Source organism: Ferrovibrio sp. (assembly GCF_046297895.1).
Classification (GTDB): domain Bacteria; phylum Pseudomonadota; class Alphaproteobacteria; order Ferrovibrionales; family Ferrovibrionaceae; genus Ferrovibrio.
Map to the genome: position 1 here is coordinate 1 of NZ_JBKBHC010000012.1, position 52,747 is coordinate 52,747.

56 protein-coding genes and 1 pseudogene (1 of these 57 cut by a window edge) are annotated in these 52,747 nt (G+C 65.3%); 38 read left to right on the forward strand and 19 right to left on the reverse strand.

Translation table 11 applies throughout. The features are described from left to right. The first annotated feature begins 48 nt into the window (after positions 1-48). The 10 genes from ACK4FK_RS18030 to ACK4FK_RS18075 all read left to right on the forward strand — a co-directional run bounded on the left by ACK4FK_RS18030 (position 49) and on the right by ACK4FK_RS18075 (position 9,823). A complete protein-coding gene (locus ACK4FK_RS18030; RefSeq protein ID WP_409746815.1) occupies positions 49-936 on the forward strand; it encodes a phytanoyl-CoA dioxygenase family protein in 888 nt (295 codons plus the stop codon). 31 nt (positions 937-967) lie between these two features. Continuing rightward, entirely contained in the window at positions 968-2,443 is a 1,476-nt protein-coding gene (gene zwf / locus ACK4FK_RS18035) for a glucose-6-phosphate dehydrogenase (RefSeq protein ID WP_409746817.1), read from the forward strand. Next, positions 2,443-3,771: an ActS/PrrB/RegB family redox-sensitive histidine kinase gene (locus ACK4FK_RS18040; RefSeq protein ID WP_409746820.1), complete on the forward strand. Its 1,329-nt coding sequence runs from the start codon at positions 2,443-2,445 to the stop codon at positions 3,769-3,771. The genes zwf and ACK4FK_RS18040 overlap by 1 nt, the downstream gene beginning before the upstream one ends. 62 nt (positions 3,772-3,833) lie before the next feature. Beyond that, positions 3,834-4,361 carry an ActR/PrrA/RegA family redox response regulator transcription factor gene (locus ACK4FK_RS18045; RefSeq protein ID WP_409746823.1) on the forward strand — a complete coding sequence of 176 codons (528 nt, stop codon included), beginning with the start codon at positions 3,834-3,836 and terminating at the stop codon, positions 4,359-4,361. Between the two features lie 3 nt (positions 4,362-4,364). Then, the gene (locus tag ACK4FK_RS18050) at positions 4,365-5,084 is read left to right on the forward strand and encodes a metallophosphoesterase family protein (protein ID WP_409746826.1); all 720 of its coding nucleotides are present in this window, start codon (positions 4,365-4,367) and stop codon (positions 5,082-5,084) included. Between the two features lie 70 nt (positions 5,085-5,154). Continuing rightward, entirely contained in the window at positions 5,155-6,609 is a 1,455-nt protein-coding gene (gene hldE, locus ACK4FK_RS18055) for a bifunctional D-glycero-beta-D-manno-heptose-7-phosphate kinase/D-glycero-beta-D-manno-heptose 1-phosphate adenylyltransferase HldE (RefSeq protein ID WP_409746829.1), read from the forward strand. A gap of 8 nt (positions 6,610-6,617) precedes the next feature. Next, on the forward strand, positions 6,618-7,796 hold the full coding sequence (locus ACK4FK_RS18060; RefSeq protein WP_409746832.1) for an FAD-dependent oxidoreductase: 1,179 nt from the start codon (positions 6,618-6,620) through the stop codon (positions 7,794-7,796). Continuing rightward, positions 7,787-8,563, forward strand: a complete 777-nt coding sequence (locus tag ACK4FK_RS18065; RefSeq protein ID WP_409746835.1) for an aldo/keto reductase — start codon at positions 7,787-7,789, stop codon at positions 8,561-8,563. The genes ACK4FK_RS18060 and ACK4FK_RS18065 overlap by 10 nt, the downstream gene beginning before the upstream one ends. Then, positions 8,563-9,030: a hypothetical protein gene (locus ACK4FK_RS18070; protein WP_409746838.1), complete on the forward strand. Its 468-nt coding sequence runs from the start codon at positions 8,563-8,565 to the stop codon at positions 9,028-9,030. Before ACK4FK_RS18065 ends, ACK4FK_RS18070 begins: the two co-directional genes overlap by 1 nt. A gap of 4 nt (positions 9,031-9,034) precedes the next feature. After that, positions 9,035-9,823 (forward strand): cyclic nucleotide-binding domain-containing protein, encoded by a 789-nt coding sequence (locus tag ACK4FK_RS18075; RefSeq protein WP_409746841.1) that lies wholly within the window; start codon positions 9,035-9,037, stop codon positions 9,821-9,823. Here the strand turns inward: ACK4FK_RS18075 and ACK4FK_RS18080 are convergent. Genes ACK4FK_RS18080 through ACK4FK_RS18090 form a run of 3 tightly spaced genes read right to left on the reverse strand, consistent with a single transcriptional unit; the run spans position 9,820 to position 14,063 of the window. Then, a complete protein-coding gene (locus tag ACK4FK_RS18080) occupies positions 9,820-10,314 on the reverse strand; it encodes a hypothetical protein (protein ID WP_409746844.1) in 495 nt (164 codons plus the stop codon). The two genes, ACK4FK_RS18075 and ACK4FK_RS18080, sit on opposite strands and share 4 nt — an antisense overlap. Continuing rightward, entirely contained in the window at positions 10,292-11,902 is a 1,611-nt protein-coding gene (locus tag ACK4FK_RS18085) for a peptide chain release factor 3 (protein ID WP_409746847.1), read from the reverse strand. Before ACK4FK_RS18085 ends, ACK4FK_RS18080 begins: the two co-directional genes overlap by 23 nt. A 55-nt stretch (positions 11,903-11,957) precedes the next feature. Next, positions 11,958-14,063, reverse strand: coding sequence for a 3-hydroxyacyl-CoA dehydrogenase NAD-binding domain-containing protein (locus ACK4FK_RS18090; protein ID WP_409746850.1), 2,106 nt, complete (start codon positions 14,061-14,063; stop codon positions 11,958-11,960). Between the two features lie 106 nt (positions 14,064-14,169). Here ACK4FK_RS18090 and ACK4FK_RS18095 point away from each other — a divergent pair, with 106 nt between their 5' ends. After that, positions 14,170-15,021: a hypothetical protein gene (locus tag ACK4FK_RS18095; protein ID WP_409746853.1), complete on the forward strand. Its 852-nt coding sequence runs from the start codon at positions 14,170-14,172 to the stop codon at positions 15,019-15,021. Positions 15,022-15,041: 20 nt separating this feature from the next. On the opposite strand, the gene ACK4FK_RS18100 is transcribed toward ACK4FK_RS18095, so the two are convergent. Genes ACK4FK_RS18100 through ACK4FK_RS18110 form a run of 3 tightly spaced genes read right to left on the reverse strand, consistent with a single transcriptional unit; the run spans position 15,042 to position 16,510 of the window. Beyond that, positions 15,042-15,581, reverse strand: coding sequence for an SRPBCC family protein (locus tag ACK4FK_RS18100; protein WP_409746856.1), 540 nt, complete (start codon positions 15,579-15,581; stop codon positions 15,042-15,044). A gap of 23 nt (positions 15,582-15,604) precedes the next feature. Beyond that, positions 15,605-16,036, reverse strand: a complete 432-nt coding sequence (locus ACK4FK_RS18105) for a VOC family protein (protein WP_409746859.1) — start codon at positions 16,034-16,036, stop codon at positions 15,605-15,607. A gap of 33 nt (positions 16,037-16,069) precedes the next feature. Further along, a complete protein-coding gene (locus ACK4FK_RS18110; protein ID WP_409746861.1) occupies positions 16,070-16,510 on the reverse strand; it encodes a MarR family transcriptional regulator in 441 nt (146 codons plus the stop codon). Between the two features lie 66 nt (positions 16,511-16,576). Here ACK4FK_RS18110 and ACK4FK_RS18115 point away from each other — a divergent pair, with 66 nt between their 5' ends. Both ACK4FK_RS18115 and ACK4FK_RS18120 read left to right on the forward strand, forming a co-directional pair. Continuing rightward, positions 16,577-17,410 (forward strand): DUF899 domain-containing protein, encoded by an 834-nt coding sequence (locus ACK4FK_RS18115; RefSeq protein ID WP_409746864.1) that lies wholly within the window; start codon positions 16,577-16,579, stop codon positions 17,408-17,410. Positions 17,411-17,430: 20 nt separating this feature from the next. Further along, positions 17,431-17,793 carry a DUF1428 domain-containing protein gene (locus ACK4FK_RS18120; RefSeq protein WP_409746867.1) on the forward strand — a complete coding sequence of 121 codons (363 nt, stop codon included), beginning with the start codon at positions 17,431-17,433 and terminating at the stop codon, positions 17,791-17,793. Between the two features lie 21 nt (positions 17,794-17,814). Here the strand turns inward: ACK4FK_RS18120 and ACK4FK_RS18125 are convergent, their stop codons facing one another. The 3 genes from ACK4FK_RS18125 to ACK4FK_RS18135 are packed head-to-tail and all read right to left on the reverse strand — an operon-like array spanning position 17,815 to position 20,972. Then, complete coding sequence (locus ACK4FK_RS18125) at positions 17,815-19,047, reverse strand: MFS transporter (RefSeq protein ID WP_409746870.1); 1,233 nt, start codon at positions 19,045-19,047, stop codon at positions 17,815-17,817. Continuing rightward, positions 19,048-19,698, reverse strand: coding sequence for a glutathione S-transferase family protein (locus ACK4FK_RS18130; RefSeq protein WP_409746873.1), 651 nt, complete (start codon positions 19,696-19,698; stop codon positions 19,048-19,050). After that, a complete protein-coding gene (locus ACK4FK_RS18135) occupies positions 19,695-20,972 on the reverse strand; it encodes an NAD(P)-binding protein (protein WP_409746876.1) in 1,278 nt (425 codons plus the stop codon). Before ACK4FK_RS18135 ends, ACK4FK_RS18130 begins: the two co-directional genes overlap by 4 nt. A 122-nt stretch (positions 20,973-21,094) precedes the next feature. On the opposite strand from ACK4FK_RS18135, the gene ACK4FK_RS18140 reads away from it, so the two are divergent. The 5 genes from ACK4FK_RS18140 (at position 21,095) to ACK4FK_RS18160 (ending at position 24,192) form a co-directional block, all read left to right on the forward strand. Further along, positions 21,095-21,892, forward strand: a complete 798-nt coding sequence (locus ACK4FK_RS18140; RefSeq protein ID WP_409746879.1) for an N-formylglutamate amidohydrolase — start codon at positions 21,095-21,097, stop codon at positions 21,890-21,892. A gap of 22 nt (positions 21,893-21,914) precedes the next feature. Next, a complete protein-coding gene (locus ACK4FK_RS18145; protein ID WP_409746882.1) occupies positions 21,915-23,057 on the forward strand; it encodes a carboxylate-amine ligase in 1,143 nt (380 codons plus the stop codon). A gap of 23 nt (positions 23,058-23,080) precedes the next feature. Continuing rightward, positions 23,081-23,395, forward strand: coding sequence for a DUF1244 domain-containing protein (locus tag ACK4FK_RS18150; RefSeq protein ID WP_409746885.1), 315 nt, complete (start codon positions 23,081-23,083; stop codon positions 23,393-23,395). Positions 23,396-23,521: 126 nt separating this feature from the next. Continuing rightward, entirely contained in the window at positions 23,522-23,800 is a 279-nt protein-coding gene (locus ACK4FK_RS18155) for a DUF2312 domain-containing protein (protein WP_409746888.1), read from the forward strand. Between the two features lie 5 nt (positions 23,801-23,805). After that, positions 23,806-24,192 carry a hypothetical protein gene (locus tag ACK4FK_RS18160; protein ID WP_409746891.1) on the forward strand — a complete coding sequence of 129 codons (387 nt, stop codon included), beginning with the start codon at positions 23,806-23,808 and terminating at the stop codon, positions 24,190-24,192. A gap of 21 nt (positions 24,193-24,213) precedes the next feature. Here the strand turns inward: ACK4FK_RS18160 and ACK4FK_RS18165 are convergent, their stop codons facing one another. From ACK4FK_RS18165 to ACK4FK_RS18175, 3 genes are all read right to left on the reverse strand, one after another. Further along, positions 24,214-24,702, reverse strand: coding sequence for a GNAT family N-acetyltransferase (locus ACK4FK_RS18165; RefSeq protein ID WP_409746894.1), 489 nt, complete (start codon positions 24,700-24,702; stop codon positions 24,214-24,216). A gap of 39 nt (positions 24,703-24,741) precedes the next feature. After that, entirely contained in the window at positions 24,742-25,599 is an 858-nt protein-coding gene (locus tag ACK4FK_RS18170) for an alpha/beta fold hydrolase (protein ID WP_409746897.1), read from the reverse strand. 175 nt (positions 25,600-25,774) lie between these two features. Then, complete coding sequence (locus ACK4FK_RS18175) at positions 25,775-29,275, reverse strand: indolepyruvate ferredoxin oxidoreductase family protein (RefSeq protein WP_409746900.1); 3,501 nt, start codon at positions 29,273-29,275, stop codon at positions 25,775-25,777. 186 nt (positions 29,276-29,461) lie between these two features. Between ACK4FK_RS18175 and ACK4FK_RS18180 the strand changes: the two genes are divergently transcribed. From ACK4FK_RS18180 to ACK4FK_RS18230, 11 genes and pseudogenes are all read left to right on the forward strand, one after another. Then, complete coding sequence (locus ACK4FK_RS18180) at positions 29,462-30,445, forward strand: NAD-dependent epimerase (RefSeq protein WP_409746903.1); 984 nt, start codon at positions 29,462-29,464, stop codon at positions 30,443-30,445. A 9-nt stretch (positions 30,446-30,454) separates the two neighbouring features. After that, a complete protein-coding gene (locus tag ACK4FK_RS18185) occupies positions 30,455-30,970 on the forward strand; it encodes a PaaI family thioesterase (protein WP_409746906.1) in 516 nt (171 codons plus the stop codon). After that, entirely contained in the window at positions 30,967-31,407 is a 441-nt protein-coding gene (locus ACK4FK_RS18190; RefSeq protein WP_409746908.1) for a PaaI family thioesterase, read from the forward strand. Before ACK4FK_RS18185 ends, ACK4FK_RS18190 begins: the two co-directional genes overlap by 4 nt. A 79-nt stretch (positions 31,408-31,486) precedes the next feature. After that, positions 31,487-33,283, forward strand: coding sequence for a M3 family oligoendopeptidase (locus ACK4FK_RS18195; protein ID WP_409746911.1), 1,797 nt, complete (start codon positions 31,487-31,489; stop codon positions 33,281-33,283). Between the two features lie 7 nt (positions 33,284-33,290). Next, positions 33,291-34,637, forward strand: coding sequence for an ABC1 kinase family protein (locus tag ACK4FK_RS18200; protein ID WP_409746914.1), 1,347 nt, complete (start codon positions 33,291-33,293; stop codon positions 34,635-34,637). An 80-nt stretch (positions 34,638-34,717) separates the two neighbouring features. After that, positions 34,718-35,722, forward strand: a complete 1,005-nt coding sequence (locus ACK4FK_RS18205; RefSeq protein WP_409746917.1) for a putative metalloprotease CJM1_0395 family protein — start codon at positions 34,718-34,720, stop codon at positions 35,720-35,722. 147 nt (positions 35,723-35,869) lie between these two features. Further along, complete coding sequence (locus tag ACK4FK_RS18210) at positions 35,870-36,010, forward strand: aa3-type cytochrome c oxidase subunit IV (RefSeq protein ID WP_409746920.1); 141 nt, start codon at positions 35,870-35,872, stop codon at positions 36,008-36,010. A 78-nt stretch (positions 36,011-36,088) separates the two neighbouring features. After that, complete coding sequence (locus ACK4FK_RS18215; protein ID WP_409746923.1) at positions 36,089-37,240, forward strand: Re/Si-specific NAD(P)(+) transhydrogenase subunit alpha; 1,152 nt, start codon at positions 36,089-36,091, stop codon at positions 37,238-37,240. Positions 37,241-37,276: 36 nt separating this feature from the next. Beyond that, a pseudogene (locus tag ACK4FK_RS18220) lies at positions 37,277-37,543 on the forward strand (NAD(P) transhydrogenase subunit alpha); the annotation flags it as partial. A gap of 13 nt (positions 37,544-37,556) precedes the next feature. Then, on the forward strand, positions 37,557-38,954 hold the full coding sequence (locus tag ACK4FK_RS18225; RefSeq protein ID WP_409746926.1) for an NAD(P)(+) transhydrogenase (Re/Si-specific) subunit beta: 1,398 nt from the start codon (positions 37,557-37,559) through the stop codon (positions 38,952-38,954). Between the two features lie 155 nt (positions 38,955-39,109). Continuing rightward, complete coding sequence (locus tag ACK4FK_RS18230; RefSeq protein WP_409746929.1) at positions 39,110-40,339, forward strand: pentapeptide repeat-containing protein; 1,230 nt, start codon at positions 39,110-39,112, stop codon at positions 40,337-40,339. Between the two features lie 6 nt (positions 40,340-40,345). Here the strand turns inward: ACK4FK_RS18230 and ACK4FK_RS18235 are convergent, their stop codons facing one another. After that, on the reverse strand, positions 40,346-41,443 hold the full coding sequence (locus ACK4FK_RS18235) for a hypothetical protein (protein ID WP_409746934.1): 1,098 nt from the start codon (positions 41,441-41,443) through the stop codon (positions 40,346-40,348). A gap of 328 nt (positions 41,444-41,771) precedes the next feature. On the opposite strand from ACK4FK_RS18235, the gene ACK4FK_RS18240 reads away from it, so the two are divergent. The 3 genes from ACK4FK_RS18240 (at position 41,772) to ACK4FK_RS18250 (ending at position 42,531) form a co-directional block, all read left to right on the forward strand. Beyond that, complete coding sequence (locus tag ACK4FK_RS18240; RefSeq protein WP_409746937.1) at positions 41,772-41,981, forward strand: cold-shock protein; 210 nt, start codon at positions 41,772-41,774, stop codon at positions 41,979-41,981. Between the two features lie 109 nt (positions 41,982-42,090). Beyond that, positions 42,091-42,267 (forward strand): hypothetical protein, encoded by a 177-nt coding sequence (locus ACK4FK_RS18245; protein ID WP_409746940.1) that lies wholly within the window; start codon positions 42,091-42,093, stop codon positions 42,265-42,267. Between the two features lie 15 nt (positions 42,268-42,282). Beyond that, positions 42,283-42,531 carry a hypothetical protein gene (locus ACK4FK_RS18250; RefSeq protein WP_409746943.1) on the forward strand — a complete coding sequence of 83 codons (249 nt, stop codon included), beginning with the start codon at positions 42,283-42,285 and terminating at the stop codon, positions 42,529-42,531. 99 nt (positions 42,532-42,630) lie between these two features. On the opposite strand, the gene ACK4FK_RS18255 is transcribed toward ACK4FK_RS18250, so the two are convergent. Continuing rightward, positions 42,631-43,089, reverse strand: a complete 459-nt coding sequence (locus ACK4FK_RS18255) for a YaiI/YqxD family protein (RefSeq protein WP_409747041.1) — start codon at positions 43,087-43,089, stop codon at positions 42,631-42,633. Positions 43,090-43,225: 136 nt separating this feature from the next. On the opposite strand from ACK4FK_RS18255, the gene greB reads away from it, so the two are divergent. Continuing rightward, entirely contained in the window at positions 43,226-43,789 is a 564-nt protein-coding gene (greB, locus tag ACK4FK_RS18260; protein WP_409746946.1) for a transcription elongation factor GreB, read from the forward strand. Further along, on the forward strand, positions 43,786-44,043 hold the full coding sequence (locus ACK4FK_RS18265; protein ID WP_409746949.1) for a ParB N-terminal domain-containing protein: 258 nt from the start codon (positions 43,786-43,788) through the stop codon (positions 44,041-44,043). The genes greB and ACK4FK_RS18265 overlap by 4 nt, the downstream gene beginning before the upstream one ends. 4 nt (positions 44,044-44,047) lie before the next feature. Here ACK4FK_RS18265 and ACK4FK_RS18270 read toward each other — a convergent pair whose 3' ends face one another. Further along, positions 44,048-44,677, reverse strand: coding sequence for a tetratricopeptide repeat protein (locus ACK4FK_RS18270; protein WP_409746952.1), 630 nt, complete (start codon positions 44,675-44,677; stop codon positions 44,048-44,050). Between the two features lie 356 nt (positions 44,678-45,033). On the opposite strand from ACK4FK_RS18270, the gene ACK4FK_RS18275 reads away from it, so the two are divergent. Beyond that, entirely contained in the window at positions 45,034-46,248 is a 1,215-nt protein-coding gene (locus ACK4FK_RS18275; RefSeq protein ID WP_409746955.1) for an NAD(P)/FAD-dependent oxidoreductase, read from the forward strand. 6 nt (positions 46,249-46,254) lie between these two features. Here ACK4FK_RS18275 and ACK4FK_RS18280 read toward each other — a convergent pair whose 3' ends face one another. Further along, complete coding sequence (locus ACK4FK_RS18280; RefSeq protein WP_409746958.1) at positions 46,255-47,340, reverse strand: hypothetical protein; 1,086 nt, start codon at positions 47,338-47,340, stop codon at positions 46,255-46,257. Between the two features lie 109 nt (positions 47,341-47,449). On the opposite strand from ACK4FK_RS18280, the gene ACK4FK_RS18285 reads away from it, so the two are divergent. Together ACK4FK_RS18285 and ACK4FK_RS18290 are read left to right on the forward strand one after the other, a co-directional pair. Then, positions 47,450-49,102 carry a GMC family oxidoreductase gene (locus ACK4FK_RS18285; RefSeq protein WP_409746961.1) on the forward strand — a complete coding sequence of 551 codons (1,653 nt, stop codon included), beginning with the start codon at positions 47,450-47,452 and terminating at the stop codon, positions 49,100-49,102. 189 nt (positions 49,103-49,291) lie between these two features. After that, positions 49,292-49,579 (forward strand): GIY-YIG nuclease family protein, encoded by a 288-nt coding sequence (locus ACK4FK_RS18290; RefSeq protein ID WP_409746964.1) that lies wholly within the window; start codon positions 49,292-49,294, stop codon positions 49,577-49,579. A gap of 114 nt (positions 49,580-49,693) precedes the next feature. Here the strand turns inward: ACK4FK_RS18290 and ACK4FK_RS18295 are convergent, their stop codons facing one another. From ACK4FK_RS18295 to ppa, 3 genes are all read right to left on the reverse strand, one after another. Then, complete coding sequence (locus ACK4FK_RS18295; protein ID WP_409746967.1) at positions 49,694-50,233, reverse strand: PAS domain-containing protein; 540 nt, start codon at positions 50,231-50,233, stop codon at positions 49,694-49,696. 459 nt (positions 50,234-50,692) lie between these two features. Next, complete coding sequence (locus tag ACK4FK_RS18300) at positions 50,693-51,259, reverse strand: Spy/CpxP family protein refolding chaperone (RefSeq protein ID WP_409746970.1); 567 nt, start codon at positions 51,257-51,259, stop codon at positions 50,693-50,695. 135 nt (positions 51,260-51,394) lie between these two features. Continuing rightward, a complete protein-coding gene (gene ppa, locus ACK4FK_RS18305) occupies positions 51,395-51,928 on the reverse strand; it encodes an inorganic diphosphatase (RefSeq protein WP_409746973.1) in 534 nt (177 codons plus the stop codon). 146 nt (positions 51,929-52,074) lie between these two features. On the opposite strand from ppa, the gene pyk reads away from it, so the two are divergent. Further along, on the forward strand, positions 52,075-52,747 hold the 5' end (the start) of the coding sequence (gene pyk / locus ACK4FK_RS18310; RefSeq protein ID WP_409746976.1) for a pyruvate kinase. Its footprint extends 752 nt past the window's final position; only the first 673 of its 1,425 coding nucleotides appear in the window; its start codon is at positions 52,075-52,077; the stop codon falls past the right edge of the window.

Here is a 52,747-nt window from a genome sequence, read left to right on the forward strand (position 1 = left end):
GCTAAAATAACGCTTCGACAATAGGGGCCGAATCGGAGTTATCCCCAGATGAATGCTTTCCCCGACCCGGGTTATCCCTGGCAGCAGCGGCTGCCCGACCAGGCCACCCTGTGCGCGGCCTATGCCCGCGACGGTTATGCCGTGGTGCGGGGGCTGTTCGGGCCGCAGGAGGTGGCGGCCATCGCCGCCCGTTTCGACACCCTCTATGACGAGGGGGTGCGCCTGGGCCGCAGCTTCCGCCATGGCAACCTGCTGTTCCGGCTGGGTGAGGATCCGCAGCTCGGCAAGATCCTGCGCATGGTGCAGTGGCCGTCCTGGCGCGACCCGCTGCTCGATGCCGTGCGGCTGGACCGGCGGTTCGCCGCCCTGCTGGCGCCCCTGATCGGGGCCGACCTGAAGCAGATCATCAACCAGATGCACTGGAAGCCGCCCGGCGCCACCAAGGTGGAATTCGCCTATCACCAGGACAGCCGTTTCCGCCGGCCGGCCAGCGCCTTCCGTGACCTCGCCCGGTCTTATGTGCAGACCGGCATCGCCATCGATGCGCATACCAAAGCCAGCGGTGCGATGAAGGTCATCCCCGGCAGTCACCGGCGCGGCGAACTGGGGTTGGGGGGCGACGGACCGATCCTGCATCAGGGCCTGCAGGACGCTGCCCTGCAGGCCGCCGGCCTCGATCCGGCCGATGCCGTCGACCTGCTGCTGGAACCGGGCGATGTGGCGTTGTGGTCGCCCTATCTGGTGCATGGTTCGGGCGCGAATGCGTCGGCACAGGATCGCCGGCTATATATCAATGGCTATGTCACGGCGCGGAACTGCGACCGCGGCGAATGGGCCTTCCGCGATGGCCGGCCGGTGCCGCTTGGGGCGCAGCCGTCTTTGGTGCATTACGAGGCCCTGCACGAAAAGCCCGAGCCGCATTTCCTGGAGGATTGATGCCCTGCCATCATCATGTCAGGCTATCGGGATGACTCATCCGAGCGGTAGTTTCTCCTTCGATCTTGTCGTTTTCGGCGCTACTGGCGATTTGTCGCTGCGCAAGCTGGTGCCGGCGCTCTATCACCGTGATGTGGCCGGCCAGTTGAATGCCGATGTGCGGCTGTTCGCTGTGGCGCGCGCGACCATGGACGACGAGGAATTCCGTAATCTGGCGCGCGCCGCGCTGAATCGCCATCTCGATAGCGTCGATTACCATGACCAGGCGGTCGAACGCTTTGTCGACCGGTTCCGCTATATCGCCCTCGATGCCGATGCGCCGGAGGATTATGCGCGGCTGGCAAAGGCAATCGACGGCTCATCCGAACGAGTCGTCGTCTATTACCTCGCCATGGCGCCGCGCTTCTTCGGCAGCATCTGCGGCCATCTGGCGAAGTTTGGCCTGAACCGGCCGCAGGCCCGCGTGGTGCTGGAGAAGCCGATCGGCCATGACCTCGCCTCGGCTCATGCGATCAACGACGCGGTCGCCGCTGTTTTCCCGGAAGAGCGAGTCTTCCGCATTGACCATTATCTGGGCAAGGAAACGGTGCAGAACCTGATGGCCTTGCGCTTTGCCAACGCGCTGTTCGAGCCGGTCTGGCATCGCGGCGTGATCGACCATGTACAGGTGACGGTGGCCGAGAAGATCGGTGTGGAAGGCCGCGCCGGCTATTACGACCATGCCGGCGCCCTGCGCGACATGGTGCAGAACCATTTGCTGCAACTGCTGTGTCTGGTGGCGATGGAGCCGCCGAACGCCTTCGCCGCGGATGCGGTGCGCGACGAGAAGCTGAAGGTGCTGCAGGCCCTGCGGCCGATCGGCGAGCGTTTCGTCGCGGAAAAGACGGTGCGCGGCCAGTATGGCTCCGGCGCGGTGGATGGCGTGGCCGTGCCGGCTTATGCGGAAGAAGCGGGACAGGCCGGTAGCGCTACCGAAACCTTCGTGGTGGTGAAGGCCGAGGTGGATAACTGGCGCTGGGCCGGCGTGCCGTTTTATCTGCGCACTGGCAAGCGCCTGCCGGCGCGGCGTTCCGAGATCGTGGTGCAGTTCCGCCCGGTGCCGCACCTGATCTTCGATGGCGCCAGCCGCGACGTGGTGGCCAACCGTCTGGTGATCCGCCTGCAGCCCGACGAGGGCATCGCCCTGCACATGATGACCAAGGTGCCGGGGCCCGGCGGCATGCGGCTGCGCCAGGCGCCGCTGAATTTAAGTTTTGCCGACACATTCCACGGCCGCCAGCCTGATGCCTACGAGCGCCTGCTGATGGATGTCGTGCGCGGCAACCCGATGCTGTTCATGCGCAGCGACGAGGTGGAGGCGGCCTGGCGATGGATCGAGCCGATCCTGGCGGGCTGGCAGGCCGGCGGCGAGGCGCCGAAAGCCTATACCGCGGGCAGTTGGGGGCCGTCGGCCGCCATCGGCCTGATCGAACGCGATGGCCGCACCTGGCACGAGGACATGCGGTAATGCGCGCGACCCTGATGGAAGCGCTGCGCGCCCGGCTCGGTGCGCCGCAGGCCATCGAGGATGCGGGCATGGAGATGGGTGGACGCGTTCGCCTGCAGACCCTGGTGCTGCTGCGCTGGATCGCCATTGTCGGCCAGTTGCTTGCCATCCTGTTCGTGCATTTCGGGCTGAATTTCCGCCTGCCCCTGCTGCCGGCGTTGGGGATCGTCGGCGTTTCCGCGCTGCTCAATATCGTGCTGTTCGTGGTCTATCCGACCGCCAAGCGCCTGAGCGAGAGCGGCGCGGCCGGTTATCTGGCCTTCGACCTGCTGCAACTCGGCCTGCTGCTGTTCCTGACCGGCGGCATCGACAATCCCTTCGCGCTGCTGATCCTGGTACCGGTCACGGTATCGGCCACCATTCTCACCCTGCGTTCCACCGTCCTGCTTGGGCTTGTCGCCTTCGTGCTGGCGGTGTTGTTGACGCTGTATCACCTGCCGCTGCCCTGGAGCGACCCAGAGGCCGTGGCGATGCCGCCGCTGTATCGCTGGGGCAATCTCACCGCGCTGGTCCTCGGCACGCTGTTCATCGCCGCCTATGCCTGGCAGGTGGCCGAGGAGGCCCGCCGCATGTCGGATGCGCTCGCCGCCACCCAGCTCGCGCTGGCCCAGGAACAGCAGGTCTCGGCGCTGGGCAGCCTGGCGGCAGCGGCCGCGCATGAACTGGGCTCGCCGCTCGGCACCATCGCCGTGGTGGTGAAGGAGCTGGGCCGCGACACGCCGGTCGACAATCCGATCACCGAGGATCTGGCACTGCTGCAGAGCCAGGTGGAACGCTGCCGCGAGATCCTGGCGCGGTTGTCGCGCCGGCCCTCGGCCAATGCCGATGCCGAAGCCTTCTCCGATCTGGGCATCGCCAATCTGATCGAAGTGGCGGCGCAGCCCTGGCGCCGGGCCAATATCGATTTCGCGGTGACGCTGAACGGCGAGGGCACGGCCCCGAACCTGCCGCGCCGGCCCGAGATCATCCACGGCCTCAGCAACCTTCTGCAGAACGCCATGGAATTCGCGCGCACCCGGGTGACGGTGGAGGTGAGCTGGGACGACAAGCAGATCCGCCTGCTGATCCTCGACGACGGGCCCGGCCTGAACGTCGATATCCTGTCGGCTTTGGGCGAGCCTTATGTGACCAGCCGGCCCGACAGCGGCGGCATGGGGCTCGGGGTATTCATCGCGATGAACCTGCTGCGGCGCAGCGGCGCCGGCGTGACATTCGCCAACCGGCCCGGCGGCGGCACCCAGGTGGCGGTGATCTGGTCGCGCGAAACCCTGGTGCGCCGCCCGGGATAGCGGGCGGGACGGGATGCGCCGGGGGTTGCATGGGGGGCAGGCTCGGGTACATTCTGGCCGCGATGACCGATATGACCCTCCTTATCGTCGATGATGACGAGCCGTTGCGGATGCGACTGGCACGCGCGATGGAAAAGCGCGGCTATCAGGTGCAGACCGCCGAGTCGGTCGCCGCCGGGATCCAGTTGGCCCGGGCCAAGCCGCCGGCCTATGCCGTGGTCGATCTGAAACTGGGCGACGGCAACGGTCTCGATGTGGTCAGCGCGATCCGCAGCGTCCGTCAGGATGCCCGCGTGGTGATGCTCACCGGCTATGGCAACATCGCCACCGCCGTGGCCGCCGTGAAGGCGGGCGCTGTCGATTATCTGCCCAAGCCCGCCGATGCCGATGATGTCGACCGCGCGCTGCGCGTGGGTAATGCCGCGCATCCGGCACCGCCCGACGAACCGATGTCGGCCGAGCGCGTGCGCTGGGAGCATATCCAGCGCGTCTTCGAGCTTTGCGACCGCAATGTCTCCGAGACAGCGCGACGGCTGAAGATGCACCGCCGCACACTGCAGCGCATCCTCGCCAAGCGTTCGCCGCAATAGGCCATGCTGCTGCAGGAGGCCAGGCTGCCGCCGGGGCTCCGTGTCTACGCCATCGGCGATATCCATGGCCGCGCCGACCTGCTCGACAGATTGCATGGCCTGATCGAGGGCGATCTGCGGCAGGCTGCGCCCGAGCGATGCGTCGTGGTCTATCTTGGCGACTATATCGACCGTGGCCCGGACTCCCACGGTGTGATCGAGCGGCTGGTCCGCCACAGGCTGGCCGGCGTCGAGACGGTCACGCTGCTTGGCAACCACGAGGCCATGATGCTGGAATTCCTCGACGCCCCCTACGGTGCTTCGCTGTGGCTGGCCAATGGCGGCGACGCCACGCTCGCCAGCTACAAGGTCCGCATCCCGGCCGCCTATGACGAATTGCTGCTCACCCAGCGCAGCCTGCGCGGCGCGCTGCCGCGCCATCATTGGCATTTCCTGGAAAAGCTGGCCGTTCAGGCGCGGTTCGGCGATTACCTGTTCGTCCATGCCGGCATCAAGCCCGGCCTGCCGCTCGACCGCCAGAGCCGCGAGCAGATGATCTGGATCCGCGATGCCTTCCTCGACTCGGAGGCCGATCACGGCGTCGTGGTGGTGCATGGCCATACCATCGTGCATGAGGTGGAATGGCGGCCGAACCGCATCGGGGTGGATACCGGGGCCTACACGACCGGCCGGCTGACCGCTCTTGTGCTGGAAGGGGCCGAGCGCCGCCTGCTGCAGACCTGACGGGGCGCCGGACCAGGCCCCGCGGCCGGGGAGGGCTGGAATTCGGCCCGCCGGCGGTGTATCGAAGGCCATGTCCGATTTTCCCGCTGATCCGGCCGATTTTACCGGCGCCCGCGTCCTCGTCGTCGGCGACGTGATGCTCGACCGCTTCGTCTATGGCGGGGTCGAGCGCATCTCGCCCGAGGCGCCGATCCCGGTGATGCAGGCCGAGCGCGAGACCGTCATGCCCGGCGGCGCCGGCAACGTGGCGCGCAATATTGCCGCGCTCGGCGCCGAGGTGGTGCTGATCGGCCTGGTGGGCGACGACGGCGCCGCCGACGAACTCAACGACGTGCTGACGCTGGAACGCGGCATCGATGCGCGCCTGGTGGTGGACGAAGCCCGCCGCACCATCGAAAAGATCCGTTTCATCGGCAGCCGCCAGCAACTGCTGCGCGTCGACCATGAGAACCGCGCCGCCAGCACGCCGGAAGCGATCGACACGCTGGTCGATGCGGCGAAAGAGGCGCTGGCGGATTGCGCCGTGCTGGTGCTCTCCGATTATGCCAAGGGCGCACTGCCCGACCGCGTCATCACCGCGCTGATCATCGCCGCGAAGTCGTCCGGCAAGCCGGTGCTGGTCGATCCCAAGGGCAGCGATTATGCCCGCTATCGCGGCGCCTATCTGGTGACGCCGAACCGCGCCGAGGCCGCGCTGGCCAGCGGCGAAAGCTGTGCCGACGATGCCAGCGCGGTCAAGGCCGGGCGCAGGCTGGTGGAAACCGCCGGCATCGCCAATGTACTGGTCACGCGCGGCGCCGCCGGCATGACCCTGGTGCAGGGCAACGATGCGCCTCTGCATCTGGCGGCCGAGGCGCGCGAGGTATTCGATGTTTCCGGTGCCGGCGATACCGTGGTGGCCGTGATCGCCGCGGCATTGGCGATGCAGCGCCCGCTGCCGCTGGCGGCGCGCCTGGCCAATATCGCGGCCGGCATCGTGGTCGGCAAGGTGGGCACGGCCGTGGTGCATCCCGACGAGTTGCGCCTGGCCCTGCACATGCCCGATCCGCATGGCATCGATGCCAAGGTGGTGTCGCGTCAGCAGGCCAGGGAGCGCGTCGATGCCTGGCGCCTGCGCGGCGAACGCATCGGCTTCACGAATGGCTGTTTCGACCTGCTGCATGCCGGCCACCTGGCCCTGCTTTCGGAGGCGCGTGCAGGCTGCGACCGCCTGATCGTGGCGATCAATGCCGATGCTTCCGTGAAGAAACTGAAAGGCGAGACGCGCCCGGTGCAGGACGAAAAGCATCGCGCTCGGCTGTTGGCCGCGCTCGGCATGGTCGACCTGGTGATCGTGTTCCCGGAAGACACGCCGATCCCGCTGCTGGAACTGCTCAAGCCCGACCTGCTGATCAAGGGCGGCGATTACAGCACCGACCAGGTGGTCGGGGCCGATATCGTGCGGGCCTATGGCGGCGAGGTGCGCGTATCGCGGCTGGTTGCCGGCCACAGCACCACGGCAACCATCCAGAAACTGCGGTCCTGAGCAAAGGCATGGCGACGCGGGATGTCGACGTCGCGATCCTCGGCGGCGGTATTGCCGGCCTCTGGCTGCTGGCGCGTCTGCAGGCTGCGGGCTACAGCGCCGTGCTGCTGGAAAACGATGCCCTCGGCGCCGGCCAGACGCTGGCCTCGCAGGGCATCATCCATGGCGGCCTGAAATATGCCCTCGACCTCAAGCTGGGTTCCGCCAGCGACGCGCTGGCCGACATGCCGGCGCGCTGGCGCGCCTGTCTGGCCGGCACGGGCGAGGTGGATCTGCGTGGCGTGCCGCTGGCCGCCGAGCGGCACCTGTTCTGGGCGCGCAAGACCCTGGCCAGCCGCATCGCCGGTTTCTTCGGCAGCCGGCTGGTGCGCGGCCGCGTCGATGCATTGCCGGCTGATGCATGGCCAGCGGTCCTGCGCGACCCCGAGCATGTCGCCGCCGTCTATGCGCTGGATGAATGCGTGCTGGACGTGCCCGCCTTGCTGCAGGCGCTGGCAAGGCCGCGACAGATGCAGATCAAGCGCATACGGGGCGACGTGCATGTCGTGCCGTTCGATGGCGGCGTTCTTGTCGATTGTCATGACGCCTTCGCGCAGCCCCGCCGGCTGCTTGCCGGTGCGCTGATTTCCACCGCCGGCGCCGGCAACGAGGGCCTGCTGGCGCAGTTCGGCCAGCCGGCCTCGGCGGCCCAGCGCCGGCCGCTGCGGATGCTGATGCTCGACACCGCGCCCGGTCCGCTCTGGGCGCATTGTTTCGATGCCAGCGACAAGCCGCGCGTCACGATCACCACGCATCGACAGCCGGATGGCGGCCTGATCTGGTATGTCGGCGGCCAACTGGCCGAGACCGGCGCGTCGCAGAGCGACGAGGCGCTGATCGCGGCGGCGAAGGCTGAATTCGCAACCTTGCTGCCGGCGCTGGATTTTTCGGCCTGCCGTTATGCCACGCTGTTTGTCGACCGGGCCGAGGGCGCGACGGCCGATGGCGCAAAGCCCGATGGCCCGGTGTTGCGCCGGGCTGCGCCGCATTGCTGGCTGGCCTGGCCGACCAAGCTGGCGCTGGCGCCGCAACTGGCCGATCTGGTGCTGGCTGAATTGCCGCCGCCATCGGGCCGGAGCATCGATCTCTCGCATTGGCCGACGGCATTCGTGGCGCCCGCGCCCTGGGAGGTTGCGGCATGGAAATGAGGCCGCTGGGGGCGACGGGCATCATGGTCAGCCTGCTGGGACTGGGCACGGTGAAAATCGGCCGGAACGAAGGCGTGAAATACCCCCAGGGCTTCGACCTGCCCGATGATGCCAGCGTGATCCGGCTGCTGCAGGAAGCGCGTGCGCTCGGCGTCACGCTGATCGACACCGCGCCCGCTTATGGCTGCAGCGAGGAGCGCCTGGGCCGGCTGCTGCCCGGGCCAAGGGATGGATGGGTGGTTGCCAGCAAGGCCGGCGAATGGTTCGAGGATGGCCAATCGCGGTTCGATTTTTCGGCCTCTGCAATAATCGCCTCGGTTGAAGCCAGCCTGCGACGGCTGCGTACCGATTATCTCGATGTTGTTCTGTTGCATTCCGATGGCCTCGACGAGGCCGGCGACCGCTTCCTGCCGGCGGCCGAGGCGCTGGACGGGCTGAAACGGCGCGGGCTGATCCGCGCCAGCGGCTTTTCCGGCAAGACGCCGGCCGGCAGTCGCCGCATGCTCGATTGCGTCGATGTGATGATGCTGACCTACAATCCCGGTTATACTGCCGACATGCCGGTGATTGCCGAGGCGGCGGCGGCAGGCAAGGGCGTGCTGATCAAGAAGGCCCTGGCCAGCGGCCACGCCGCCGATCCGGCGCAGGCCTTGCGCGCAGCCGCGGCGATCGCGGGTGTGTCGTCCATCGTGGTCGGGACGCTGTCGCCAGCCAATCTGCGGGCCAATGCGACGGCATTGCAGGCAGGAATGAGGGGAGAGGCGTGATGGAGCAGCAGGATGCAGCGGCTGTGGGGCGCATCCAGGAGCATGTCCAGGCCGCAGAGCAGGAATTCCTGGCTTTCGGCTGGGAGGTCGCCATGGTCGAACTGCCCGGGCACGCGGAAGGCAGCGCGCCGCGCGCCGGTTTCCGCAAGGGCGATTTTGCAGCCCTGCCCGATGAGGGCGGCGCCTGGCTGGTGATGGCGGTGCCGGCCAGGCTGGTGCTCGGCCGTCTGCCCAGCGCATCGGCCGTGCGCCGGTTTGTCGCCAAATGCGTCAGCTTTCCGGCCCAGCCCAACGGCGCGATCATCGGCGCCGCGCGGCAGGCCATGCTGCAGGCGGTGGAAGAGGAACTCAGCCTGGCTCGCCAGGCGGCCGATCTGCTGGAAGCCAAGATCGACGACCTGATGGGCAGCATCGACGATATCCGCGCCAAGGCGATCCTGTTCAGCCATGACGAGGACAAGGACTGAGGGCATGAGCGAGGGCCAGGATCAGGACATCCGGTTTGGCCGCGGCGCTACGCTGCTGGAGCAGGGCGCGCATGGCGATTTCTGCTATCTGATCCTGTCTGGCCGGGTCGAGGTCTTCCGCATGGATGGCGATGCCAAGCTGTGTCTGGCCGAGATGGGCGAGGGCGGCGTGGTCGGCGAAATGGCCCTGATCGATCCGGCGCCGCGCGCGGCCAGCGTGGTGGCGATAGAGCCGACCGTCTGCCGCCGCATCAATGCCGCGGCGCTTGATCGCGCCCTGCAGGCGGCACCGCCCTTGGCGCGCTACCTGCTGCAGACCTTCATCCGCAATATCCGCCATGCCGACGGCATCGCCCCGCCGGCACAGGGCATCAGGATCGGTACCGGCGATCTCATGGCGACGGCGATACAATCGGAACAGGGTAGCCGCATCCTCGACCGCAAGGTCTATGCCACGGGCGAAACGATCTTCCGTGCGGGCCAGCCCGGCTACAACGTCTACCTCGTGCAGAGCGGCCGGGTGGAACTGGTGCGGGAAATGCCCGATGGCAGTCAGAAACGACTGCGCTGCGTCGAGCCGGGCGAAGTCTTTGGCGAACTGGCGCTGCTGACCGGAGAGCCGCGTCGGGCCAGCGCCATTGCCTCCGAGGCCACGGTGTGCGAGCACATCTCGGCCAGCCACTTCAATGCCATCCTCAATGTCTGTCCGGCAATCGTGAAGGCGCTGATGCGGATTTATGCCGGCCGGATGATGCAGATTGCCCTGCCATCTCGCGACGCAGGCGCAAATTAGCGGCTGGGCGGCTTGAGCAGCGGCACTTCCTGCAGCGAGCGGATGTAAACGCCCACCACCTGCGGGCCCTGCAGGGCCCGGTTGATCTGAAAGACCAGTCGGTTCTTCAGGCCTTCCAGGTCGTTGTCATGCACGCGGCCATTCTTCCCCAGCGGCTCGCGGTTCAGCTCCATGATCACGGCGTTGTATACGCGCGGCATCAGGGGGTCGATGGCACGGGCATTCTCCACCGTGCCGCAGTCGATGTTCAGGGTCAGAATGACCTGCGATCCGGGCGGTCCGGCCACCGGCGCGGTCACGGCCTCCACCACCAGAACCGATGTGTTCACCGGCGGCTTGTCGATCGGGGTATCGGATTTTTTCTTCTTTTCTCTTTCCTGCGCCCGGGCCATCGGCGTGGCAATCAGGCACAGGCCAGCCAGCGCGCCGAGCAGGGCGCGGCGGGATGGAGAGACACCGGTGAGCGGCTTAATGGCGTTCCCGCGTGGCATGGAACCGGATTTTATCCCATTTCTTCTCGATATAGGAAAGTTCCCAGGCGTTGCGCGCCATGAAAACCGGCGCCCCCTCGCGGTCGTCGGCGATGGTGCCGCGATTCTGCGCGAGGAAATCCTCCAGGTCTTTCGGGTTTCCTGCCGAGATCCAGCGCGCCGTCTCGAACGGCGCATTCTCGAACCCGACCTCCAGGCTGTATTCCTCGGCCAGGCGGGCAGCCAGCACGTCGAGCTGCAGCGGACCGACCAGGCCCACGATCCAGTCGGCGCCGATGCGCGGGCGGAACACCTGGGTCACGCCTTCCTCGGCCAGATCCTCCAGCGCGCGCTGCAGATGCTTGGCCTTCATCGGGTCTGACAGGCGCACGCGGCGCAGGATTTCCGGCGCGAAGTTGGGAATGCCGGTGAAGCGCAGGTCCTCGCCCTCGGTCAGCGTATCGCCTACCCGCAGCACGCCGTGATTGGGGATGCCGATGATGTCGCCCGGCCAGGCCTCGTCGGCCAGCGAACGGTCCTGGGCGAAGAACAGGGTGGGATTGCTCACCGTGATCGGCTTGCCGGTGCTGATCTGCTTCAGCTTCATGCCGCGCTTGAAATGGCCCGAGCATAGCCGCAGGAAGGCGACGCGGTCGCGGTGGTTCTTGTCCATATTGGCCTGGACCTTGAACACAAAGCCGGTCACGGCCTTCTCGGTCGGCTCGATCACGCGCTTGTTGGATGGCTGCGGGCGCGGCGGCGGCGCGAATTCACCCAGGCCCTTCAGCAGTTCGTCGACGCCGAAATTCTTCAGGGCTGAGCCAAAATACACCGGCGTCATGTGGCCCTGGCGATAGGCTTCCAGGTCGAAGGCCGGGCAGGCGGCCTCGATCAGGCCGATATCCTCCTCCAGCTTGGCGATCTGCGTCTCGCTCAGCAGTTCGCGGGCGCGCGGATCGTCCAGGCCCTTCTCCAGGATGATCACCTCCGGCTCCAGATTCTTGTTTTCCTTGCCGGTCAGCAGCAGCCGCTTGTTGAACAGGTCGTAGCAGCCCTTGAAATCATAACCCATGCCGATCGGCCAGTTCGCCGGCACGCATTCCAGCGCCAGCGTCGAGGCCACCTCGTCCAGCAGGGCGAAGGGGTCCTGGCTTTCGCGGTCGATCTTGTTGACGAAGGTGGTGATCGGTACGTCGCGCAGGCGGCAGACCTCGAACAGCTTGCGCGTCTGCGTCTCGATGCCCTTGGCGGCGTCCAGCACCATCACGGCGGAATCCACGGCGGTCAGCGTGCGGTAGGTGTCCTCGCTGAAATCCTCGTGGCCCGGCGTGTCGAGCAGGTTGAAGGTCCAGCCGCGGTATTCGAAATTCATCACCGAGGTAGAGACCGAGATGCCGCGCTGCTGCTCGATCTTCATGAAGTCCGAGCGGGCGCGCCGGTTCTCGCCGCGCGCCTTCACCGCGCCGGCCAGATGGATGGCGCCGCCGAACAGCAGCAGTTTTTCGGTCAGCGTGGTCTTGCCGGCGTCGGGATGGGCGATGATGGCGAAAGTGCGCCGGGCGCCGATGGGGTCGGCGCCCGGAGAAATGGCAACGGCAGGTTCGGACATCGGACTATGCTTGAGCTACCTCTGAATACTGGCCCGGCGTCCTATATGGGCCTTCTCAGCGGTCCTTCCAACCCTTGCCGGCCTCGCCCCGCTGCACCAGCAAAGGTGCAGGTTCCCAGAACTTGCCGTGGATCTTGTGGAAGCCGCGGATCGTGGCGAGCACCTTGTCGAGGCCGATCTGTTCGGCCCAGAACATCGGCCCGCCGCGATAGACGGGGAAGCCATAGCCGAAAAGGTAGGTGATGTCGATATCGCTGGCGCGGATGGCGATGCCCTCCTCCAGGATCCGGGCGCCCTCGTTGACCAGCGGATACATGCAGCGCTGCACGATCTCCTCGTCGGAAATCTCCCGTCGTTCAATGCCTTGCGCCTTTGACTCCTCGAAGATGATCTCCGTCACCACCGGGTCGGGGCGGGCGTCGCGGCCCTCGTACCTGTAGAATCCGGCGCCGGTCTTCTGCCCGAAGCGGCCCAACTCGCAGAGCCGGTCGGCAACGCGGGAATAGCGCTCGTCCTTCGGCCGCAGATGCGCCTTGCCCTTGCGGATGCGCCAGCCCACGTCCAGACCGGCCAGATCGCCCATGCGGAACGGGCCCATGGCCAGGCCGAACTCCTCCAGCACGCGGTCGACCTGCTCCGGCAGGCAGCCTTCCTCCAGCAGGAAATTCGCCTCGCGCAGATAGCCGTGCAGCATGCGGTTGCCGATGAAGCCGTCGCAGTTGCCGGCCAGCACGGGTACCTTCTTCAGCGTCTTGCCCAGGGCCATCACGGTCGCGATGGTCTCGGCTGAGGATTTCGCGCCGCGTACATTCTCCAGCAGCTTCATCACGTTGGCCGGGCTGAAGAAATGCGTGCCGATCACGTCCTGCGGCCGCTTCGTGCTTGCGGCGATCTCATCGATATCCAGCGTCGAGGTGTTGGTGGCCAGCACCGCGCCCGGTTTCATGATCTTGTCGAGCTTGGCGAATACCTCTTTCTTGATACCCATTTCCTCGAACACGGCCTCGATCACGATGTCGGCATCGCCGATATCTTCGAAACGCTGGGTGCCCGAGATCAGCTTCATTGCCCGGTCCATCGCCTCCTGCTTCATGCTGCCGCGGGCAACGGACGTGGCATAATTCTTCTCGATCACGCCCAGACCGCGGCTCAGGGCTTCCTGCGAAACTTCCAGAATCTTCACCGGAATGCCGGCATTGGCGAAATTCATGGCGATGCCGCCGCCCATGGTGCCGGCGCCGATCACCGCCGCCGACCTGATCGTCTTCGGTTTTACCTCCTCGGGCAGGCCGGGAATCTTGGCCGCCTCGCGCTCGGCGAAAAAGGCATGGATCTGGGCGGCGCGCTGTGGGCTGCCCATGCATTCGAAGAAGAATTCGCGCTCCTTCAGCAGGCCTTCGTCGATGGGCAGCTTCGTGGCGATTTCCACGGCATCGATGCAGCGCCACGGCGCCAGGAAACCTTTCGCCTTGCGCGCATTGGCCTTGCGGATCTCCTCGAACACCGCCGGATCGACATTGCTGACCTTGTCGTTCATGTCGCGCACCAGGCGCAGCGGGCGTTTTTCCGCCACCACCTTCCTGGCGAAAGCGATGGCGCCGTCCAGCAGCTCGCCGGTCACGATCTCGTCCACCGCGCCCAGTTCGGTGGCCTTCCTGGCCGGCATCGGGTTGCCCGACAGGATCACGTCGAGCGCCACCTTCGGCCCCACCAGGCGCGGCAGGCGCTGGGTACCGCCCGAACCGGGGATCAGGCCCAGTTTCACTTCCGGCAGGCCGACCTGGCCGCTCTCCAGCGCCACGCGCCAGTGGCAGGCCAGCGCCACCTCGAAACCGCCGCCCAGGGCCGTGCCATGCAGGGCGGCGACGACGGGCTTCTTCATCGCCTCGATGCGCTTCAGCACGTCGGGCAGGTAGGGTTGCAGCGGCGGCTTGCCGAATTCCTTGATGTCGGCGCCGGCGATGAAGGTGCGGCCGCCGCCGATGATCACCGCGGCCTGCACGGCCGGGTCTGCATCGGCCTGTTCCAGCCCGGCTATGATGCCGGCCCGCACGCCCTGGCTCAGCGCGTTGACGGGTGGGTTCTCGATGGTCAGGACGGCGATGCCGTCGCGGACGGCATAGGCGACGGGAAGGGTCGTCGGGGCGGCGGGATCGGTCACGTTTCTCTCCGGTGTCTTCTTAATTGTCGGACAATCGGTTATAGCCGAGCCGATCAGGCCGGGCAAAAGCCTTGGCCTGCCGCAACGTCAGCGCTAAGTGTCTGTCATGGCCGCCTTTTCGGATTACCGTGCGCATGAATGGGATAATCGCCGCCTCTGGCTGGCGGTGGCCCTGTCGCTGCTGCTGCATGGACTGGTCGTGCTGATGCTGCTGGTCGAGCCCTGGACCTGGCGGCTGCAGCCCGAACCGCCGCCGGTGCTGGCCGAATTCGTGCTGCCCCCTCCGCCAAAAGCCGAGCCGCCCAGGCCGGTGCCGCAGGCCGAGGCGCCGAAGCCGGAACCCGAACTTCCCCGCACGGAATTGCCGCCGCCCAGCGTGCCGCAATTGCAGCGCGCCCCGGTCGCCGAGGAATCCAGGGCGCCGCCGTCAGCCGGCGAGCGCGCCCGCCCGCGTCAGCAGCAGGCCGAGACCCCGAAGCCGCCGCCGCAGGTACAGCGTCCCGGCCCCGGCGCGGCGACCGCGCCGCAGCCGCGCCCGCCGCAGGCACAGAGTCAGGCCGGCAACCGCCAGCCCGGCGCCGGCAGCGCCGGCGGCCCGCCGGCGGAGGTGATGACCCAGTCGGAAAGCGATTTTTTCCTCAGCCAGATCGTGCAGGCCTGGGTGATCGATTTCGATGCACCGCAATTCGCCGATATCCGTATTGTCGGGCCATATCTGGTGCTGCCCAACGGCATGCTGGCGCCGCCATTTGGCAAGAACGACCCCTGGGACATGGATCGCATGGTGGATGGCTGGCCCAAGCTGCAGGCTGCGCGCGGCCCGCAGGCCGCGGCGTTCCGCACGGCGCTGGAAACCTTTCTGCGCGCCATGCGCCTGGCCCAGCCTCTCGCCATGCCGCCCAATGCGCAGGGCTATCCGAAAATCCTCTATCTCGATTTCCGCATCGGCGATCTCTAGCGGACCGGCCTGCTGAGCGATCAGACCTCGGCCATGGCTTTCAGGCTGGCCAGGCCGGCCTCGAAATCACGCCCCACCATCTTGTCCATGTCGAAAAACACCTGCATCACCTTGGCGATGTAAGGCGCAGGCCCCTGCATCGCCCAGGTCACGACGGTGGCATCCCCCTGCGGCACCAGCGTGTATTCGATGATGTTGTGGCATTCGAACGGCCGGGTCATATCGAGTGCCATGGTCACTTTGTTTGGCGACATTGATTCGGTGATGGTGAGGCGACCGCTGCCCACCTCCTTGTTGCCATCCCATTCATAATAGGCGCCCTTGCCGCTGCGCGGGCCGCCATGGCTGCGTTTCATCGCCGGGTCCTTTTCCTCGTAGGGCGACCAGTTCATGCTGACATGCAGGTCGTCGATCAGCGGGAATATCTTCTCCGCCGGCGCCTTGATGCTGGCCGAGCGCTGCACGCGGAAAACATCCGGCTTGGCTGCCGCCATGACCAGGACGACGATGATGGCGACCGCGAGCAATCCCGCGCCGCCGAGGGCGATGGTCTTCAGCATGATGCAATCCTCTCGCTACAGATTTACTGGCAGTTGCCGACGCTGGGATCGGTCTTGAAGCAGTTCACCATCCAGGGCACGCCAAAGCGGTCGGTCGCCATGCCGAAACGCTCGGCCCAGAAGGTCTCTTCCATCGGCATCAGTACGCTGCCGCCTTCAGAGAGGGCCGCGAAGACGCGCTCGGCCTCGGCTGCCGTCGGCATGATGACATTCACCGAGAAGCCGGTCATCGGCTGATACATCTGCGGCGGCGTATCGCCGCCCATCAGGTCGCTGCCGTTCAGGGTCATGCAGGCATGGATGATCTTGTCCTGCCATTCCGGCGGCGTCTGCTCGGCGGCCGGCGTCTCGCGATGGGTCATCATCGCATTGATCTTGCCGTTGAAGGTCTTGGCATAGAAGGCAAAGGCCTCGGCGCAGTTGCCATTGAAACTCAAATAGGCATTGAAGCTCACGACGCTCTCCGTTTTTTCGTCAGGGGTGGAAGGTCAGGACAGGGTGCGCAGATCGGTGCGCAGGCGCTCGGGGTCGTCCAGCAGCCGGTCGAGCTCGGCATGGGTGCGCTTCCATACCGGCAGGGCCTTGACCAGCAGTTTGCGCCCCTCCGGCGTCAGGGCCAGGCGGCGGGTGCGCTTGTCGTCGGGATCGGCGGAAACTTTCACCAGGCCCCGGCGTTCCAATGGCTTGAGGCAGGCGGTCAGCGTCGTGCGGTCCATCGCCAGCACGCTTGCCACCTGGCCCATATTGGCCGGCTGTGGCCGGTTGAGCGACATCAGCAGGGAGAACTGCCCGTTGGTGAGTCCCAGGGGGCGCAGCACCTCGTCGAACCGCCGCGCCAGGGCACGGGCTGCGCGCTGCGCATGCAGGCACAGGCAGGTATCGCGCACCATGATGGTGGTCTCGAAGGGCAGGATGTCGATCTTTGACATGCGGCAATTATGTTGATATCAACGTATATGTCAAGCCGCGTTTCAGCAGCCCGGAGGAGGACCGCCATGAATGTGATGCAGCCGCACCCGCAGGACGAAGCCCTGACCGCCAGGCCTTCGGTGGTTTCCCGTGAAGAGTGGCTGAAAGCGCGCCTGAAGCTGCTGGAAAAGGAAAAGGCCTTCACCCGCCAGCGCGACGCCCTGAACGCCGAACGCCGCCGCCTGCCGATGGTGCAGATCGACAAGGCGTATGAATTCGAAACGCCGCAGGGCCGCCGCAGCCTGCGCGAACTGTTCGAAGGCCGGCGCCAGCTCGTGATCTACCATTTCATGTTCAGCCCCGACGATCCGCCGCCGGGTCAGACGCATCCCTGGTCGGAAGGCTGCCCTGGCTGCTCGCATCTGGCCGACAACCTGCCGCATCTGTCGCATCTGCATGCGCGCGGCACCAGCTTCGCCATGGTCTCGCGCGCGCCGCTGTCCAAGATCATGCCGTTCAAGCGGCGCATGGGCTGGACCATGCCCTGGGTATCCAGCTTCGGCAGCGACTTCAACGCCGATTTTCATGTGACCATCGATCCGACCATGGCGGCGCCGGAATACAATTATCGCGCCGTGCCGAAATCGCCCGGCGGCGAACTGTCCTTCTCCGGCGAATTGCCGGGCCTGAGCTGTTTCCTGCAGGACGATGGCCGCATCTACCACACATACTCGGCCTACAGCCGCGGCCTCGACATGCTGCTGAATACCTATCACCTGCTCGACATGACGGCGCTGGGCCGCCAGGAGCCATGGGAGGATTCGCCCGCCGGCTGGCCGCAGACCAACGATTTCTGGCTGCGCCACCACGACAAATACGATGCCGCGCCGCAGCCGGCCGCCAGCTGCTGTCAAGATTAACCAGAGGAGGAGTGTCTAGGATGAGTTATGTGGATGGTTTCCTGTTGCCGGTGCCAAAGAAGAACCTGGCGGCGTACAAGAAGATGGCGGCCATGGCCGGCAAGATCTGGCGCGAGCATGGCGCGCTCGATTACCGTGAGAATGTCAGCGATGACGAGAGCGTGAAGTTCGGCATGCCCTTCGGCAAGACGATCAAGCTGAAGAAGGGCGAGGTCATCCTGTTTTCCTATATCGTCTTCAAATCGCGCGCCCATCGCGACAAGGTGAATGCCAAGGTGATGAAGGACCCGCGTCTGCACGCCATGTGCCCCGACCCGAAGAAGATGCCCTTCGACGTGAAGCGCATGGCCTATGGCGGGTTCAAGACCATCGTTTCGGCCTGATCACGCCGCGCCGGGGCAGGCTCAAGCGCGCAGGCCCCGGCGCGCGATCACCATGCACAGAGCCCCCAGCAGGGTGACGAAAGCCATCAGCAGATAGCCGCCGGAATAGGACAGTCCGGCATGGTCGTGCAGCCAGGCAAAGGCCGAGGGGCCGACCACCACGCCGGCGAAGGTGATGCTGAGCGTGGCGCCCGTCGCCAGCCCGATGCTGCCGGCCGGCGCCTGGCGGGCGATCACCGCCATGAACACACCGTTCCAGCCGATGGCGCAGAAGCCGAACACGGCCACGACGGCCGCGATCAGTCCGATATGCCATTGCGCGTCGATCAGCGCCGTGCCGATGGCCGCGACTATGGCGATGCTGCCGTTAAGGATCAGCACCTTCGAGCCCGATTTCAGCCGGTCGGCCAGCCAGCCCCAGCCCAGACGGCCGGCGGCGCCCGCGGTCTGTGCCACCGCCATGAGGCTGCCGGCCAGCACGAGATCGAGGCCCACTTCGGTCACCAGATAGGTGACCAGCAGTCCGGTCAGGCTGAGCTGCACGGCGGAATAGGCAAAGGAACACAGTGCCAGCCAGCGCAGGATCGGATGCGTCCAGATCAGCGACAGGCCGGACAGCGGCGAAACGAACAGCGCGGCATCCCGCTGCCGGTCGGTATCCCAGTCCATGCGCGCCTTCTGCAGCGCGACGCTCAGGCCCAGCGCCAGCAGGGCGCAGAGGGCAAGGCCCGCCTGCCAGTGCAGCAGCAGGCTGACGGGTGGAATCAGCAGGCCGGCCAGTATGCCGCCAATGGGCACGCCGCATTGTTTGATCGAAAAGATCAGGTTCATATGCGTGCCGCTGCGGGTGCGCGAGAGCAGATGCGAGGCACCGGGATTGGTGCAGCCATAGCCCAGTCCGATCACCAATGCGCCCAGCGCCAGGGCCGGCAGGGTTCCCAATGCCGAGAGCAGGCAGCCGGCCATGGCCAGCCACAAGGCGATCTGGCTGGCCCGCGTGGCGCCCAGGCGGCGCACGAAGCCGCCGCCGATCAGTGAGGTGATCACCGCGCCGCCATAAACAAGACTCACCTGATAGCCCACCAGCGCCGGCCCGATGCCCAGATCCTCGGCCGCCTTCGGCGCCACGGCCGACAGCGCGAGCGCCGACAGCGTGGTGAGGGATTGCGTGGAGGTGGTCGCGGCCAGTACCGGCCAAACGGGGAGCGTGCCGGCCGGCAGGGGCGTTGGCGTAGTGCCGCCGGCGTCAGGCATTCACTGACCGGCCTGCAGCTTGCTCTGGTATTTCTTCAGTGCCTGCCGCATCTCATCCAGCACCGCGCTCACCGCCGGCTGCTGTTGGATCGCCTGCCAGTAGGCGGCCAGTCGCAGCCGTTTGGCCATCAGGTCGTCGCCTGCCACGGCCGACAGCATCCCGCCGGCATAGAACAGCATCGGCGGCAGGGCGCAGTCTGCATGGGTGAAACGACCGGCGGCAGCGAAGCCGTCCTGCCCTACATGCAGGTCGAGGTATTTCAGGCCGCGCGCGATATCGGGGATGATCGCCTGCATGGCGGCGCGGTCATCGGGTGCGGTGAAAAGCTGGGTGAAGAAATCGCTTAAGGGCACGGCGAAATACAGATCCGCCAGCCGCACGATCAGCTCGCTGGCGACGCGGGCATCGGTATCGACGGGATAGAGCTTCGGGCCGGGCAGGGTGTCGTCCAGATAGTGGCAGATCACCTCTGATTCCGGCAGCACGCTGCCATCGTCGCGCACCAGCGCCGGCACCTTGCCCAGCGGCGTGATCTGGCGGAACTCGGCCGGCGCGGGCGGCGTCAGCATCTCCATGGTCTGTCCCTTGGCGCGCAGCAGGATGCGCACGCGGGCGGCGAAGGGCGAAGCGGGGATATTATAGAGTTTCATAGTACGAGCGCCGTGCGATGGAGGTCGTCCCAGTCGGCCAGCTTGGTGCGCGGACTGCCGGGTCTTGCCCCGGCCGTCTCGGCCGCCTCGATGCGTTTCCAGCCGGCCCAGTCGATCACGGCGGCCCCACGCGCGGCGATGCGCTTGTCGAGTTCCAGGCTGCCGGGCTTGGCGGGCGCGGCGTCATTGGCAAAATCTGCCAGCACCAGGTCGGCCACGGCTTTCGCCTCGGCACGGTTGGTCGGGATGGTGCCGCTTGGGCCGCGCTTGGCCCAGCCGACCACATACAGGCCTGGTGCGATGCGGCCGGAGTCATTGGCCAGCAGGCCACGCGTATCGGCCTGCGGCAGATCGCCCTCGGTGGCGGTGCGATAGCCGATGGCGCTGATCGCGGCGCCGACATCCAGCGGCTTGTCGATGCCCTTGATCTTCAGTTGCTCGACGCGGCCGCTGCCCAGCAGGGCCTCGGGCGCGGCATGGAACAGGAAATGCAGCCTGATCGGCTTGTCGTCGGTGCGGGCGGCGAATTCATGCAGCAGGCTCAGGTTCTTTTCCTTCACCTTCGCATCGTTCGGGTCCATGCCGGCCGGAAGCGCCTCGGGCAGGTCGGTCTTGTTCACCACCGGGCGCAGGCGTTCCAGCCGGCCCAGCTCGGCCAGTTCGGCGCTGGTGAAGCTTGCCTCCACGGGGCCGCGGCGGCCCAGGATATACAGGTCGGTCAGCGGGGCTTTCGCGATGGCCTCGGCGGCATGGGCGGTCAGGTCGCTGCTCGCCATTTCGGCCGGGGTCTTGCCCAGCACACGCACGATATCGATGGCCACGTTGCCCATGCCGATCACGGCGGCGCCGGGGCGATCGAGCAGGGGATTGAGACTGCGAAAATCGGGGTGTCCGTTATACCAGCCGACGAAGGCCATCGAGCCATAGCGGCCCGGCAGGTCCTCGCCCGGGATACCCAGCGGCCGGTCGGCATGGGCGCCCAGCGCCAGGATCACGGCATCGTAATGGGCGGTCAGTTCGGCCAGCGGCAGGTCGCGCCCCACCGCGATATTGCCCAGGAATCGCAGGTTGGGATTGCCGAACAGCCGGTCGAACTGGCGGGTTACCGCCTTGGTCCCCTGGTGGTCGGGGGCGACGCCGAAACGCACCAGGCCATAAGGGGTGGGCAGCCGGTCGAAGACATCGATTTTCAGCTCGGGTTTCTGGCGCAGCAGGGCATCGGCGCAGAAAAGGCCCGACGGTCCACTGCCAACAATGGCGATATGATGCAGCACGGTTCGATTTCAGCTATGGTTGCCCAAATGTCGCCGCAACCTTAGTGCAGCCTGACCACGTTATGCAAATCCGGCCGCTATACTCCCGGTCCAGTTTTCCCGGCCTCGCCTGATCCCCAGCCATGTCCAGCCCCGAGCCGAGTTCAGAACCTCCGAGTCATCGCATCGTCAATTCCCGGGGCCGCGCGCCGCTGGTGCTGATCTGCGACCATGCAAGCTGCGTCGTGCCGCCCGACCTGGACAATCTCGGTCTGCCCGATCACGAACGCGTCCGCCATATCGGCTGGGATCCCGGCACGGCCATCATCACCGAATGCCTGGCACAGAGCCTGGATGCGCCCGCGGTGCTGGCCGGCGTGTCGCGGCTGGTGATCGACTGCAACCGCCGGCCCGACGATCCCACCCTGATCTGCGAGGTGAGCGACGGCACCGTGGTGCCGGGCAATCGCGATCTGGACCAGGCCGAGCGCGAGCGCCGGATGGCAAGGTATTTCCGTCCCTATCATGCCGCCATCGCCGAACAGATCGAGGCAGCCGGCGAACGGGGGGCGCAGCCGGCTCTGCTCTCGATCCACAGCTTCACGCCCCGCCTGCGCGTGAAGGGCGAGAACCGGCCCTGGCATATCGGCGTGGTGTGGGACCGCGACGGCCGCCTGGCCCAGCCTTTGCTGCGGGCCCTGCGCGACGAAGGCGATCTTGTGGTGGGCGACAACGAACCCTATAGCGGCCGGCGCCATGCCGGCTATTCGATCTTCCAGCACGGCCAGAATCGCGGCCTGCATCACGTGATGATCGAAGTGCGGCAGGATCTGGTGAGCGACGAGGCCGGGGCAAGGGCCTGGGCCGGGCGGCTTGAGCGTTGCTTCCGTCGCATGCTGGCCGAGGCAGGGTTGATGGCGACGGCGGGCAGCGCCGCTTGAGTCTGGAGTAACGGGAGGAAGCATGGTCAGCGCCGGCGATTTCACCATCGGCATCGAGGAAGAGCATCTGCTGGTGGAACGCACCACCGGTGCACTGGCGGTGGAGCCGCCGGCGGCCGTGCTGGCCGAATGCGAAGCCATCGCCGGCGGCCAGGTGCATCCCGAATTCCTGCAATGCCAGATCGAGATTTCCACCAAGGTGTGCCGCGGCATGGCAGAGGCGCGCGCCGACCTGGTGCGCCTGCGCGGTGGCATCGCGGAAGTCGCCGCGCGCCACGGGCTGGCGCCGATTGCCGCTTCCACGCATCCCTTCGCCCGATGGAGCGACCAGCGCCATACCGACAAGGAGCGCTACGACCGGCTGGCGAAAGACCTGGCCGGGGTGGCGCGGCGTCTGATCATCTGCGGCCTGCATGTGCATGTAGGCATCGCCGACGAGGACCTGCGCATCGACCTGATGAACCAGGTCAGCTATTTCCTGCCGCATCTGCTGGCCCTCTCCACCTCCTCCCCCTTCTGGCAGGGTGAGGAAACTGGCCTGCAATCCTATCGCCTGTCGGTGTTCGACAGCCTGCCGCGCACCGGCCTGCCCGAACGCCTGGAGACCTGGGGCGAATACCAGCGGCTGGTGAACCGCCTGAAGCAGGCCGGCCTGATCGAGGATGCCAGCAAGCTGTGGTGGGACATCCGCCCCTCGGCACGGTATCCCACGCTGGAACTGCGGATCACCGATGTCTGCACCCGCCTGGACGACGGATTGAGCGTGGCGGCGCTGTATCTCTGTCTGCTGGCCGCGCTGCTGCGGCTGCGTCAGAAGAACCAGCGCTGGCGCATCTATGCCAACACGCTGATCGACGAGAACCGCTGGCTGGCCCAGCGCTACGGCATCGCCGGCAGCCTGGTCGATTTCGGCAAGGGCGAAGCCGTGCCCTATGCGGCCCTGCTGGAGGAACTGATCGAACTGACCCGCGAGGAGGCCATCCAGCTCGGCTGCCTGGCGGAGGTGGAGCGGGCGCGCGGCATCCTCAGGCGCGGCACCTCGGCCCAGCGGCAGTTGCAAGTCTACCGCGATGCGCTACATGCTGGCATGGACAAGCCCGCGGCGCTGAAGGCCGTGGTGGACTGGCTGGTGGCGGAGACCGTGAATTTTGCCGTTCCCGAATAGCCGGGCCTGAACAGGAGGATGGCATGACCGACAAGATCGATCCCAAGACCCAGACCGAACTGGAAGCCGCGGCCTTCCGCCGCCTGGTCGAGCATCTGCGCGGCCGCACCGATGTGCAGAATATCGACCTGATGAACCTGGCCGGCTTCTGCCGCAATTGCCTGAGCAACTGGTATCAGGACGCCGCCAAGGCCAAGGGAATCGAACTCGACAAGATGGCGGCCCGCGAGATCGTCTACGGCATGCCCTATCCGGAATGGCAGGCGAAATACCAGAAGGACGCCTCGCCCGAGCAGCAGAAGGCCTTCTCGGAAGCAATCAAGGCCCATAAGCACTAGGGATAAATCGGAGTTATCCACGGATGCCGCATTCCTGTGGATAACTTTGGGGCGGCGGTAGGCGGCCGGACGCTGGCGGCTATAATCCGCGCCCAACCCCAACACCGCTTTCAACTGAGGTCACCCATGGCCACCAAACTGATCTCCGGCAATTTCTCGGCCGACCAGCTCAACCAGATCGTCGCCCGCATCGAGCGGCTGGAGGAAGAGAAGAAGGCGCTGGCCGACGATATCCGCGAGGTCTATGCCGAGGCCAAGGCCCATGGCTTCGACACCAAGATCCTTCGCCAGGTGATCAAGCTGCGCAAGTTGGACCGTGCCGAGCTGGCCGAGCAGGAAAGCCTGCTCGAGATCTACATGGAAGCCCTCGGCATGGATACCGCGACGCAGGAAGCCGCGGAGTAATCCGCATGCGCGGCCAAACCGGCTTTGTTGCAGGTCTGGCCGCGCTGCTCTTCTGCGGCGACCTGGCCGCGCAGCCGCAGCGGCCGATCACCGACGATGCCCAGGCCTGCGTCAGCATCGCCAACCTCACGCAGTATAACTGGCCGATCAACATCCGCCGTGAAGGCCGGGTGAACTCCACCGTGATCGCCAAGCCGCGCGAGGTGAATCGCTATTGCGCGCCGGATCGTCTGGGGCCGAATGAATTCATCATCGTGCAGGTGAAATCCACCTGGTTTCCGATCGGCGAATGCCGGCTGAAGAATCGCGGCACCATGGAAATCTACCGCGAAAAAAGCGACGAGACCGACAGCGGCGAAGTCACGCGCGTGAAATGCTACGAGGGGCGCTGACCCCGCGTCAGGCATGTCGGTTCACGGCCGCAGCAGCGCCCAGCGCCAGATCGTGCCGTCATCCGGATCTTCCACCGTCTCAACCAGCGTGAACCCGCGCTTGCGCAGAATCGCCGTCGAGGCGTTTTCCTCCGGCAGGGTATGCGCCAGCACGGCCTTCACGTCATATTCGTTGAAAGCGATCTTCAGCAGCTCGCGCGCCATGATGCTGCCGACGCCCCGGCCCTCATGGCCGGGAAAGGTGAAATAGGCGATCTCCACAAGCCCCTGCACAGGCGGCGATTTGAAGCTGCAGATGCCAAGTAGGGCATTGTCGCTATCGCGGAGCGCAAAATAGCTGAGCCAGGGATCTGTGGCGCCGGTCATGGCATACATGCCGAGCGTGGCGGTTGCCATCTCGCCGACGAGCCCGGCCACTTCCAAATGATTGGGGTGGGCAGCCAGCAGCGCGGTTGGATCGGCGGCCAGGGCTTGAAGATAGGCAGTATCGAGCGGCTTCAGTGTCAGCATGGGCGGTTTCTGGCCGATCCCGCAATACTGCGCAAGGCCTCAGCGGCTTTTCAACCAGTCAAGGATGCTGGGCAGCACCAGCTGCGGCTTGCGCACCCAGCGGAAATGATCGATGCCGTCGAAACCCATCGCCTTGGGGTCGAGATGATGGCGCGTGAGCTGCACCCTGGGGAATTTGCTTAAGAGTCCGTCCATCGCGTGTTTCGGCGCGAAGAAGTCGCCCTGCAGCGAGATGCCCAGCACCGGCAGGGATAATTCCGCCAGATGGCGGTCATGGTCCACGCGCGGCCGGCCGAAGATGAAACGCCCGGTGCGCGCCTGCCTGGCCCAGTCGGCCATCAATGTGCGTGCCTCGCGCCCGGCGAAGCGGAAACGGTGGCCGGGGAAATGCCCCACCACGCGCGCCACCAGCGGCACCATCTGGCTGTAGGCCAGGAAGGCTTTCGGCCACAGCTTCCAGTGCACCGAGCTGCAGGCGATCAGGATCAGGCCATCGATCTGCTGCGGGTGATGCGCGGCATAGATGCTGCTGACCTGCGCGCCCAAGCTGTGGCCCAGCAGGTAGAAGGGCGTGCCGGGAAACCGCGTCTTCACCGCCGTGATCGCCAGCGGCCAGTCCTCGGTCAGCAGGTCGTGATAGCCGAAATCGTAGCCCCAGCCCGGCTTGTGCCCACCGCTTTCCTCATGGCCGCGCAACTCGGCGATGGCGGCGTTGTATCCGGCCTGCTGCAGGGCCTGCAGCAGCGGGGCGTAATAGCCGATCTGCATGCCCATGGCAGGTTCGATCAGGATGGCGGGCGCCTTGGCATCGGCCGCCGGATGGATCTGCACGGCAAAGCTGGTGCCGTCGTGCCGCTGCAGGCGGATGGTTTCGGGTGAAGCGGAGAGGGTAGTCATAGCGCGATCAAGCCACGATGCGCAGCGCTCCGCAATTACCTTTCTGGTCGTAACGCAGCGTCATGCCGTAAGGGAATTAAGGCGTGGATGGCCGGCACAAGGCCGGCCATGACGTGTGAACGAGTGACTATTGAATACCTTCGTCATGCCCGGACTTGATCCGGGCATCCACGATTTACTCTGCCGCGCTGGCCAGGGGTGCGGTGGGGGCGCGGAAGGTAGCCAGCAGTTTGGCCTCCTTCTCCTTCGCCGCCGCCAGGTGCTTCACCTTCACATGGCCATAGCCGCGGATGTCTTCCGGAATCTTCGCCAGTTGTAAGGCCAGCGCATGATTCTGCGGGTTCAGCTTCTCGCACAACTCCTCGATCAGGGCGAAATAGTCGGCGATGAGCTGGCGCTCGGTGCGGCGTTCTTCGGTACGGCCGAAGATGTCAAAGGCCGTGCCGCGCAGGAATTTCAGCTTGGCCAGCAGGCCGAAGGCGCGGAACATCCACGGGCCGAATTCCTTCTTCTGCGCGATGCCGGTCTCCGGATCGGGCGGATTGAGCAGCGGCGGCGCCAGATGGAAGCTGAGGCGGAAATCGCCGTCGAACTGCGCGTTCAGCTTCTTGAGGAACTCGCCGTCGGAATAAAGCCGCGCCACCTCGTACTCGTCCTTGTAGGCCATCAGCTTGAAGGCATACCGTGCCACGGCCTCGGCAAAGCCTGTCATGCCCTTGGCCCGGTTCGCCTCGGCATGACGGGCTTTTTCCACCAGCGCCTTGTAGCGCTCGGCGTAAGCCGCATTCTGCCATGCGGTCAGCCGCGGCATGCGGTCGGCCAGCAGCTCGTCCACCGTCTTGGCAAAAGCCTTCGGCTCGATGGCGCTGAGCGTGGGCCGGGCGATGTCGTCCACCACCTTGGGGTCCTGGGCATAGAGCCGGCCCCAGTTCAGCGCCTTGATATTGGCGTCGATCGCCGTGCCGTTCAGTTCGATGGCCTTGAGCAGGGCATCGAGCGATACCGGAATCAGACCGCGCTGCACGGCATAGCCCAGCATGAACATGTTGGTGGCAATCGCATCGCCCATCAGCACGGTGGCGATGCGGGTGGCTTCCACGAATTCCGACAGGTTCTCGCCGGCCGCACTGCGGATCGCCTGCACCATCTGATGGTCGTCCAGCTGCAGGTTCGGGTTGAGCTGGAAGGCGGCGGTGGGCGTGAGATGCGTGTTGATCAGCGCCCGCGTGGCGCCCTTCTGCATCTTCTCCAGCGCGGCATCGCCGGCCGCCACCACCATGTCGCAGCCCAGCACCAGATTGGCGCCGCCGGCTGCCACGCGCACGGCGTGGATGTCGTCCGGGTTCTTGGCGATACGCACATGGCTCAGTACGGCGCCGTTCTTCTGCGCCAGGCCGGTGAAATCCAGCACGCTGGTGCCATAGCCCTGGATATGCGCGGCCATCCCTAAGATCTGGCCGATGGTCACCACGCCGGTGCCGCCGATGCCGGTGATCAGGATGTTGTAGGGCTGGTCCAGCGGCGCGACTTCCGGCGCCTTGAGGCCGGCGAACAGGCCGTCCACGTCACTGTCGCTCGGGCCCTGCTGCAGTTTCACCTTGGCGCGCTTCACCTTGCCGCCATGCACGGTGACAAAGCTGGGGCAGAAACCCTTCACGCAGGAGAAATCCTTGTTGCAGGACGACTGGTTGATCTTGCGCTTGCGGCCCAGCTCGGTTTCCAGCGGCTCGACCGAGACGCAGTTGGATTTCACCGAGCAGTCGCCGCAACCCTCGCAGACCGCCTCGTTGATGAACACGCGCTTGTCGGGGTCGGGGAAGGTGCCGCGCTTGCGGCGGCGGCGCTTCTCGGCGGCGCAGGTCTGGTCGTAGATCAGAACCGTGCAGCCCTCGATCTCGCGCAGCTCGCGCTGCACGGCGTCCAGCTCGTCGCGATGACGGATGGTCACGCCCGGCGCCCATTCGGTGCCGACCGGATATTTCTCCGGCTCGTCGGTGACCACCACGATCTTGCGCACGCCCTCGCCATAGACCTGCATGCTGATCTGCGGCGGGGTCAGCGGGCCGTCATGCGGCTGGCCGCCGGTCATCGCCACGGCGTCGTTGTAGAGGATCTTGTAGGTGATGTTCACCTTGGCCGCGACCGAGGCGCGCAGGGCCAGCAGGCCCGAGTGATAATAGGTGCCATCGCCCAGGTTGGCGAAGATGTGCTTGTCGTTGCTGAACGGCGCCTGGCCGATCCAGGGCGTGCCTTCGCCGCCCATCTGGGTGAAGGTGGCCGTCGAGCGGTCCATCCACAGCGACATGAAATGGCAGCCGATGCCGGCCACCGCGCGGCTGCCTTCCGGCACGCGGGTCGAGGTGTTGTGCGGGCAGCCCGAACAGAAATACGGCGTGCGCTGGGTCTTGCCGATGGTGCTGGCGGCGCGCTCCTTCTCCTTCTGCTCGATGAAGGCGATGCGTTCCTCGATGCGCGGATTGGTGCCGTAGCGCTTGAGCCAGGTATACAGCGCCTTGGCGACAATCGCAGGCGATATCTCCCCGGCCGAAGGCAGCAGCCAGTTGCCCTGGGCATCGAACTTGCCTACCACGCGCGGCCGCACGTCCTCGCGCCAGTTGTAAAGCTGTTCTTTCAGCTGGTTTTCGATGACCGCGCGCTTTTCCTCGACGACGATCACCTCCTCCAGCCCTTCGGCGAAATGGCGGGCGCCTTCACGCTCCAGCGGCCAGACCATGCCCACCTTGTAAAGGCGGATCCCCATATCGGCGGCCATCTCTTCCGTGATGCCGAGATCGTCCATCGCCTGGCGCACGTCCAGATATGACTTGCCGGTGGTGATGATGCCCAGCCGCGGACGCGGGCTGTCGATCACCACGCGGTCGATTTTGTTGGCGCGGGCGAAGGCGAGCGCGGCATAGGCCTTGTGGCGCTGCAGCCGGTCTTCCTGTTCCAGGATCGCATCGGGCCAGCGGATATTAAGGCCGCCCGGCGGCATCTGGAAATCGGTCGGATAGGCGATCTGCAAACGCTCAGGGTCGATGGAAACGCTGGCCGAGCTTTCCACCGTTTCGGTCTGGCATTTGAATCCGACCCACAGGCCCGAATAGCGCGACATGGCCCAGCCGAGCAGGCCGTAATCGAGGAATTCCTGCACGTTGGCCGGATGCAGCATGGGCATCATCGCAGCCATCATCATGTGTTCGGACTGGTGTGCCACGGTGGAAGAGGCGGCGCCATGGTCGTCGCCGCACAGCGCCAGAACGCCGCCATGCTTGGACGTGCCGGCGGAATTGGCATGCTTGAACACGTCCATCGAGCGGTCGACGCCCGGGCCCTTGCCGTACCAGATGCTGAACACGCCGTCGTATTTCGCACCGGGGAAAAGGTTGAGCTGCTGGCTGCCCCAGATCGCCGTGGCGGCGAGGTCTTCATTCACGCCGGGCTGGAACTGGATATGGTTGTCCTTAAGGAATTTGCGGGCGCGCCAGAGCTGCTGGTCGAACAGGCCGAGCGGCGATCCGCGATAGCCGGAAATGAAGCAGGCGGTGTTGAGGCCGGCGGCCAGGTCGCGCTTTCGCTGCAGCATCGGCAGGCGGACCAGCGCCTGGGTGCCGGTCAGGAAGACGCGGCCGCGCTCGAGGGTGTATTTATCGTCCAGCGTGACATTCGCCAGCATCCGGTTCTCCTCCCACTGCCTTAAATAGGTCAGTATTGCTTACCTAATTATACGGGCGCCGCCTTGCCCGGTCGAGCGAAAACCGAAGCGGCCTTTCAAAAGTCCGGCCGGTTGCTCTTTCAAGTGATTCTGGTAGATACCCCCGAGTAGTCAATCTGCCCCCCACGTTATAGCGCCAGGATCGTCATGGCCGTTCTGCTCACCGGTGCCGCCGGCTTCATCGGCTTTCATGTTGCACAAGCGTTGCTGGCGCGGGGCGACGAGGTGATCGGACTCGACAATCTGAACGATTATTACGATCCGGCGCTCAAGCGCGCACGACTTGAACAAATACAGGGCCACAAGGGGTTCAGATTTTTCCAGGTCGATATCGCAGACGTTGATGCAGTGCAGCAGGCAATGGCCGGCGCCGACATCCGCCGCGTCGTGCATTTGGCTGCCCAGGCCGGCGTGCGCTACTCGCTGGTGAACCCGTATGCCTATATTCGCGCCAATCTGCTGGGCCATACGGTGATGCTGGAACTCTGCCGGCATCTGCCGAAATGCGAGCATATGGTCTATGCCTCGTCTTCCTCGGTTTATGGCGGCAATACCAAGCTGCCCTTCGCGGTCGAGGACCGGGTCGATTCGCCGGTCTCGCTGTATGCCGCCACCAAGAAGGCCGACGAGCTGATCAGCCATGCCTACACCCATCTGTTCGGCTTCCCGCAGACCGGCCTGCGCTTCTTCACCGTCTATGGGCCCTGGGGCCGGCCCGACATGGCGATGTACATCTTCACCAAGGCGATTTTCGAAGGCCGGCCGATCCAGGTGTTCAACCACGGCGACATGCAGCGCGACTTCACTTATATCGACGATATCGTCGATGGCGTCGTGAAGACGCTGGACCATCCGCCGCCGCCCAATGAACACGGCCGGCCCTATCGCATCTACAATATCGGCAACAACAACCCCGAACCGCTGCTGCGCATGATCGAGCTGATCGAACAGGCGGTTGGCCGCAAGGCGGAAAAGCAGTTCCTGCCGATGCAGGATGGCGACGTGAAAGCCACCTATGCCGATATTTCCGCCATTCAGCGCGATACCGGATTCAAGCCGACCACACCGATCGATGTGGGCATCCCGCGCTTTGTCGATTGGTATCGCCGCTATCACAATCTGGTGGGATGATATCGACGCATGAGCGAACAGCCAGATATCCCTGCGCCGCAGATCGACCCGGAAGGCGTCGATCCCAAGGTCGTCGAAGCGATGATCAACGCCGGCATCCCGCATTGCGCGGCTTTGGGCGTGAAGGTGATCGCCGTCTCGCGCAAGGCCGTCACGCTCGCTCTGCCATATAATCCCGACCTGGTGGGCGATCCGGTGCATGGCGTTTTGCACGGTGGCGTCGTCACATCGCTGGTCGATACCGTCTGCGGCATGGCGGTTTTCACCGCTCTGGCCAAGCTGCAGGCGATCGCCACACTGGATCTGCGTATCGACTATCTCAAGCCGGCGGTGGCGCAGAAGGAACTCCATGCCACCGCGGAATGCTACAAGCTGACCCGCTCGATCGCCTTCGTGCGGGCCCGCGCTTATCATCCGGAAGCGCCGGATGACCTGGTGGCTAGCTGCGTGGCCGCCTTCATGATCGGCTCGTCTGACAAGCCGCCCCTTCCCAAGGGCACCAAGGTGCCGGGAGGAGTGGCATGAGCCTCGACCTGGAAGCGCTGATCCGCGCGGCCCGCGAACATCGCGACATCTCAGCCTTCCTGAAGGCGATCCCGTATTTCCGGTTCCTCGGCCTCACCGTGCGCGAGGATTCCGAGGGCAATCCGCTCTGCATCCTGCCGGCCGATCCCAAGCTGATCGGCAATGCGCGGCTGCCGGCCCTGCATGGCGGCGTGGTTGGGGCGCTGCTGGAATCGGCGGCCATCGTTCAGTTGATCTGGGCCGCCGAGACCGATGCGATCCCCAAGATCATCGACCTGCAGGTGGATTACCTGCGTTCGGCCCGTCCGGTGGAAACCTTCGCCCGCGCCATCATCACCAAGCACGGCCGCCGTATCGCCAATGTGCGCGCCGAGGCCTGGCAGGAGGATCCGGCCAAGCCGGTAGCCGCCGCCCACGCGCATTTCCTGCTGGGCTAAACGCGCCTTTGCATGGGCTGGTCAAACCGGCCGGCCCTTCCCATATATTGTAGCGATTACAAGAAACGAGGATTCCCGTATGGCTTCCCCCGCCGCCGCTTCTCCCGCCAACGACCTTGGCGCCCTGCCGACCTGGGACCTGGGCGACCTCTATCCCGGACTTGAATCCGCCGAACTCAAGCGCGACCTGGCTGTCGTGGCCGAACGCGCAGCGAAGCTGGAACGGCACGGCAAGGGCAGGATCGCCGGCCTGTCGGGCGACGACCTTGCCGCCGTGATAGCGGAATACGAGGCTCTGCAGGACCTGATCGGTCGCATGTATTCCTACGCCTCGCTGGCCTATGCCGGCGACATGGCCGATGCCAAGATCGCCGGCTTTTACCAGGACATGCAGGAGAAGCTGAACGACGTCACCACCAAGCTGCTGTTCCTCACCCTGGAACTGAACCGGCTGGACGAGGCGGCGCTGGAGCAGAAATACGCCCAGTCGGCCAGGCTTGCGCATTACCGGCCCTGGCTGCGCGATCTGCGGCTGTTCCGCGACCATCAGCTCGATGACGAGCTGGAACGCCTGCTGCATGAAAAGGCGGTGGCCGGCCGCGCCGCCTGGAACCGCCTGTTCGACGAGACCATGGCCGGCCTGCGGTTTCCCTGGGGGCGCGAGCAGCTCACCGCCGAGCAGGTGCTGCACAAGCTTTCCGACAAGGATGCCGTCACGCGCCGGAAGGCCGCCAAGGCGCTGGCCAAGGTGTTCAGGCAGAATATCCGCCTGTTCGCGCTGATCACCAACACGCTGGCCAAGGACAAGGAAGTCGAGGATCGCTGGCGCAAATATCCCACGCCCGAGGCCTATCGCCATCTCTCCAACTGCGTCGAGCCCGAGGTTGTGAATGCGCTGACCGACGCGGTCACCGCCGCCTATCCGAAACTCTCGCACCGCTACTACAAGCTGAAGGCGCGGTGGATGGGCGTGAAGAAGCTGCCCTGGTGGGACCGCAATGCGCCCTTGCCCGAGGATCACGACCGCACCATCGGCTGGGACGAGGCGCGCGACATCGTGCTGAAGGCCTATGGCCGCTTCTCGCCGCAGCTCGCCGATCTGGGCCGGAAGTTCTTCGACAACGCCTGGATCGACGCGCCGGCGCGGCCGGGCAAGGCCTCGGGCGCTTTCGCCCATCCCACGGTGCCGAGCGCGCATCCTTATCTTCTGCTGAACTATCAGGGCCGCACGCGCGACGTGATGACGCTGGCGCATGAACTGGGCCATGGCGTGCACCAGCTTCTGGCGGCCGAGCAGGGGCCGCTGATGGCCGACACGCCGCTGACGCTGGCCGAGACCGCCTCGGTCTTCGGCGAGCAGCTTACCTTCCGCGCCCTGCTCGATGCCGCCGGCCCTGAGCGCCGCAAGATCATGCTGGCCTCCAAGGTGGAGGACATGCTGAACACCGTGGTGCGCCAGATCGCGTTCTTCAAGTTCGAGCGTCAGGTGCATGCCGCGCGCCGCGAGGGCGAGCTGACGCCCGACCGGCTGGGCGAGATCTGGATGGGCGTGCAGAAGGAAAGCCTGGGCCCGGCGCTGAAATTCGATGCCGATTACAGCACGTTTTGGTGCTACATCCCGCATTTCATCCATTCGCCCTTCTATGTCTATGCCTATGCCTTCGGCGACTGCCTGGTGAATGCGCTCTATGCGCGCTACCAGGATGCCGAAGCCGGCTTCCAGGAAAAATACTTCGCCATGCTCAAGGCCGGCGGCACGCTGCGGCACAAGGAACTGCTGGCGCCGTTCGGGCTGGATGCCGCCGATCCCGCCTTCTGGTCGAAGGGCTTGAGCGTGATCGAGGGCTTCATCGACGAACTCGAGAAACTGGGCTGAGGCCGCCATGGCCGAGGAAGACAGCACGCTCGGCCGCGTCCGCCGCTACGCGAAGGTAGGCGCCTCGGTCGGCGGCCTGGCGGCAAAGCTGGGTGCCGAGCGCGTGCTGGGCGTGAAGCTCGACCGCGGCAAGCATGCCGCCGAGCTGCGCGCGGCCCTGGGCGGACTGAAAGGCCCGCTGATGAAGGTGGCGCAAATCATGTCCACCATCCCCGACGCGCTGCCCAAGGAATACGTGCAGGAGCTGACCCAGCTGCAGGCCAATGCGCCGGCCATGGGGCCGGCCTTCGTGAAACGCCGCATGGTGGCCGAACTTGGGCCGCAATGGCAGGCGAAATACAAAAGCTTCGACCTCGCCGCCGCCGCGGCCGCCAGCCTGGGCCAGGTGCATCGCGCGACGGCGATGGATGGCCGTGCGCTTGCCGTGAAGCTGCAATATCCCGACATGGCCTCGGCCGTGGAGGCCGACCTGCGCCAGCTCAAGCTGATCTTCGCCATCTATCGCCGTATGGATGCCGCCATTGACACCACGCACATCCATGCCGAGATCGCCGCCCGCCTGCGCGAGGAGCTGGATTACGAGCGCGAGGCCCTGCATATGCGGCTTTATGCCGGGATGCTGAAGGGCGAGGCGCATGTGCATGTGCCGGAGGTGCTGCCCGAACTGAGTACCGGGCGGCTGCTCTCCATGACCTGGCTGGATGGCCGCCGGCTGCTCGATTACGCCGATGCGGCGCAGGAAACCCGCAACACGATTGCGATGAACCTGTTCCGCGCCTGGTATGTGCCGTTCTATCAGTGCGGCGTGATCCATGGCGATCCGCATCTGGGCAATTACACGGTGCGCGACGATCTCGGCATCAACCTGCTGGATTTCGGCTGCGTGCGCATCTTCCCCTCGCGCTTCGTCGGCGGCGTGATCGACCTCTACCGCGCCATATCCGGCAACGACCGCGCGCTCGCCGTGCATGCCTACGAGACCTGGGGCTTCACCGGCCTGTCCAACGAGGTGATCGACACGCTCAACCTGTGGGCCGAGTTCGTCTATGCGCCGCTGCTGGAGGATCGCCCGCGCCGCATCCAGGAAATGGAATCCTCCGGCCTCTACGGCCGCGAGGTGGCCGAGCAGGTGCATCGCAAGCTGAAGGAGCTGGGCGGCGTCACGCCGCCGCGCGAATTCGTCTTCATGGATCGCGCCGCCATCGGTCTGGGCGGCGTGTTCCTGCATCTGAAGGCAGAGATCAACTGGCACCGCCTGTTCCACGACCTGATCGCCGGGTTCGATGTGAAAACCCTGGAAAAGCGCCAGAAAGCCGCCCTCACAAGCGCGGGATTGCCTGCAGAAATCGCTTGAGGCGGGGCCGCTAAGGTCCGAGAATGCCGTTGTAATAATGTTGCGCGGCCCTGCGGGGCAGAGCGGAGCGGTCAAGGCGCATGATCGGCGGTCTGTCGTCCTTTTCGCCGGGCTCGATATCCAGTTACGGGAGTGCCGGCAGTTTCAGCGTTGCCACGCCGCAAAGCCTGGCCAACGACGGCAGCGCCGTGTGCCAGTCGCTGGAGTGCAGCGTGCACGGCGCCATGCTGAAGGCGCAGATGCAGGCGCAGTTCCCCGGCCTGAAGGTGCTGGGCGGCGGCGAGCCGCAGCAGCCCCAGAACCGCCGGCAATCCGAAACCCCGCGGCCGGTGCCGGGCAGCGGCGCGGCCGAGAGCGGCAACGTCATCAGCCTGCGGCCAGGCGGCGGCTCGGCGCTGGCCAGCGGCGCCACGCTGCTCACCGCGCAGGAGGCGGAAACCTCCGGTTCGGATGGTTCCGGCGGGCCGAAGGCGCCAGGCGAACTGACCGAGGAAGAGAAGCAGCAGGTCGCCAAGCTCAAGCAGATCGATGCCAAGGTGCGGGCCCATGAGCGCGCCCATGCCGCCGCCGGCGGGCAGTATGCCGGCGCGCCGAGCTACAGCTACACGCGCGGGCCCGACGGCCAGATGTATGCCGTCTCGGGCGAGGTGGCCATCGACATCAGCCCCGAGAACGATCCCGAGGCGACACTGCAGAAGGCGGCGGCCGTGGCCGCCGCCGCGCTCGCGCCGGCCGATCCCTCGGGGCAGGACCGCGCCGTGGCCGCTGCCGCCCAGCAGCTTCGCCTGCAGGCCCTGGCCCAGATCCGCGAGGAGAAACGCCTGGAGCAGGAAGCGGCAGCCGAGGAGGGTCAGGCCGTGCCGGATCGGCTTCAGCCACCCGGCCAGATCGAGGGCCAGAACGCGGGCCCGACGCCGGGCCCGACGCCGGGGCAGGCGACGGGGCAGGCGACGGATGCGTCGGCGGGCGATGCCGGCACCGGCCGCGACGGGCCTGCCGCAAGGGCGGCGCAGGCTTATGCCCCGGCGGCCGACGCCGCCCGCGCCGGCCGCGAGATCGGCCGCCTGGTCGGGCTGGTCGCCTGACCCCGCGCTGGCCTGCCAGCCATAAAGTAACCAGTTGGATACAAATCGTCGGGACGGCGCCAGGCGGCCGGACGGGGGGTTGTGTCGGCTTCTGCGGCCAGCGTAATATCCCCGGCGATTCAATCCCTAAACCATGCAGAGGGCATCATGGCGAGTGAACAGCATCAGATGGGCACCATGGATATCAGCCAGCACAAGGCGGCCTGGGCCGGGTTCGTGAAGGCTTCGATCTGGGGCACCGTCGGTGTCGTCATTCTCCTCATCCTGATGGCGCTCTTCCTGCTCTGAGCCGGCCCGGCGGCGCCTGAATACGGGTGCCGCCGCCACATCCAAGCCGTCAGTTGTTGAGTAAGGGGGAGCTCAGCCATGAAAATCGCCATTCCGAAAGAGCGCCGGCCCGGCGAAAAGCGCGTCGCCGCCTCGCCGGAAACCGTGAAGAAATTCGTGGGCCTGGGCTGTTCGGTCGTGATCGAGAGCGGTGCCGGCCTGGCCGCCGATATCCTCGACGAGCACTACACCGCCATGGGCGCGCAGATCGCACCCGATGCGAAGGCCGCCCTGGCCGATGCCGACATGGTGCTGAAGGTGCAGCGGCCGATGACGGCGGCCGAGGGCAACGACGAACTGGCGCTGCTGAAGAAGGGCGCCATTCTTGTTGCCGGCCTGCAGGCATTGCAGCAGCGCGAGCAGGCCAAGGCCTATGCCGCTGCCGGCGTCACCGCATTCGCCATGGAACTGATGCCGCGCATCACCCGCGCGCAGTCGATGGATATCCTCTCCTCGCAGTCCAACCTCGCCGGCTACAAGTCGGTGCTGGATGCTGCAGCGCATTTCGGCCGTGCCTTCCCGATGATGATGACCTCGGCCGGCACCATCGCGCCGGCGCGCGTCTTCGTCATGGGCGTGGGCGTTGCCGGCCTGCAGGCGATCGCCACCGCCAAGCGTCTCGGTGCCGTGGTCTCGGCGACCGACGTGCGCCCGGCCACCAAGGAACAGGTGGAAAGCCTCGGCGGCAAGTTCGTCTGGGTCGATGACGAAGAGGCCCGCGCCTCGCAGACCGCCGGCGGCTACGCCAAGGAGATGTCGGCCGAATACAAGGCCAAGCAGGCCGCCCTGATCGCCGAGACGGTGAAGAAGCAGGACATCATCATCACCACCGCGCTGATCCCCGGCCGTCCGGCCCCGGTGCTGGTGACGGAAGAGATGGTGAAAAGCATGCGGCCCGGTTCGGTGATCGTCGATCTGGCGGTCGAGGCCGGCGGCAACTGCCCGCTCTCCAAGCCCGATCAGGTGGTGGAGGTGAACGGCGTGAAGCTGGTCGGCTACACCAACTATCCCAGCCGCGTGCCGGTCGATGCCTCCAACCTGTTTGCCAAGAACCTGTGGAACTTCCTGTCGCCGCACTGGGACAAGGACGGCAAGACCTTCAAGTTCAATTTCGAGGATGAGACGGTGTCCGGCACCTGTGTGGCGCGCGACGGCGCCGTGGTCCATCCCATGCTGAAAGAGGGGGCCTGAGCCATGGCCGAAGTCTATTCCTTCTTCTCGCTGCTCTCGATCTTCGTGCTGGCCTGCTTCGTCGGCTACTACGTGGTCTGGAGCGTGACGCCGGCCCTGCATACCCCGCTGATGAGCGTCACCAACGCCATTTCGTCGGTGATCATCGTCGGCGCGCTGATCGCTGCCGGCGCCTCGGCGGTGTTCGATGCCTCGAAGGTCTTCGGCCTGATCGCCATCGCGCTGGCCGCCGTCAACATCTTCGGCGGCTTCCTCGTCACCCAGCGCATGCTGGCGATGTACAAGAAAAAAGAGAAGAAGTGAGAGGGGCCGCGCCATGCCGATCCAACTGACCGCGCTGCTCTATCTCGTCAGCTCCGTTCTGTTCATTCTCGCGCTGCGCGGCCTGTCGTCGCCCGAGACCAGCCGCCAGGGCAACATCTATGGCATGACCGGCATGGCGATTGCCGTGCTGACCACCATCGCCAATCTGGGCGATCTGTCCGGCACCATCGTCTGGGTGCTGGTCGCGCTGGTCATCGGCGGCGGCGTGGGCACCGTGCTGGCCCGCCGCATCCAGATGACGGCGATGCCCCAGCTCGTTGCCGCCATGCACAGCCTCGTCGGCCTTGCCGCAGTGCTGGTGGCGGCCGCCGCCTTCTACAATCCCGCGCCCTACGGCATCCTCAATGCCGCCGGCCAGATCACCGTGGCCGCGCGCATCGAGATGAGCCTGGGCGTGGTGATCGGCATCATCACCTTCTCCGGCTCGCTGGTGGCCTTTGCCAAGCTGCAGGGCCTGGTCTCGGGCAGCCCGGTGGTGTTCAAGGGCCAGCATATGCTGAATGCCCTGATCGGCCTGGTGATCCTGGGGCTGGTGGCGGCCTTCTGCGTCAATCCAAGCCGGGAACTGTTCTGGGCCGTTACGCTGCTGGCGCTGATCGTCGGTTTCACCATCATCATCCCGATCGGCGGCGCCGACATGCCGGTGGTGGTCTCGATGCTGAACAGCTATTCGGGCTGGGCGGCGGCCGGCATCGGCTTCACGCTGCAGAATCCGGCGCTGATCGTCACCGGCGCGCTGGTCGGCTCCTCGGGCGCGATCCTGTCCTACATCATGTGCAAGGGCATGAACCGCTCGCTGTTCAACGTCATCCTCGGCGGCTTCGGCGGCGATACTTCCGCTGCCGCCGGCGGCCAGAAGGTCGACCGCGCCTACAAGAAGGGCTCGGCCGACGATGCCGCCTTCATCATGAAGAATGCCGGCAAGGTGATCATCGTGCCGGGCTACGGCATGGCGGTGAGCCAGGCCCAGCATGCCCTGCGCGAGATGGGCGACAAGCTGAAGGAGGAGGGCGTGGAAGTGAAATACGCCATCCATCCGGTGGCCGGCCGCATGCCGGGCCACATGAACGTGCTGCTGGCCGAGGCGAACGTGCCCTATGACGAGGTGTTCGAGCTGGAGGAGATCAACTCCGAATTCCAGACCGCCGACGTCGCCTTCGTGATCGGCGCCAACGACGTGACCAACCCGGCGGCGCGCGACGACCCGAAAAGCCCGATCTTCGGCATGCCGATTCTCGATGTCGACAAGGCCAAGACCGTGCTGTTCGTGAAGCGCTCGATGGCGTCGGGTTATGCCGGCATCGACAACGAGCTGTTCTACAAGGACAACACGATGATGTTACTCGCCGATGCCAAGAAGATGGTCGAGGACATCGTGAAGGGGCTCTAAAGGCCCGCCGGTCCACGACGAAATTGTATTCACACAATCCCGCCGGCCCGGACCGTTCAGTCCGGGCCGGTTTTCTTTGGAATTGCTATAAAACATAATCCTTTGCGTACAAACGGAATGTGGTAAACAGGCGCCCGCTTTTTAGCCGTTTTCCCATGCCCACCGCCCAACCTCGCAACCAGCCCGATACGTCATCCTGGGATACCCAGTCGATGGACCCCTTGGCGCGCGATCCGCGCTGGTGGGGGACTGGCGGCGACATTCTCGATCTGTCGCATCGCGATCTGCAGGAGGCCGATTTCGCCGGCCGCGCGATGCAGCGCGCCCGGCTCACCGGCTCCAACCTGCGGCGCGCCCGGCTGTCGCGTGCCGACCTGGCCGAGGCCGACCTGTTCGGGGCCGACCTGGCGCGTGCCGACCTGCAGAATGCCAATCTCACCCGCGCCGTCCTGCGCGGCACCAGCCTGGCCGGCGCCAATCTCAACAACGCCATACTGGTGGAAGCCGATTTCCGCGGCGGCGTGATGATGCGCCCCAGTCAGCATCGGCACGGCGCGACGGGCGATGGCGAACCGGAGCGGGCCGGCATCGACGTCTCGGATCTCAGCAACTGCCTGCTGGATTACGCCCATGCCGCGCGTGCGCAGTTCTCGGGCGTGGACCTCAGCGGCGCCTCGCTGGTCGGCGCCGACCTGTCGGGGGCGAATTTCTTCGGCAGCAACCTGCGCGATGCCGATCTGTCCTATGCCAATCTCAGCGGCGCGAACCTGAGCGACGCGCGGCTGGTCGGCACGCGCCTGATCGGCGCCAATCTCAGCCAGGCGCAGATCGTCAATGCCACGGTGGAGAAGGCGGCGGCGGCAGGCGCCGATTTCACCGGCGCGGTGCTGCGCGGCATCGCCGCCGACGGTTTCGAGATGAACAGCGCGCGGCTGATCGCGCCTGCGGATTTCGAATTCGAACTGTCGGCTGCCATCGCCGGGCATCGCGCCTGGATGCAGAGCGGTGGCGCGGCCGGCCACCAGTTGTCGCTCGCCGGCCAGCGCTTTCCCTATCATGATTTCTCGGGCCTGGAACTGGACGGCGCCGATCTCGGCGACTGCGATCTGCGCGGCTGCCGGTTCAATCGCGCCAGCCTGGTGCTGGCCAATCTCTCTCGCGCCAACCTGGCCGGAGCGGATTTCGCCGGGGCGCGCATCGCCGGCTGCCGCTTGATCGGGGCCAACCTGCGCTGGGCCGTTTTCACCGATGCCGTGCCGGGCCGGCTGCGCATCTATTCCGGCGATGGCAGCTTCAGCGGCCGCTGGCAGGCCACCGATCTCACCGGCGCCGCGCTGGACGCCGCCAGGCTTGAGGGTTTCGATCTCGCCTCCTGCCTGCGCTGATCGGCGCTAGGCCATCTCGGCATGCTGCAGGCCGCAGTAATAGGGAGCGCCCTGCTCGGCGAAGGCATTCAGCTTGGCGTTATAGCAGCGATGCTCGAAGCCGTGTTTGTCGGTAATGGTGATCAGCGCGGGCACATGACGGCCATCCGCCTCGCGCGGACCGGTCAGGTAGAAGCTGATGCGGTCGATGCGATAGCCCAGCACGCGCAGGTCTTTCAGGCCCGCCAGCCGCTCGCTCACCGCCCGCAGGAAGGTCTCGGTATCGCATTGCCCCTGGCCCAGGCCGAGCGGGCGGCGGAAATCCCCCACCAGGATCTGCTCGGGTTTTGCCGTGCCGATCAGCCGCGCCACCTGGATGGTGACGTCGCCGACGATGAAAGCGCCGCCGTCGCTGCCGTCCTTGCGCGGCTGGTGATAGAGGAAATGGCTGCCGATGCTCAGGCATAGCCGCAATACGGGCACGGCCGAGGCATCGGTGGCGGTGCGGCGCAGGGCCGCGAACAGGATCTGGAAGATCGCCACCGCGCAGAAGAAGTCGATATCGGCGCGCAGACCCGGGCGCTCGTTCCACACATAGAAGCCGTCGCCCGTGGTGGTGCGGCGGAAGCTGACGGCCAGGCCATGGGCACGCGCCATCTCCTCGGCCAGGTTGAGCGAGAATTCCAGCGTGGTGAGCTGGGCGGCCTGCTGTTCGGGCGTGGCTTTCGAGAAGCCGGCGATATCCATCAGCAGCACGGCGCGATGCAGCGTCTTGGTCACGGTGAACAGCCGGAAGGCCTGCTCGACCAGCATGTAGGGAATCTCGCCCGGGCCGGGACCGATCGGCCGCTCCAGCCGCAATTCCACCGGCTGCACGTCCAGCAGCCGGGCCGTTTCGTCCAGCGCCCCGCCGGCCATCAGGCCGCTTTCGCTGAAGACCGGCAGGTGGCGGCCATGATCGGCGAACAGGCGCACCTTGGGCACGGTGATGATCTCGATGCCCAGCCGTGACGGCCGCCAGCCGACCAGCGCATGGCTGCCGAAGCGCCACAGGTCGAAGAAGATGCCGTGCAGCTGGCGCTGCAGGCCATCGTCTGGACGCGCGAGGCTCGATTCGACGGTCATAGCTGTACGAATGGTTGGCGGATTGCGGTTGCATAACGCCGCGCGGGCGCGGAATCAACGCCAATTCTGCGCGGATTTCTGCGGGCCCTGCAGCGGTGGGCGCGGAATTATGCTGGCGCGCCAGAGTGTTGCCGGCCCGCTCTTGCACAATCTGGAGGAATACCTATCTTAAGCAACGTCATACTACTACGGACTGCCAGACTGCTCTGCCCGCCAGGCGAAAGCCCCGGGTGTCCAGTTTCCTGCCAAGCCTGGACATAGTTTGATGCGTCGCTCGGAAGCCTTTCCCCGCGGCGTTGCTACACTGAAAAACTACGGAGATACAGCGATGGCTGTCGGTACTGTGAAATGGTTCAATGCCACCAAGGGCTATGGCTTCATTCAGCCGGAAGGCGGCGGGCCGGACGTGTTCGTCCACATCTCGGCCGTTGAGCGCGCCGGCATGAGCGGCCTCAACGAGGGTCAGAAGGTCTCCTACGAGATCCAGAACGACCCGAAGCGCGGCAAGAGCTCGGCCGTCAATCTCAAGGCCGCCTGATCTAGCCGTCAGGACTATGCCGAGGGGGTGTCCGGAAACGGGCGCCCCCTTTGGTTTTTCCGCGCATGACGGCTGCGCGCATTATTTCCAGTTTGCCCCGGAGGGTGCCATGGCCTTCAAGCCCAACTACAACCAGCAGCGTGCCGAACGCACCCGCGCCAAGGAACAGAAGAAGCAGGAAAAGCTGCAGAAGCGCCAGGAGGAATCCGAGCGCCGCAAGGCGGAACAGCAGGGCGACGGGCAGCAGGACGCGGCGCCGGCGGCCGATGGCGGCGGCGAGCCGTAAGCCAGGAAGCGTGTCATGGCCAAGGACAAGACCAAGAAACCCAAGATCAATCCCAACGCGGCCTTCATCCTGTTCGACGTGATCTACCAGGATGGCAGCCAGACCTCGAACCGCCGCGTGCCGATGAGCCAGTTCGCCGGCATGGAGGACGAGGAGGATGTCGCGCGCGCCTTCATCGAGGCGCAGGACCGCGACATCGCCGAGAAATCCGGCCGCCCGCGCGGCCCGATCAAGAGCCTGAGCCGCTCGGCTAACCAGCTCTGATCCCATCCCGTCATGCCCGGGCTTGACCCGGGCATCCACGAGTAACTGGCATCCACGAATAAGACGTGGATGGCCGGAACAAGTCCGGCCATGACGTGATCAGAGCATTTCCCGTTTCAGCTTCGCCACCGCTTCGTGCAGGGCCTGCAGGAAGGCCGAGCGGTCCTTCGCGCCGAACGGCTTCGGGCCCGAGCCGACGCGTTCGGTCGGGCTGGCCGCGCGCAGGTCGGTCATCAGGTTGCGCAGCGCCAGGTCCATGCCGATGCTGCCGTTGAAGGCCTTGCCGTTCGGCGCCAGCACGGTGGCGCCCGCCTTCACGCAGCGCGCCGCCAGCGGCACGTCGGCGGTGATCACGATATCGCGCGCGCTCGCCCGCTCCGCGATCCAGTCATCGGCCTCGTCCAGCCGCGACCCCACCACGGTGAGCGTGATCCAAGGCACGCGCGGCACATTCAGCCAGGCATTCGCCACCACCTGCACGGCAACCTCATGCCGCTCGGCCACGCGGAACACCTCGTCCTTGACCGGGCAGGCATCGGCGTCCACATAGATGGTGATCGCAGCGGCCATGGCCTTTTCTTCCGCGACGTGGATGGCCGGGTCAAGCCCGGCCATGACAATCTTTTCTCAGAAGCCTTTCTTTACCGTCATGCCCGGGCTTGACCCGGGCATCCACGAGTAGTTTTTTGTTTGCATGAGCAAGGCCTTCACGAAAGAGCAGGATGCCCCCGATCCCGACGACGGGCTCGACGACGCGCCCCCGATTCCGCAAGGCGCCAAGAACTACATCACGCCGGCCGGACTCCAGCGCCTGCGCGACGAGCTGAAGCAGCTTAAATTTGTCGAGCGGCCCAAGGTGGTCGAGATCGTCTCCTGGGCGGCGGGCAACGGCGACCGCTCGGAGAACGGCGACTATCTCTACGGCAAGAAGCGCCTGCGCGAGATCGACCGCCGCATCCGCTTCCTGCTGAAAAGGCTCGAGATCGCCGAGCCGGTCGATCCGGCCCTGCAGAAAAACCGCGACCAGGTCTTCTTCGGCGCCACCGTCACCTATGCCGATGAAAACGACCGCGAACGCACCATCCGCATCCTCGGCATCGACGAGGCGCGCATCGAGCGGGGCGAGGTGAGCTGGATTTCCCCCATCGCCCGCGCCCTGATGAAGGCGCGCGTCGGCGACGTGGTGGAGCTGCGCACGCCGCAGGGTCAACAATCCATCGAGGTGCTGAAGATCACATACGAGGATGCGCCCCAATGATGAAAGCCGTGCCGGTGAAGATTGCCGAGATCTACGTGCCGGCCAAGTTCAAGGGCACGCTGGATGCCGCCAAAGTGTCGGCTCTGGCCGACGAGATCGTCGGCGCTGGCGGCCTGAAGGTGCCGATCCAGGTGCGGCGCGACGAGGCGCAGAAACGCTATGTGCTGGTGGCCGGGCTGCATCGGCTGGAGGCCATGCGCAGCCTGGGCGAGGCGACGATCGCCGCCTATATCGTGGCGGCGCGCAAGTTCTAAGCGGTTACTTCTGCGCTAGCGATTTGCCCGGCAGCAGCCGCGCATGCAGCTCGCGCGGGTCGAGCGGCGTGGCCGCCTTGCGGTCGGAGGCGCGCAGGCCGGCGCCGATGGCGTCCAGCGCGGCCTGCACCTGCGCCTTGCGCGAATCCTGCCCGCGCTGCTCCCTGGCCCAGAGCAGCAGGCGATAGGCCGAGAGCCGGTCCATCGCCGTGCCGCGCCCGGTGGCCAGCATGGCGGCGATGTTGGTGGCGGCGCCCACATGGCCCTGGCAGGCCGCCTTCAGGTGCCATTCCAGCGCGGCCTTTTCGTCCTTGGTGATGCCGGTGCCGCTTTCCAGGAACTGGGCATAGGCATATTGCGCCTGGCGGCGGCCGGCCTGGGCGGCGCGACCGTACCAGTAGGCCGCCTCGGCCTCGTTGCGGCGCACGCCGGCGCCGCTTTCGAACATGGTGCCCAGCATCTCGGCGGCTTCGGCATCGCCCTGGCGGGCGGCGGCCAGCAGATGGGCATCGGCCCGGGCCGGCGGGCTGGCCAGCAGCGTGCCGATCAGCAGGGCGGCGCCCAGCAGCAGGCCCAGCATGACGGGATGGGAAGGGCAGTATCGGACTGCCGTATACCGGACTGATCGTGCCATGGCGCTTCTGCTCCTGGGCGAACCGGCTGGGTAACGGGCCGGCCGCGGAAATGGCGGTGACTCAGGGGTAACGCGGAAATACAACCAGCCCGCGTGCCCAATGTCCAGTTGAATTTTAACCATGGCAAAATCCATCCACAGGTTTATGGCCCTGCCGCAGCGACAACAGCGGGATAGGGGACGGGATGCGGGGGCAGGGAGGGGGGGAGCAAGAAAAACGTGGATGCCCGGGCTGAACCCGGGCATGACGATTATTGGAGTTGGCGCGCCCGGAGGCCGTTCGTTTCCTTTTTACCGTCATGCCCGGACCCAGGAAGCGCTTGTTGGCCGGGCATCCACGTCTTTACAACCAGCCCATGGCCTCCCTGCCTCAGTCATACGACGTCATCATCCTGGGCGCCGGCGGCGCCGGGCTGTTCTGCGCCGGCATCGCAGCCCAACGCGGCAAACGCGTGCTGGTGCTCGACCACGCCGCCAAAGCCGGCGAAAAGATCCGCATCTCCGGCGGCGGCCGCTGCAACTTCACCAATCTCCATGCTTCCGCCGCCGATTTCCTCTCTGGGAATCCGCATTTCGCCAAATCGGCGCTGAAACGCTTCACCCAGCACGACTTCATCGCGCTGGTGAACAGGCATGGCATCGCCTGGCATGAAAAGACGCTGGGGCAGTTGTTCTGCGACGGCTCCTCGCAGCAGATCATCGACCTGCTGCTGGCCGAATGTGCCAAAGGCGATCCGCCGGCCACGCTGCGGCTCAACACAAAAATCGAGCGCGTTGAAAAAACGCCCGCAGGCTTCCGTGTGTTCAGCGCCAGCGCGGATATGTTCGACGCGCCGAACCTGGTGGTGGCCACCGGCGGGGCATCCATTCCGAAAATGGGCGCCACCGGCCTCGCCTACGAGATCGCGCGCCAGTTCGGGCTCGCCGTGATTCCGCCCAAACCCGCCCTCGTGCCGCTGCTGTTTGGGCCGGAAGACGCAAAGCGCTTCGATGGCCTGGCCGGCGTGGCCGTGCCCGATGCGGAAACGTCAATCGGCAAACGCCGCTTCCGCGAGGCCCTGCTGTTCACCCACCGGGGCCTCAGCGGGCCTTCCGTATTGCAGATTTCCAGCTACTGGGAATTTTTTGAACGCCGACAGCCCATCGGCATCAACCTGCTGCCCGGTGCAGACCTCTTCGCTTTGCTCAAGGCCGCGCGGGCGCAACACCCGAAGCAGGAAATCGCCACGCAAATGGCATCGCACCTGCCGGCCCGGCTGGCCAAACGCCTGTGCGAGCTCAGCCAACTCGATGGCCGCCTGGCGGATATCAGCGACGCAAAATTCAGAACCCTCGCCGCGCTCACGCAACACTGGCAGCTCAAGCCCGCCGGCACCGAAGGTTTTTCAAAAGCGGAGGTCACATTGGGCGGCGTGGATACCGCCGCGCTCTCCTCGCAAAGCATGGAAGCGCGTGCCGTGCCCGGCCTCTATTTCATCGGCGAGGCCGTGGACGTGACCGGCCATCTCGGCGGCTTCAATTTCCAGTGGGCGTGGAGCAGCGGATATGCTTGCGGGAATGCTTTTAGTTGAATTTTATCAAGTTCTTCGCAGATTGCCGTTCTCCAACCTGAAACTTGCTTGTTTAGGGAGTATTGGAGAGTGTCCAGCTATTTTTTTGGCGAGCCGACATAAATTTCCAAGTGCACGGTGACAGTAAAGCAAGGCGTCTGGCCCATGCTCCACCTCATCCTCAAGGAAACTGGCTTTTAGCCACTCCTGCGCTGAGTGAAATATCTTACCAGTTGACCTAATTTCTTTAACTTTATGGGGATCTTTCGGCAAAGAAAATTCGATAGATGGATAAACTCTTTTAGAAGTATCGGTGAAAGCCTTCTGCTTAATCCAGCCGCGTTTTTCCGCTGAGGCAAGCGGCGTATAATGAACAGCTAAATCACGATACGCAGACATCTCTTTCAGCCACCCGCGGCCATTGGTTATTTCTGAGATTTCAGCAGCAACTGGATGCGAACATTCTTTTTTTGCAATCTCGGCGCGAAGTGTGCTCATTAGGCGGATGTTTTGACTGTTATTCAGGTACTCGTTAAGAACATACTTGGCTGTAAACTCTCCCAAATAATCTCGTAGCGTGGCTGCTTCAGATAAAAACGAATGCGTTGCAAGATATATGAAGAAGCTGTTCAAGGTCTCTATCCGTTGGCCATCCTTGAACTTGTCATTAGCAACAATATTCACCAGCTCTTTGTGATACGATTCAGACAATTCATATAGCCTCCATGAGGCGGCTTCTATTTGGAAAACCACGCGCCGACACAGATCAACAAATGGGTAGTTGTCTAAATGATGGCCGCCTGTGGCAAGGTTGGACCACAAAACAGTGGCGTCGTGAGCTAAATCTCCTCCGTCTTTCCAGTAATAAGGACGCCATTCGGTGGGAATGTGTCCGTCAACCTGCATTTGATGGGTAACGAACTCCATGCCAACTACGGTCGACACGTGCTGAGACAATATCCCATGCAGATGGCGATATTCTTCTAAGTTAAAGCTGTTTGGACTTTCTGGGAGGAAGGGTATGAATTCAACTTGTGGGCCGGGAGAGTTGATGGCTCTTAAGCCGCCTTTTAAGTGGGCAACTCGAAGTGCAGTCGGCCATTCTCTATCCATGGCTTTATCTTTTGGTTTGTGTGTATTTTGTATTGGATTGTGGCTAATTGCCCTTTCTAATCAAGAAGAGTTTATAGGTTTCACCCGATAGAAAAGGAAACGCCCGGCCATGTCGGCCCAAGAACAAAAGCATAAACCCGCCGATCATGCAGACGGCGGCGAATTCGATTACATCATCGTGGGCGGCGGCACGGCCGGTTCGCTGCTGGCCAACCGGCTTTCGGCCGATCCACGCAACCGCGTGCTGGTGCTCGAGGCCGGCGGCAAGGATGACTGGATCTGGTTCCACATCCCCATCGGCTACCTGTTCGCCATCGGCAATCCGCGCGCCGACTGGTGCTACAAGACCGAGCCGGTGCCGGGCCTGAATAACCGCTCCATCGGCTATGCGCGCGGCAAGGTGATCGGCGGCTGCACGGCCATCAACGCCATGGTCTACATGCGCGGCCAGGTGCAGGATTACGACACCTGGGCCCAGATGGGCCTGTCCGGCTGGGGGTGGGACGATGTGCTGCCCTATTTCCTGCGCCACGAGGATCACCAGTCCGGCAAATCGGCTTTGCATAATGCCGGCGGCGAATGGCGCGTGGAAAAGGCCCGCGTGCGGTGGGACCTGATCGATTCCATCGCCGAGGCCGGTGCGCAGATCGGCATTCCGCAGGTGGAGGATTTCAACCTCGGCAACAACGAAGGCTCGGGTTATTTCCAGGTGAACCAGAAGCGCGGCAAACGCTGGTCGGCCGCCACCGGTTTCCTGAAACCCATCCTCTCGCGCCCCAATCTTGAGCTGCGCACCAAAGTGCAGGTCTGCAACGTGGCGCTGGAGCAGGATAGCGGAAGTCGGCGCGCCACCGGCGTGGTCTACCGCCAGGGCGGCGACAGCTTTTTCGCCCGCGCCAAGGCGGAAGTGATCCTCGCCGCCGGCGCCATCAACTCGCCGCAGCTTCTGCAACTCAGCGGCATCGGCCCGGCCGAGCTGCTGCAATCGCATGGCATCGACGTGCTGCATCACCTGCCCGGCGTGGGCGAGAATCTGCAGGACCATCTGCAGCTCCGCCTGATCTATCGCGTGCGCGGCGTGAAAACGATCAACGATGCCGGCCTGTTCGGCAAGGCGATGATGGCGGCGCAATATGCGCTGTTCCGCCGCGGCGCGCTCACCATGGCGCCCAGCACCTTCGGGATGTTCACGCGCTCAAGTCCTGAGCATGCCACGCCGAATGTGGAATTCCATATCCAGCCGCTCTCGCTCGACAAGTTCGGCGATCCGCTGCATCCCTTTCCGGCCTTCACCGCCTCGATCTGCAACCTGCGGCCCACCTCACGCGGCCATGTGCGGATCAGGTCGAACGATCCGCTGGCGGCACCCGCGATCCAGCCGAATTATTTGAGCACCGAGGCCGATATCCGCGTGGCGATCGACAGCCTGAAACTCACGCGCCGGCTGGCCGCGGCCCCCGCGCTTTCCAAATACCGGCCGCAGGAATTCCTGCCCGGCCCCGAGGTGCAGTCGGAAGACGACATGCGCGTGGCCGCCGGCAATCTCGGCGCCACCATCTTCCATCCGGTGTCTACCGCGAAGATGGGCGTGGACAGCGACCCGATGGCCGTACTCGATGGCCGCCTGCGTGTGCGCGGCGTGGAGCGTTTGCGCGTCATCGATGCCTCCGCGATGCCGCTGATCACCTCGGGCAACACCGCGTCGCCCACGCTGATGATCGCGGAAAAAGGCGCCGAGATGGTGCTGCAGGATAACAAGTAAAAAAGGTCGTCATGGCCGGGTTTATCCCGGCCATCCACGTCTTACCGCACGTCGAAACGTGGATGCCCGGGTCAAGCCCGGGCATGACAATATGATTGGAGCAATAAGAAAGCCCGTCATGGCCGGCCTTGTGCCGGCCATCCACGTTTTTCCGTTGAACGTATGCAGGTGGCCCGGCAGGCTGTTCGCATGTCCGGAGGCTGGGTCTACATCCTCACCAACAGGCCGAATGGCACGCTGTATGTAGGCGTTACCTCCGATCTCGCCCGGCGCATATGGGAGCATCGCGAGGGCGTGGTCGAGGGGTTCACCCGGCGTTACGGTCTCAAGCGTCTGGTCTATGCCGAGCAGCACGACGATATCCGCGTCGCCATCCAGCGTGAAAAGCTGATGAAACACTGGTCGCGCACCTGGAAGGTCCGGCTGATCCTGCGCGACAACCCGGCTTGGGACGATCTCTACGAGCGGCTGATCTAATCGTGGATGCCCGGGTCAAGCCCGGGCATGACAATATGATTGGAGCAATAAGAAAGCCCGTCATGGCCGGACTTGTTCCGGCCATGACGAAATGAATGGGGGGTTAAACGCGCCTCACTCCGCCACGAAGCTGATCACGTTCATCAGCAGGCCGACGCGGCCGGGATTCTCCCCGGTATCGTCCATGGGCCGGCCGTCCAGGCGCAGGGCGGCGGCGCGGTGGGTGAAGGGCAGCAGCACGCGGCGGTATTTGTAGAATTCCTTCTTCGCCCAGGTCATGCGGTGTTCGGCATGGAAGGGGCGGGCATGGGTCACGGCCACGTCCAGTTCGGCCTGCATCTTGGCGGTATCGTCGCCGAACATCTCGTGCAGCATCAGGCCGCGGCCGTCGCGGCCATACACCTCGCACAGAATCGTGCCGGCCAGGCGGCAGCGATACAGCCGCGTCTCGTCGGGGCCGTGCAGCACGTCCCACAGGATGCAGTAGGGCAGCAGGTCGGGGATCGCGGCCGGGTCGATCTGCGCCCGGTCGGGCAGCGGCAGGGCCGAGACGGTCGCCAGCCCGCGCCACCAGTCCAGCGCGCGCAGCAGCCGCGCATCGCTCACCGCGCCCATGTCGGCGCCGGCGCGCAGGGCCTGGGGCAGATGCTCCATGTCGGCGGCATCCGCCGTCAGACCGCTGGCCGTTGAAACAGCGGGCCCGGCGGAAGGGCCGGAAAAGGAGGAAGGCGGTTCGGCGGTCATGACGTGTCCGTCGCTTGGGAGTAACGGCCCTATATCTACGCTGCCCACCCTATAAGTGAAGTTAATTACCTGTAATGCTAGTGTGAAATACGCGGCTTGAAAGCCGGGCAGACTGTTCCATATATGTTCTGATCATGGGCCGGCGGGATTATGGAAAAATGCTGACTTGCGGAAATTCAATGGCTTAACACCGCAAAATGACGCGAAACGACGCCAGGCGGCGCCATCCGGCGCCAACTGGCGCCAACCGGCGCGGCAGGCTGGCACGGCGCAAAAAAACGGCGGCCGTAACATGGCCGCCGCCGAGATGCCGGCCGCCGCGAGGGGGGATGCGGTGGCCGGTTCGGGGAGGAAGGGGTCAGGCCGCCGTCATGGCTGGCAGGCCGGGCAGCTGCCCAGCAGGTCGTCGGCCTTGGCTTTCTGCTCTGCGGTCAGTGCGGCATAGAGCGGCCGGGCGGCGTCGCGCAGGGTTTTCATGGCGGCGAGATGGCCTTCCATCCAGCCCACCCGGGTGTCCAGGCTGTCGGGCAGCGACTGGCTGGCCTGCGGCGGGCTCGCCGGCGGGGGGCTGGCCGGCGGCTGGCTGCGGCCATAGCGCGGGCCGTGCATGGTGGCGCCGAAGGCGCGCAGGGCCTCGGCGAAGGGCGTCCACGCCGCCTCCTGCTGCGCGGTGATGCCCAGCTCGGCCTTGAGGAAGGCGATGCCGCCTTCGGTATAGCCGCCGCCCATCATGCCCATCATCATGCCGTGGCCGCGCATGCCGTGACCCATCATGCCTGGGCCGTACCCGGGCCCATAACCCTGGCCCGGCTGCGTCATCCCCGGCGGCATCATCGGGCCGCGGCCCTGCATCATCGGCTGGGCCGCTGCCGCGCCGGCCACCGCAGCAGCGACGGCAAGGGCAGTGAATGTGGTGCGGATCAGTCCCGTGGCCATGGCGTCTCTCCATGCTGAGGATGCCGCCACCCTAGCGCGGCCGGCTCATGGCCACCTTGCGCTACATCAACCCCGCCAACAAAAAGGGGCGCCAGCCCGCGGCCGGCGTCCCCTGATCGGTCGATGTCTGCGGACTTACTTGATTCCGGCGGCGCGCACGATGCCGTCGGTGATCATCTTGGCCGCCTCGTCGGGGCCGACCCAGCCGGCCGACTTCACGAACTTGCCCTTTTCCAGGTCCTTGTAGTGAACGAAGAAATGCTCGATCTGCTCCAGCAGGCTCTGCGGCAGGTCGGCATAGGTCGAGACGTTGGTGTAGAAGGGGTGCAGCTTGTCCACCGGCACGGCGATGATCTTCTCGTCGCCGCCGGCCTCGTCCTCCATCTTCAGCGCGCCGATCGGGCGCGAGCGGATCACGGCGCCGGCCACCACCGGCACATGGCTCACCACCAGGATGTCGCAGGGGTCGCCGTCGCCGCCCAGGGTGTGCGGCACGAAGCCGTAATTGGCGGGGTAGAACATGGCGGTGTGCAGGAAGCGGTCGACGAACAGGGCGCCGGAATCCTTGTCCAGCTCGTATTTCACCGGCACGCCGCCGGCCGGAATCTCGATCACGGCATTGATGTCGTAGGGCGGGTTTTTACCCACGCCGATGCGGGCGATATCCATGTCTGGTCCTTTGGACTCGATGGGGTAGGGAGGCGGGCGCCTTTTTCGCAAATGCAGCAGAAAACGCAACCGCTTGATCCCTAATATTTTCGTCGCAGAAGCCCGGTTCCCCCGGCTAGGATGGCGCATAAGCCTATGGGGGGAGTATGCATCGGGAACGCAACGTCAAGATCGTCGCCACGCTCGGCCCCGCCACCGCCTCCGCCGACCGCATCCGCGCCCTGTTCGAGGCCGGCGCCGACGTCTTCCGCCTGAATTTCAGCCATGGCAGTCACGACGACCATCTCGCCCGCATCCAGATCGTGCGCGCGCTGGAGCATGACATGGGCCGGCCCATCGGCCTGCTCGCCGACCTGCAGGGGCCCAAGCTGCGCATCGGCAGTTTCCGCGACGGCGCGGTCGATCTGGTGGCGGGCCAGAAATTCCGCCTCGACATCGAGGGCACGCCGGGCGATGCCACCGGCGTGACGCTGCCGCATCCCGAGGTGCTGGCCAGCCTGAAGCCCGATACCGACCTGCTGCTGGACGACGGCAAGATCCGCCTGCGCGTGCGCGAGGTGCATTCCGGCCGGGCGATGACCGAAGTGATGGTTGGCGGCCGGCTGTCCGACCGCAAGGGGCTCAACCTGCCCGATACCGTCGTGCCGCTTTCGGCGCTGACGCCCAAGGATCGCGGCGATCTCGCTTTCGCGCTCGCCCATGGCGTGGACTGGGTGGGCTTAAGCTTCGTGCAGCGGCCCGACGACCTGCGCGAGGCGCGCGGGCTGATCCAGGGTCGCGCGGCCCTGCTGGCCAAGATCGAGAAACCCTCCGCCGTCA

What these genes read in the sequence shown, in the direction of transcription:
- ACK4FK_RS18030 (WP_409746815.1), top strand. Translation starts at nt 49, where the DNA reads ATGAATGCTTTCCCCGACCCGGGTTATCCCTGGCAGCAGCGGCTGCCC.
- zwf (WP_409746817.1), top strand. Translation starts at nt 968, where the DNA reads ATGACTCATCCGAGCGGTAGTTTCTCCTTCGATCTTGTCGTTTTCGGC.
- ACK4FK_RS18040 (WP_409746820.1), top strand. Translation starts at nt 2,443, where the DNA reads ATGCGCGCGACCCTGATGGAAGCGCTGCGCGCCCGGCTCGGTGCGCCG.
- ACK4FK_RS18045 (WP_409746823.1), top strand. Translation starts at nt 3,834, where the DNA reads ATGACCGATATGACCCTCCTTATCGTCGATGATGACGAGCCGTTGCGG.
- ACK4FK_RS18050 (WP_409746826.1), top strand. Translation starts at nt 4,365, where the DNA reads ATGCTGCTGCAGGAGGCCAGGCTGCCGCCGGGGCTCCGTGTCTACGCC.
- hldE (WP_409746829.1), top strand. Translation starts at nt 5,155, where the DNA reads ATGTCCGATTTTCCCGCTGATCCGGCCGATTTTACCGGCGCCCGCGTC.
- ACK4FK_RS18060 (WP_409746832.1), top strand. Translation starts at nt 6,618, where the DNA reads ATGGCGACGCGGGATGTCGACGTCGCGATCCTCGGCGGCGGTATTGCC.
- ACK4FK_RS18065 (WP_409746835.1), top strand. Translation starts at nt 7,787, where the DNA reads ATGGAAATGAGGCCGCTGGGGGCGACGGGCATCATGGTCAGCCTGCTG.
- ACK4FK_RS18070 (WP_409746838.1), top strand. Translation starts at nt 8,563, where the DNA reads ATGGAGCAGCAGGATGCAGCGGCTGTGGGGCGCATCCAGGAGCATGTC.
- ACK4FK_RS18075 (WP_409746841.1), top strand. Translation starts at nt 9,035, where the DNA reads ATGAGCGAGGGCCAGGATCAGGACATCCGGTTTGGCCGCGGCGCTACG.
- ACK4FK_RS18080 (WP_409746844.1), bottom strand. Translation starts at nt 10,314, where the DNA reads ATGCCACGCGGGAACGCCATTAAGCCGCTCACCGGTGTCTCTCCATCC.
- ACK4FK_RS18085 (WP_409746847.1), bottom strand. Translation starts at nt 11,902, where the DNA reads ATGTCCGAACCTGCCGTTGCCATTTCTCCGGGCGCCGACCCCATCGGC.
- ACK4FK_RS18095 (WP_409746853.1), top strand. Translation starts at nt 14,170, where the DNA reads ATGGCCGCCTTTTCGGATTACCGTGCGCATGAATGGGATAATCGCCGC.
- ACK4FK_RS18100 (WP_409746856.1), bottom strand. Translation starts at nt 15,581, where the DNA reads ATGCTGAAGACCATCGCCCTCGGCGGCGCGGGATTGCTCGCGGTCGCC.
- ACK4FK_RS18110 (WP_409746861.1), bottom strand. Translation starts at nt 16,510, where the DNA reads ATGTCAAAGATCGACATCCTGCCCTTCGAGACCACCATCATGGTGCGC.
- ACK4FK_RS18115 (WP_409746864.1), top strand. Translation starts at nt 16,577, where the DNA reads ATGAATGTGATGCAGCCGCACCCGCAGGACGAAGCCCTGACCGCCAGG.
- ACK4FK_RS18120 (WP_409746867.1), top strand. Translation starts at nt 17,431, where the DNA reads ATGAGTTATGTGGATGGTTTCCTGTTGCCGGTGCCAAAGAAGAACCTG.
- ACK4FK_RS18125 (WP_409746870.1), bottom strand. Translation starts at nt 19,047, where the DNA reads ATGCCTGACGCCGGCGGCACTACGCCAACGCCCCTGCCGGCCGGCACG.
- ACK4FK_RS18130 (WP_409746873.1), bottom strand. Translation starts at nt 19,698, where the DNA reads ATGAAACTCTATAATATCCCCGCTTCGCCCTTCGCCGCCCGCGTGCGC.
- ACK4FK_RS18140 (WP_409746879.1), top strand. Translation starts at nt 21,095, where the DNA reads ATGTCCAGCCCCGAGCCGAGTTCAGAACCTCCGAGTCATCGCATCGTC.
- ACK4FK_RS18145 (WP_409746882.1), top strand. Translation starts at nt 21,915, where the DNA reads ATGGTCAGCGCCGGCGATTTCACCATCGGCATCGAGGAAGAGCATCTG.
- ACK4FK_RS18150 (WP_409746885.1), top strand. Translation starts at nt 23,081, where the DNA reads ATGACCGACAAGATCGATCCCAAGACCCAGACCGAACTGGAAGCCGCG.
- ACK4FK_RS18155 (WP_409746888.1), top strand. Translation starts at nt 23,522, where the DNA reads ATGGCCACCAAACTGATCTCCGGCAATTTCTCGGCCGACCAGCTCAAC.
- ACK4FK_RS18160 (WP_409746891.1), top strand. Translation starts at nt 23,806, where the DNA reads ATGCGCGGCCAAACCGGCTTTGTTGCAGGTCTGGCCGCGCTGCTCTTC.
- ACK4FK_RS18165 (WP_409746894.1), bottom strand. Translation starts at nt 24,702, where the DNA reads ATGCTGACACTGAAGCCGCTCGATACTGCCTATCTTCAAGCCCTGGCC.
- ACK4FK_RS18170 (WP_409746897.1), bottom strand. Translation starts at nt 25,599, where the DNA reads ATGACTACCCTCTCCGCTTCACCCGAAACCATCCGCCTGCAGCGGCAC.
- ACK4FK_RS18175 (WP_409746900.1), bottom strand. Translation starts at nt 29,275, where the DNA reads ATGCTGGCGAATGTCACGCTGGACGATAAATACACCCTCGAGCGCGGC.
- ACK4FK_RS18180 (WP_409746903.1), top strand. Translation starts at nt 29,462, where the DNA reads ATGGCCGTTCTGCTCACCGGTGCCGCCGGCTTCATCGGCTTTCATGTT.
- ACK4FK_RS18185 (WP_409746906.1), top strand. Translation starts at nt 30,455, where the DNA reads ATGAGCGAACAGCCAGATATCCCTGCGCCGCAGATCGACCCGGAAGGC.
- ACK4FK_RS18190 (WP_409746908.1), top strand. Translation starts at nt 30,967, where the DNA reads ATGAGCCTCGACCTGGAAGCGCTGATCCGCGCGGCCCGCGAACATCGC.
- ACK4FK_RS18195 (WP_409746911.1), top strand. Translation starts at nt 31,487, where the DNA reads ATGGCTTCCCCCGCCGCCGCTTCTCCCGCCAACGACCTTGGCGCCCTG.
- ACK4FK_RS18200 (WP_409746914.1), top strand. Translation starts at nt 33,291, where the DNA reads ATGGCCGAGGAAGACAGCACGCTCGGCCGCGTCCGCCGCTACGCGAAG.
- ACK4FK_RS18205 (WP_409746917.1), top strand. Translation starts at nt 34,718, where the DNA reads ATGATCGGCGGTCTGTCGTCCTTTTCGCCGGGCTCGATATCCAGTTAC.
- ACK4FK_RS18210 (WP_409746920.1), top strand. Translation starts at nt 35,870, where the DNA reads ATGGCGAGTGAACAGCATCAGATGGGCACCATGGATATCAGCCAGCAC.
- ACK4FK_RS18215 (WP_409746923.1), top strand. Translation starts at nt 36,089, where the DNA reads ATGAAAATCGCCATTCCGAAAGAGCGCCGGCCCGGCGAAAAGCGCGTC.
- ACK4FK_RS18225 (WP_409746926.1), top strand. Translation starts at nt 37,557, where the DNA reads ATGCCGATCCAACTGACCGCGCTGCTCTATCTCGTCAGCTCCGTTCTG.
- ACK4FK_RS18230 (WP_409746929.1), top strand. Translation starts at nt 39,110, where the DNA reads ATGCCCACCGCCCAACCTCGCAACCAGCCCGATACGTCATCCTGGGAT.
- ACK4FK_RS18235 (WP_409746934.1), bottom strand. Translation starts at nt 41,443, where the DNA reads ATGACCGTCGAATCGAGCCTCGCGCGTCCAGACGATGGCCTGCAGCGC.
- ACK4FK_RS18240 (WP_409746937.1), top strand. Translation starts at nt 41,772, where the DNA reads ATGGCTGTCGGTACTGTGAAATGGTTCAATGCCACCAAGGGCTATGGC.
- ACK4FK_RS18245 (WP_409746940.1), top strand. Translation starts at nt 42,091, where the DNA reads ATGGCCTTCAAGCCCAACTACAACCAGCAGCGTGCCGAACGCACCCGC.
- ACK4FK_RS18250 (WP_409746943.1), top strand. Translation starts at nt 42,283, where the DNA reads ATGGCCAAGGACAAGACCAAGAAACCCAAGATCAATCCCAACGCGGCC.
- greB (WP_409746946.1), top strand. Translation starts at nt 43,226, where the DNA reads ATGAGCAAGGCCTTCACGAAAGAGCAGGATGCCCCCGATCCCGACGAC.
- ACK4FK_RS18265 (WP_409746949.1), top strand. Translation starts at nt 43,786, where the DNA reads ATGATGAAAGCCGTGCCGGTGAAGATTGCCGAGATCTACGTGCCGGCC.
- ACK4FK_RS18270 (WP_409746952.1), bottom strand. Translation starts at nt 44,677, where the DNA reads ATGGCACGATCAGTCCGGTATACGGCAGTCCGATACTGCCCTTCCCAT.
- ACK4FK_RS18275 (WP_409746955.1), top strand. Translation starts at nt 45,034, where the DNA reads ATGGCCTCCCTGCCTCAGTCATACGACGTCATCATCCTGGGCGCCGGC.
- ACK4FK_RS18280 (WP_409746958.1), bottom strand. Translation starts at nt 47,340, where the DNA reads ATGGATAGAGAATGGCCGACTGCACTTCGAGTTGCCCACTTAAAAGGC.
- ACK4FK_RS18285 (WP_409746961.1), top strand. Translation starts at nt 47,450, where the DNA reads ATGTCGGCCCAAGAACAAAAGCATAAACCCGCCGATCATGCAGACGGC.
- ACK4FK_RS18290 (WP_409746964.1), top strand. Translation starts at nt 49,292, where the DNA reads ATGTCCGGAGGCTGGGTCTACATCCTCACCAACAGGCCGAATGGCACG.
- ACK4FK_RS18295 (WP_409746967.1), bottom strand. Translation starts at nt 50,233, where the DNA reads ATGGAGCATCTGCCCCAGGCCCTGCGCGCCGGCGCCGACATGGGCGCG.
- ACK4FK_RS18300 (WP_409746970.1), bottom strand. Translation starts at nt 51,259, where the DNA reads ATGGCCACGGGACTGATCCGCACCACATTCACTGCCCTTGCCGTCGCT.
- ppa (WP_409746973.1), bottom strand. Translation starts at nt 51,928, where the DNA reads ATGGATATCGCCCGCATCGGCGTGGGTAAAAACCCGCCCTACGACATC.